At 73.1% G+C, this 53,138-nt stretch carries 59 protein-coding genes; 16 read left to right on the top strand and 43 right to left on the bottom strand.

Annotated features, from left to right (window positions below; genetic code table 11):
* Positions 1 to 109: 109 nt before the first annotated feature.
* Genes ABKW28_RS10975 through ABKW28_RS10960 form a run of 4 tightly spaced genes read right to left on the bottom strand, consistent with a single transcriptional unit; the run spans position 110 to position 3,235 of the window.
* On the bottom strand, positions 110 to 484 hold the full coding sequence (locus ABKW28_RS10975) for a cytidine deaminase (protein ID WP_348609312.1): 375 nt from the start codon (positions 482 to 484) through the stop codon (positions 110 to 112).
* Positions 481 to 1,836: a hemolysin family protein gene (locus tag ABKW28_RS10970; protein WP_193667386.1), complete on the bottom strand. Its 1,356-nt coding sequence runs from the start codon at positions 1,834 to 1,836 to the stop codon at positions 481 to 483. Before ABKW28_RS10970 ends, ABKW28_RS10975 begins: the two co-directional genes overlap by 4 nt.
* The gene (gene ybeY, locus ABKW28_RS10965) at positions 1,833 to 2,291 is read right to left on the bottom strand and encodes an rRNA maturation RNase YbeY (RefSeq protein ID WP_348609309.1); all 459 of its coding nucleotides are present in this window, start codon (positions 2,289 to 2,291) and stop codon (positions 1,833 to 1,835) included. Before ybeY ends, ABKW28_RS10970 begins: the two co-directional genes overlap by 4 nt.
* Positions 2,288 to 3,235, bottom strand: coding sequence for a PhoH family protein (locus tag ABKW28_RS10960; protein ID WP_348609318.1), 948 nt, complete (start codon positions 3,233 to 3,235; stop codon positions 2,288 to 2,290). The genes ybeY and ABKW28_RS10960 overlap by 4 nt, the downstream gene beginning before the upstream one ends.
* Before the next feature lie 209 nt (positions 3,236 to 3,444).
* On the opposite strand from ABKW28_RS10960, the gene ABKW28_RS10955 reads away from it, so the two are divergent.
* Positions 3,445 to 3,720, top strand: a complete 276-nt coding sequence (locus ABKW28_RS10955; protein WP_341231218.1) for a hypothetical protein — start codon at positions 3,445 to 3,447, stop codon at positions 3,718 to 3,720.
* A gap of 44 nt (positions 3,721 to 3,764) precedes the next feature.
* On the opposite strand, the gene ABKW28_RS10950 is transcribed toward ABKW28_RS10955, so the two are convergent.
* The 3 genes from ABKW28_RS10950 to ABKW28_RS10940 are packed head-to-tail and all read right to left on the bottom strand — an operon-like array spanning position 3,765 to position 6,202.
* On the bottom strand, positions 3,765 to 4,571 hold the full coding sequence (locus ABKW28_RS10950) for a hypothetical protein (RefSeq protein WP_348609306.1): 807 nt from the start codon (positions 4,569 to 4,571) through the stop codon (positions 3,765 to 3,767).
* Between the two features lie 45 nt (positions 4,572 to 4,616).
* Entirely contained in the window at positions 4,617 to 5,867 is a 1,251-nt protein-coding gene (locus tag ABKW28_RS10945) for a hypothetical protein (protein ID WP_348609304.1), read from the bottom strand.
* On the bottom strand, positions 5,864 to 6,202 hold the full coding sequence (locus ABKW28_RS10940) for a histidine triad nucleotide-binding protein (RefSeq protein ID WP_307823103.1): 339 nt from the start codon (positions 6,200 to 6,202) through the stop codon (positions 5,864 to 5,866). Before ABKW28_RS10940 ends, ABKW28_RS10945 begins: the two co-directional genes overlap by 4 nt.
* A 135-nt stretch (positions 6,203 to 6,337) precedes the next feature.
* Here ABKW28_RS10940 and ABKW28_RS10935 point away from each other — a divergent pair, with 135 nt between their 5' ends.
* Genes ABKW28_RS10935 through ABKW28_RS10925 form a run of 3 tightly spaced genes read left to right on the top strand, consistent with a single transcriptional unit; the run spans position 6,338 to position 8,933 of the window.
* Positions 6,338 to 6,868, top strand: coding sequence for a SigE family RNA polymerase sigma factor (locus ABKW28_RS10935; RefSeq protein ID WP_204797316.1), 531 nt, complete (start codon positions 6,338 to 6,340; stop codon positions 6,866 to 6,868).
* Complete coding sequence (locus ABKW28_RS10930; RefSeq protein WP_193667393.1) at positions 6,865 to 7,908, top strand: Gmad2 immunoglobulin-like domain-containing protein; 1,044 nt, start codon at positions 6,865 to 6,867, stop codon at positions 7,906 to 7,908. The genes ABKW28_RS10935 and ABKW28_RS10930 overlap by 4 nt, the downstream gene beginning before the upstream one ends.
* Positions 7,905 to 8,933, top strand: a complete 1,029-nt coding sequence (locus ABKW28_RS10925) for a Gmad2 immunoglobulin-like domain-containing protein (protein WP_348609301.1) — start codon at positions 7,905 to 7,907, stop codon at positions 8,931 to 8,933. The genes ABKW28_RS10930 and ABKW28_RS10925 overlap by 4 nt, the downstream gene beginning before the upstream one ends.
* A 35-nt stretch (positions 8,934 to 8,968) precedes the next feature.
* Here the strand turns inward: ABKW28_RS10925 and ABKW28_RS10920 are convergent, their stop codons facing one another.
* The 5 genes from ABKW28_RS10920 to hrcA all read right to left on the bottom strand — a co-directional run bounded on the left by ABKW28_RS10920 (position 8,969) and on the right by hrcA (position 13,808).
* A complete protein-coding gene (locus tag ABKW28_RS10920) occupies positions 8,969 to 9,100 on the bottom strand; it encodes a methionine/alanine import family NSS transporter small subunit (protein WP_193667396.1) in 132 nt (43 codons plus the stop codon).
* Entirely contained in the window at positions 9,097 to 10,653 is a 1,557-nt protein-coding gene (locus ABKW28_RS10915) for a sodium-dependent transporter (RefSeq protein WP_348609298.1), read from the bottom strand. Before ABKW28_RS10915 ends, ABKW28_RS10920 begins: the two co-directional genes overlap by 4 nt.
* Positions 10,654 to 10,755: 102 nt before the next feature.
* Complete coding sequence (locus ABKW28_RS10910) at positions 10,756 to 11,496, bottom strand: 16S rRNA (uracil(1498)-N(3))-methyltransferase (RefSeq protein WP_348609295.1); 741 nt, start codon at positions 11,494 to 11,496, stop codon at positions 10,756 to 10,758.
* A 7-nt stretch (positions 11,497 to 11,503) separates the two neighbouring features.
* Positions 11,504 to 12,685, bottom strand: coding sequence for a molecular chaperone DnaJ (dnaJ, locus tag ABKW28_RS10905; RefSeq protein ID WP_348609315.1), 1,182 nt, complete (start codon positions 12,683 to 12,685; stop codon positions 11,504 to 11,506).
* An 88-nt stretch (positions 12,686 to 12,773) separates the two neighbouring features.
* Positions 12,774 to 13,808: a heat-inducible transcriptional repressor HrcA gene (hrcA, locus tag ABKW28_RS10900; protein WP_348609292.1), complete on the bottom strand. Its 1,035-nt coding sequence runs from the start codon at positions 13,806 to 13,808 to the stop codon at positions 12,774 to 12,776.
* A gap of 136 nt (positions 13,809 to 13,944) precedes the next feature.
* Between hrcA and ABKW28_RS10895 the strand changes: the two genes are divergently transcribed.
* From ABKW28_RS10895 to ABKW28_RS10875, 5 genes are all read left to right on the top strand, one after another.
* On the top strand, positions 13,945 to 14,634 hold the full coding sequence (locus ABKW28_RS10895) for a DUF2470 domain-containing protein (protein WP_348609289.1): 690 nt from the start codon (positions 13,945 to 13,947) through the stop codon (positions 14,632 to 14,634).
* A gap of 4 nt (positions 14,635 to 14,638) precedes the next feature.
* Positions 14,639 to 15,490, top strand: a complete 852-nt coding sequence (locus ABKW28_RS10890) for an MBL fold metallo-hydrolase (protein ID WP_193667402.1) — start codon at positions 14,639 to 14,641, stop codon at positions 15,488 to 15,490.
* Between the two features lie 107 nt (positions 15,491 to 15,597).
* Entirely contained in the window at positions 15,598 to 15,816 is a 219-nt protein-coding gene (locus ABKW28_RS10885) for a hypothetical protein (RefSeq protein ID WP_348609286.1), read from the top strand.
* A 90-nt stretch (positions 15,817 to 15,906) separates the two neighbouring features.
* Positions 15,907 to 16,758: a DUF3097 domain-containing protein gene (locus ABKW28_RS10880; protein ID WP_348609283.1), complete on the top strand. Its 852-nt coding sequence runs from the start codon at positions 15,907 to 15,909 to the stop codon at positions 16,756 to 16,758.
* The gene (locus ABKW28_RS10875; protein WP_348609280.1) at positions 16,755 to 17,141 is read left to right on the top strand and encodes a DUF4870 domain-containing protein; all 387 of its coding nucleotides are present in this window, start codon (positions 16,755 to 16,757) and stop codon (positions 17,139 to 17,141) included. Before ABKW28_RS10880 ends, ABKW28_RS10875 begins: the two co-directional genes overlap by 4 nt.
* On the opposite strand, the gene hemW is transcribed toward ABKW28_RS10875, so the two are convergent.
* Positions 17,134 to 18,360 carry a radical SAM family heme chaperone HemW gene (gene hemW, locus ABKW28_RS10870; protein ID WP_348609277.1) on the bottom strand — a complete coding sequence of 409 codons (1,227 nt, stop codon included), beginning with the start codon at positions 18,358 to 18,360 and terminating at the stop codon, positions 17,134 to 17,136. The two genes, ABKW28_RS10875 and hemW, sit on opposite strands and share 8 nt — an antisense overlap.
* 109 nt (positions 18,361 to 18,469) lie before the next feature.
* Entirely contained in the window at positions 18,470 to 20,290 is a 1,821-nt protein-coding gene (locus ABKW28_RS10865; protein WP_348609274.1) for an AMP-dependent synthetase/ligase, read from the bottom strand.
* Between the two features lie 216 nt (positions 20,291 to 20,506).
* On the opposite strand from ABKW28_RS10865, the gene ABKW28_RS10860 reads away from it, so the two are divergent.
* Entirely contained in the window at positions 20,507 to 21,934 is a 1,428-nt protein-coding gene (locus ABKW28_RS10860) for a sugar transferase (protein ID WP_348609272.1), read from the top strand.
* Here ABKW28_RS10860 and ABKW28_RS10855 read toward each other — a convergent pair.
* The 6 genes from ABKW28_RS10855 to ABKW28_RS10830 form a co-directional block, all read right to left on the bottom strand.
* Positions 21,879 to 23,048 (bottom strand): glycosyltransferase family 4 protein, encoded by a 1,170-nt coding sequence (locus tag ABKW28_RS10855; RefSeq protein WP_348609269.1) that lies wholly within the window; start codon positions 23,046 to 23,048, stop codon positions 21,879 to 21,881. The genes ABKW28_RS10860 and ABKW28_RS10855 overlap by 56 nt on opposite strands.
* Positions 23,036 to 24,295 carry a Wzz/FepE/Etk N-terminal domain-containing protein gene (locus tag ABKW28_RS10850; protein WP_348609266.1) on the bottom strand — a complete coding sequence of 420 codons (1,260 nt, stop codon included), beginning with the start codon at positions 24,293 to 24,295 and terminating at the stop codon, positions 23,036 to 23,038. Before ABKW28_RS10850 ends, ABKW28_RS10855 begins: the two co-directional genes overlap by 13 nt.
* A 175-nt stretch (positions 24,296 to 24,470) precedes the next feature.
* On the bottom strand, positions 24,471 to 25,574 hold the full coding sequence (locus tag ABKW28_RS10845; protein WP_348609263.1) for a glycosyltransferase: 1,104 nt from the start codon (positions 25,572 to 25,574) through the stop codon (positions 24,471 to 24,473).
* Complete coding sequence (locus ABKW28_RS10840; RefSeq protein WP_348609260.1) at positions 25,562 to 26,722, bottom strand: glycosyltransferase family 4 protein; 1,161 nt, start codon at positions 26,720 to 26,722, stop codon at positions 25,562 to 25,564. Before ABKW28_RS10840 ends, ABKW28_RS10845 begins: the two co-directional genes overlap by 13 nt.
* Positions 26,723 to 26,725: 3 nt before the next feature.
* Entirely contained in the window at positions 26,726 to 28,123 is a 1,398-nt protein-coding gene (locus ABKW28_RS10835) for an O-antigen ligase family protein (protein ID WP_348609257.1), read from the bottom strand.
* On the bottom strand, positions 28,120 to 29,616 hold the full coding sequence (locus ABKW28_RS10830) for an oligosaccharide flippase family protein (RefSeq protein WP_348609254.1): 1,497 nt from the start codon (positions 29,614 to 29,616) through the stop codon (positions 28,120 to 28,122). Before ABKW28_RS10830 ends, ABKW28_RS10835 begins: the two co-directional genes overlap by 4 nt.
* Before the next feature lie 153 nt (positions 29,617 to 29,769).
* On the opposite strand from ABKW28_RS10830, the gene ABKW28_RS10825 reads away from it, so the two are divergent.
* The gene (locus tag ABKW28_RS10825; protein ID WP_193667414.1) at positions 29,770 to 30,498 is read left to right on the top strand and encodes a hypothetical protein; all 729 of its coding nucleotides are present in this window, start codon (positions 29,770 to 29,772) and stop codon (positions 30,496 to 30,498) included.
* Between the two features lie 37 nt (positions 30,499 to 30,535).
* Here ABKW28_RS10825 and ABKW28_RS10820 read toward each other — a convergent pair whose 3' ends face one another.
* From ABKW28_RS10820 to ABKW28_RS10805, 4 genes are all read right to left on the bottom strand, one after another.
* Positions 30,536 to 31,363 (bottom strand): hypothetical protein, encoded by an 828-nt coding sequence (locus ABKW28_RS10820; RefSeq protein WP_348609251.1) that lies wholly within the window; start codon positions 31,361 to 31,363, stop codon positions 30,536 to 30,538.
* A gap of 143 nt (positions 31,364 to 31,506) precedes the next feature.
* On the bottom strand, positions 31,507 to 32,436 hold the full coding sequence (locus ABKW28_RS10815; protein ID WP_348609249.1) for an aminoglycoside phosphotransferase family protein: 930 nt from the start codon (positions 32,434 to 32,436) through the stop codon (positions 31,507 to 31,509).
* A 5-nt stretch (positions 32,437 to 32,441) separates the two neighbouring features.
* Positions 32,442 to 34,322, bottom strand: coding sequence for a translation elongation factor 4 (lepA, locus tag ABKW28_RS10810; protein WP_348609246.1), 1,881 nt, complete (start codon positions 34,320 to 34,322; stop codon positions 32,442 to 32,444).
* 89 nt (positions 34,323 to 34,411) lie between these two features.
* A complete protein-coding gene (locus ABKW28_RS10805) occupies positions 34,412 to 36,136 on the bottom strand; it encodes a thiamine pyrophosphate-dependent enzyme (protein ID WP_348609243.1) in 1,725 nt (574 codons plus the stop codon).
* Positions 36,137 to 36,261: 125 nt separating this feature from the next.
* Here ABKW28_RS10805 and ABKW28_RS10800 point away from each other — a divergent pair, with 125 nt between their 5' ends.
* The gene (locus ABKW28_RS10800) at positions 36,262 to 37,302 is read left to right on the top strand and encodes a phosphotransferase (RefSeq protein WP_348609240.1); all 1,041 of its coding nucleotides are present in this window, start codon (positions 36,262 to 36,264) and stop codon (positions 37,300 to 37,302) included.
* 96 nt (positions 37,303 to 37,398) lie between these two features.
* Positions 37,399 to 37,659: a 30S ribosomal protein S20 gene (gene rpsT, locus ABKW28_RS10795; protein ID WP_193667420.1), complete on the top strand. Its 261-nt coding sequence runs from the start codon at positions 37,399 to 37,401 to the stop codon at positions 37,657 to 37,659.
* Between the two features lie 148 nt (positions 37,660 to 37,807).
* On the opposite strand, the gene holA is transcribed toward rpsT, so the two are convergent.
* Positions 37,808 to 38,806 carry a DNA polymerase III subunit delta gene (gene holA / locus ABKW28_RS10790; RefSeq protein WP_348609237.1) on the bottom strand — a complete coding sequence of 333 codons (999 nt, stop codon included), beginning with the start codon at positions 38,804 to 38,806 and terminating at the stop codon, positions 37,808 to 37,810.
* 55 nt (positions 38,807 to 38,861) lie between these two features.
* On the bottom strand, positions 38,862 to 41,219 hold the full coding sequence (locus ABKW28_RS10785) for a ComEC/Rec2 family competence protein (protein ID WP_348609234.1): 2,358 nt from the start codon (positions 41,217 to 41,219) through the stop codon (positions 38,862 to 38,864).
* 82 nt (positions 41,220 to 41,301) lie between these two features.
* On the opposite strand from ABKW28_RS10785, the gene ABKW28_RS10780 reads away from it, so the two are divergent.
* From ABKW28_RS10780 to ABKW28_RS10770, 3 genes are read left to right on the top strand one after another with little or no spacing between them, the layout of a single operon-like run.
* Entirely contained in the window at positions 41,302 to 41,637 is a 336-nt protein-coding gene (locus ABKW28_RS10780) for a hypothetical protein (RefSeq protein ID WP_348609231.1), read from the top strand.
* Complete coding sequence (locus ABKW28_RS10775; protein WP_348609228.1) at positions 41,634 to 41,945, top strand: hypothetical protein; 312 nt, start codon at positions 41,634 to 41,636, stop codon at positions 41,943 to 41,945. Before ABKW28_RS10780 ends, ABKW28_RS10775 begins: the two co-directional genes overlap by 4 nt.
* A gap of 43 nt (positions 41,946 to 41,988) precedes the next feature.
* Positions 41,989 to 42,129 (top strand): hypothetical protein, encoded by a 141-nt coding sequence (locus ABKW28_RS10770; RefSeq protein ID WP_348609225.1) that lies wholly within the window; start codon positions 41,989 to 41,991, stop codon positions 42,127 to 42,129.
* Positions 42,130 to 42,192: 63 nt separating this feature from the next.
* Here ABKW28_RS10770 and ABKW28_RS10765 read toward each other — a convergent pair whose 3' ends face one another.
* The 17 genes from ABKW28_RS10765 to ABKW28_RS10685 form a co-directional block, all read right to left on the bottom strand.
* Positions 42,193 to 42,375: a hypothetical protein gene (locus ABKW28_RS10765; protein ID WP_348609223.1), complete on the bottom strand. Its 183-nt coding sequence runs from the start codon at positions 42,373 to 42,375 to the stop codon at positions 42,193 to 42,195.
* 54 nt (positions 42,376 to 42,429) lie between these two features.
* Positions 42,430 to 43,326 (bottom strand): SEC-C metal-binding domain-containing protein, encoded by an 897-nt coding sequence (locus ABKW28_RS10760; protein WP_348609220.1) that lies wholly within the window; start codon positions 43,324 to 43,326, stop codon positions 42,430 to 42,432.
* A 3-nt stretch (positions 43,327 to 43,329) separates the two neighbouring features.
* A complete protein-coding gene (locus ABKW28_RS10755; protein WP_348609217.1) occupies positions 43,330 to 45,780 on the bottom strand; it encodes a hypothetical protein in 2,451 nt (816 codons plus the stop codon).
* Positions 45,780 to 46,049 carry a hypothetical protein gene (locus tag ABKW28_RS10750; RefSeq protein WP_348609214.1) on the bottom strand — a complete coding sequence of 90 codons (270 nt, stop codon included), beginning with the start codon at positions 46,047 to 46,049 and terminating at the stop codon, positions 45,780 to 45,782. Before ABKW28_RS10750 ends, ABKW28_RS10755 begins: the two co-directional genes overlap by 1 nt.
* Positions 46,050 to 46,233: 184 nt before the next feature.
* Positions 46,234 to 47,013 carry a hypothetical protein gene (locus tag ABKW28_RS10745; RefSeq protein ID WP_348609211.1) on the bottom strand — a complete coding sequence of 260 codons (780 nt, stop codon included), beginning with the start codon at positions 47,011 to 47,013 and terminating at the stop codon, positions 46,234 to 46,236.
* A complete protein-coding gene (locus tag ABKW28_RS10740; protein WP_348609208.1) occupies positions 47,013 to 47,219 on the bottom strand; it encodes a hypothetical protein in 207 nt (68 codons plus the stop codon). Before ABKW28_RS10740 ends, ABKW28_RS10745 begins: the two co-directional genes overlap by 1 nt.
* An 8-nt stretch (positions 47,220 to 47,227) precedes the next feature.
* Positions 47,228 to 47,458, bottom strand: coding sequence for a hypothetical protein (locus ABKW28_RS10735; RefSeq protein ID WP_348609205.1), 231 nt, complete (start codon positions 47,456 to 47,458; stop codon positions 47,228 to 47,230).
* A complete protein-coding gene (locus ABKW28_RS10730; protein ID WP_348609202.1) occupies positions 47,455 to 47,619 on the bottom strand; it encodes a hypothetical protein in 165 nt (54 codons plus the stop codon). The genes ABKW28_RS10735 and ABKW28_RS10730 overlap by 4 nt, the downstream gene beginning before the upstream one ends.
* Positions 47,616 to 47,891 carry a WhiB family transcriptional regulator gene (locus ABKW28_RS10725; protein ID WP_348609199.1) on the bottom strand — a complete coding sequence of 92 codons (276 nt, stop codon included), beginning with the start codon at positions 47,889 to 47,891 and terminating at the stop codon, positions 47,616 to 47,618. The genes ABKW28_RS10730 and ABKW28_RS10725 overlap by 4 nt, the downstream gene beginning before the upstream one ends.
* Positions 47,888 to 48,145 (bottom strand): hypothetical protein, encoded by a 258-nt coding sequence (locus ABKW28_RS10720; RefSeq protein ID WP_193669322.1) that lies wholly within the window; start codon positions 48,143 to 48,145, stop codon positions 47,888 to 47,890. The genes ABKW28_RS10725 and ABKW28_RS10720 overlap by 4 nt, the downstream gene beginning before the upstream one ends.
* Entirely contained in the window at positions 48,142 to 48,678 is a 537-nt protein-coding gene (locus tag ABKW28_RS10715; protein ID WP_348609192.1) for a hypothetical protein, read from the bottom strand. Before ABKW28_RS10715 ends, ABKW28_RS10720 begins: the two co-directional genes overlap by 4 nt.
* Positions 48,675 to 49,001 (bottom strand): hypothetical protein, encoded by a 327-nt coding sequence (locus ABKW28_RS10710; protein ID WP_348609189.1) that lies wholly within the window; start codon positions 48,999 to 49,001, stop codon positions 48,675 to 48,677. Before ABKW28_RS10710 ends, ABKW28_RS10715 begins: the two co-directional genes overlap by 4 nt.
* Positions 48,998 to 49,240, bottom strand: a complete 243-nt coding sequence (locus ABKW28_RS10705) for a hypothetical protein (protein ID WP_348609187.1) — start codon at positions 49,238 to 49,240, stop codon at positions 48,998 to 49,000. Before ABKW28_RS10705 ends, ABKW28_RS10710 begins: the two co-directional genes overlap by 4 nt.
* A gap of 305 nt (positions 49,241 to 49,545) precedes the next feature.
* Positions 49,546 to 49,749, bottom strand: a complete 204-nt coding sequence (locus ABKW28_RS10700; protein WP_348609184.1) for a helix-turn-helix domain-containing protein — start codon at positions 49,747 to 49,749, stop codon at positions 49,546 to 49,548.
* A 101-nt stretch (positions 49,750 to 49,850) separates the two neighbouring features.
* Positions 49,851 to 50,294, bottom strand: coding sequence for a hypothetical protein (locus ABKW28_RS10695; protein ID WP_348609181.1), 444 nt, complete (start codon positions 50,292 to 50,294; stop codon positions 49,851 to 49,853).
* On the bottom strand, positions 50,291 to 51,748 hold the full coding sequence (locus ABKW28_RS10690; RefSeq protein ID WP_348609178.1) for a recombinase family protein: 1,458 nt from the start codon (positions 51,746 to 51,748) through the stop codon (positions 50,291 to 50,293). The genes ABKW28_RS10695 and ABKW28_RS10690 overlap by 4 nt, the downstream gene beginning before the upstream one ends.
* A gap of 18 nt (positions 51,749 to 51,766) precedes the next feature.
* A complete protein-coding gene (locus ABKW28_RS10685; protein ID WP_348609175.1) occupies positions 51,767 to 52,756 on the bottom strand; it encodes a ComEA family DNA-binding protein in 990 nt (329 codons plus the stop codon).
* Between the last annotated feature and the right edge of the window lie 382 nt (positions 52,757 to 53,138).

Raw genomic sequence — 53,138 nt, 5'->3', positions numbered from 1 at the left:
CCATGCTCAACCTCGGCGGCCACCGGCCCACCCTCCCCGGGCGCACATGACCCACGGAAGAGACAGGAGAGCCAGATTTGCGCCGGGTCGGGGCGAGATATGGGCCGGGTCAGGTGCGGGTGGTGCCGGCGAGGGCGCCCTTGGCGTCCCCGCGATGCACCGGTACGCCGCTGCCGGCGAGGTCGCGCAGCGCGTCGAGGTCGCGCGACGTCACCGCGTCGGCGTCGGTCAGCACGACGGCGGCCTCGAGCCCCGTGGCGCCCGAGGCGACGGCCATCGCGACGCAGACCCCGAGCGCCGAGACCTGCAGGGAGGGCAGGTCGACGGTGGCGGCGGCGTAGGTGCGCCCGTCGGCGTCGCGGACCGCGGCCCCCTCGGCGGCGCGGGTGCGGGCCCGGGTGGAGCGCGCGAGGGTCACCAGCTTCTTGTCCTCGGCGGCCAGCGCCTCGGGGGCGGGATCCTCGGCGGGAGCGGGGGTGCTCACTGGTCCTCGTCGTCCTCTCGGTGGTCGCGGCTGTCGTCGCGACGGTTGTCGGGGCGGTCCTCTTCGTCGTCGCTGTCGTGCACCGGCTCGAGCCGCGAGATGAGCACGGTGACGATCTTGTTGCGGCGCCCGGCGCTGTCCTCGGCGACGAAACGCAGCCCGTGGGCCTCGACCGAGGAGCCGGGGATCGGCACCAGCCCGAGGTGCTTGGCCATCAGCCCGCCGACGGAGTCGACGTCCTCCTCCTCGACGTCGTCGCCGAAGATCTCCTCGAGGTCGTCGACGGGGAAGCGCGAGGAGACCCGCACGACGCCCTCGGCGAGGTGCTCGACCTCGATCTCGTCCTCGTCGTACTCGTCGGTGATCTCGCCGACGATCTCCTCGAGGATGTCCTCGATGGTGACCAGGCCGGCGGTGCCGCCGTACTCGTCGACGACGACCGCGATGTGCTGGCGACGCGCCTGCATCTCCTTGAGCAGCCCGTCGACCGCCTTCGACTCGGGCACCCAGTGCACCGGGCGCATCACCGACTCGATCCGCTCGGTGAACTCGGCGTCGGGCGCCTCGAAGTCGCGCCGCACGATGTCCTTGAGGTAGGCCATCCCGACGATGTCGTCGAGGTTCTCGTCGACGACCGGCAGCCGGGAGTAGCCGCTGCGCAGGAAGAGCGACAGGCTCTGGCGCAGGTTCTTGTGCTTCTCGACGTAGACCACGTCGTTGCGGGGCACCATCACCTCGCGCGCGGTGGTGTCGCCGAGCTCGAAGACCGAGTGGATCATCCGGCGCTCCTCGCTCTCGATGAGCGAGGAGGCCTCGGCCAGGTCGACGAGCTCGCGCAGCTCGGACTCGGTCGAGAACGGGCCCTCCCGGAAGCCCTTCCCGGGCGTCAGCGCGTTGCCCAGCGCGATCAGCACCTGCGGGATCGGGCCCAGGACCCGCGTGACCAGGCTCAGCGGGGCCGCCGAGAGCAGCGCGACGGTCTCGGCGTGCTGGCGGCCCATCGTGCGCGGCGCCACGCCGACGACCACGAAGGAGACCAGCAGCATCACGGCGATGGCGGTCAGCACGCTGGCCCACCACGCCCCGTGCATCAGCTCGTCGACCTGCAGGGCGACCAGCACGATCGCGGAGACCTCGCAGGCCATCCGCAGCAGCAGCGCGGTGTTGAGGTAGCGGGGCAGGTCGTCGAGGAGCCCGATCAGCCGCTTCGCGCCGGCGCGTCCCTCGGCGAGCAGCTCACCGGCCCGGGCGTGGGAGAAGGAGGCCAGCGCGGCGTCGGCGGCCGAGAAGATGCCCGCGAGCACGACCAGGGCGGCCGCCGTCACCAGCAGCCCGACGTCACCGCCGCTCATGCGTCGTCAGTGGCGCGCCACGCGGCCAGCAGCTCGTCCTGCAGGCCGAACATCTCGCGGTGCTCCTCCGGCTCGGCGTGGTCGTAGCCGAGCAGGTGCAGGATGCCGTGCACGGTGAGCAGCTCGACCTCGGCCACGGTGCCGTGACCGGCGCTCTCGCCCTGGCGGCGCGCGATCTCGGGGCACAGCACCAGGTCGCCGAGCACGCCCTCCTCGGGCTCCTCGTCGACCAGGCCCGGGCGCAGCTCGTCCATCGGGAAGGCCAGCACGTCGGTGGGGCCCTCCTTGTCCATCCACTGCTCGTTGAGCTCGGCGATGGTGGCCTCGTCGACGGCCTTGATGCACAGCTCGGCCTGCGGGTGCACGTGCATCCGGTCCATCACGAAGCGGCTGAGCGTGGAGAGACGGCGTACGTCGACCTGCTGGCCGGACTCGTCGAGGACCTCGATGCTCATGGTCGGTTCCCCTGCACGGGTCGGGCGCGCTCGGCGCGGGCGTCGAAGTCGTCGTACGCCGCCACGATGCGGCCCACGAGCCGGTGCCGCACGACGTCGCTGCTGGTCAGGCGGTTGAAGCCGATGTCCTCGACGCCGTCGAGGATCTCCTCCACGACGCGCAGGCCCGAGCGGGTCCCGCCGGGCAGGTCGGTCTGGGTGATGTCGCCGGTGACGACGATCTTGGACCCGAAGCCCAGCCGGGTCAGGAACATCTTCATCTGCTCGGGCGTGGTGTTCTGCGCCTCGTCGAGGATGATGAAGGAGTCGTTGAGCGAGCGGCCGCGCATGTAGGCCAGCGGGGCGACCTCGATGGTGCCGGCGGCCAGCAGCTTGGGGATCGTCTCGGGGTCGATCATGTCGTGCAGCGCGTCGTAGAGCGGGCGCAGGTAGGGGTCGATCTTCTCGCTCAGGGTGCCGGGCAGGAAGCCCAGGCGCTCGCCGGCCTCGACGGCCGGGCGGGTCAGGATGATCCGGTTGACGTGCTTGGACTGCAGCGCCTGCACGGCCTTGGCCATGCCGAGGTAGGTCTTGCCGGTGCCGGCCGGGCCGATGCCGAAGGTGATCGTGTGCTTGTCGATCGACTCGACGTACTTCTTCTGGTTCAGCGTCTTGGGGCGGATCGAGCGGCCCCGGTTGGAGAGGATGTTGAGGCTCAGCACGTCGGCGGGGCGCTCGGTCGTCTCGGTGCGCAGCATCGTCAGCACCCGCTCGACGGTCTCGGTGCTGATGCCCTGACCGGTGCGGATGATGGTGACGAGCTCGTCGAGCAGCCGCTGGGCCAGCGCGATCTCCCCCGGGTCGCCCTCGAGCGTGATCCGGTTGCCGCGCACGTGCACGGCGGCGTCGAAGGCCTTCTCGATCAGGGCGAGGTGCTCGTCACCGGGACCCAGCAGGCTGACCATGTCGATGCTGTTGGGCACCACGACCGTGTGGTGGCTGCGTGCTCCGCTGGTGGGGCTCTCGGCGGGGGTGCTGCGGTCATCGGAGTGGGACATGGATGCCCGGAGGGCGCCTCTCTGTCGTGGGGACGGTGGGTCGAGCGCCTCCCATGCTACGGCGTGGCCCCGAGCAGCACCCACTCAGTAAAGGGGCCCCGACGTAGGCTGGGGCCATGGCCGGGGGCGAGCACGACCTGCGCGACTGGGACGACGAGGACCCCGACTCCCACGACGACGACTCCGCGCCCTACTGGTTCCCCGGCGAGACGATGCCGCCGCACGCACGGGCGATGGGCCTGACCCACCACACGCCCGAGGGCGCGCTGCTCGACTTCGGCGGCAGGCTGGACCCCGCGAAGCGCGTGCACTACTGGACCGCGTGGGCGCTGCTGGTGGTCTTCGGGCTGCCGGTGGTCTTCGCCGTGATGCGGCTCGCCTACCTGTTCTGACGACCCTGACGACCCGGGTGACGGGGCGACCCGGGCGATCGGGGCTACTGCCAGGCCGATGACGGCGCGACCGTCAGCACGACCGTGCCGCCCTCCTCGACGGGACTGCCCGGGCCGGGCTCGATGCCCAGCAGGGCCCCGCGGGGCAGGACCACGCGCGAGGTGGTGTCGCCGGCGTCGGCCGGTGGGGCCGGCACGACCCGCACCCGGAACCCCTCGCGCCGCAGGAGAGCGGCGTACGATCGGGTGGTCGCGGGCCGGTCCCCCCACACCGGGGTGCGCCCCGAGCCCAGGGCCAGGGGGACCGTGGTCCGGGCGTCGGGCTGCAGCCGCAGCGAGCCGCGCAGGACGGCGAGGTCCACGTCACCGGGGTCGGAGACGTGCACGACGAAGGCGACCCCTCGCGACGGGACGGCGAGCACGCTGCGGCACACGCGCGGCGCGAGCCATCCGCACTCCCGACCGCTCAGCACCGGCTCGCCCCCGACCTCCCCGTCCACCGAGAGGTCCTCGAGGAGCCGCGAGCCGTGCGCCGAGCCGGTGTCGACCACGGCCAGGGACGACACCTCGGTGGGGGTCGTGGGCGGCACGGTGAAGGCGCAGTCGGTCATGGCGCCGGTCTCGACGTAGACCGTGTCCTCGACCGGGAGCAGGCACTCGGTGTCGCCGGTGGTCCACCAGTCCGGGACGGCCACCACCACGCCCCCGGCACCGACCCACCGGTGCCCCTCGGGCGCCGGGGCCCCGGCCCTGGGCGGAGCAGGCGCCGAGGCGCCCTCGCCGGAGCAGGAGACCACGAGCAGGCAGGCGACCAGCCCGACCGCGAGCCGCACGAGCCTGGACAGTGACATGGCGGTACGACGCGCGCGCCCGGCGGAGGGTTCCGCCGGGCCGGCTCAGAACCGTCCGACCGGCTCGCCGTCGTAGGCGACCTGGAGGGTGCCCAGGCACATCTCGTCGGTGGAGCCCTCGCCCCACAGCACGTACTTCTCCTCCTGGCCGGCGAAGGCGGGCAGCTTGTCGCGCAGCCACTGCTGGTGGGTGCAGGTCACCGTCAGGGTCTCCCCCGCCTCGAGGCGCAGCGGCTCGACCGGCTTGGAGCCCTGGTCGTCGAAGTCCCACTGGTCGATGTCGAGCAGCGTGCGCTCCTCGGGCGTGCCGGCGTTGGCCACCACCGAGATCTCGCGGCCCAGCAGGTGCATGTGGCCGGCGGCGCCGAGCACCGTCATCGGCTGGCTGACCCGGCGGGTGCAGGTGGTGGTCTCGGAGGGGCCCTGCCCCTCGCCGCACAGCAGGTGCAGCACGTCGGCGGTCGAGGCGGCCGCGCCGAAGCGGCGGCGCAGGTCGACCATCGCCGCGTCGCGCTCGCAGAGCGGGCCGTCGGAGCGCGCGGCCCGGCAGGGCAGCTCGACCGGGGCCGGCATCAGGTAGGTGTGCAGCGGGGTCAGGTCGCGGCTGCCGGGCATCCAGCGCAGCCGGGTCGCCGACCGGTCGGCCGACTGGCCGCGCAGCAGGTTGTAGTGCACCTGCATGACCACCTGGGTGCCGGCCTCGAGGCGGATGCCGTGGCCGTCGCGCAGCTGGGTCTCGTCGCCGCCGGGCGCCCACGCCGCCAGCCAGCTGGCGTCGGAGATGTTGGCCGCGGCCCCCTCGACGCCGCTGCCGCCGAAGCAGGTCCAGCCGGGGTCGACGGTCTTGTGGTCGAGCGCACGCGCCGCCTCGACCTGGTCGGGCTCGACGCGGAAGAGGATCACGTGGTGCACGACCTCGGGGTTGCCGGGCACCACCTGGCTGCCGGTCAGCCACACGTCCTCGTCGAGGCCGGGGTCGAGCAGGAAGCAGCGGTAGTCGTCGGTGCCGTCACCGCTGGGGGCCGAGGGCGTGTACTCCTCGGTCATCTCCAGGCTCATCCGCTTCTCGCCGCGGCGCAGCGGCAGCTCCTTGCCCGGCGGCAGCGACGAGAGCTGCTCGGCCACGACCTCGGGCGGGTCGACCGGCGAGAGCACGCTGGCCGGGTCGCCGTCGCGCCGGTCGTCGGTGCCGAGCACGGCCACGCCGGCCACGACCCCGGCCACGGCGAGCAGGCAGGTCAGGGCGAGCACGGCCAGGCGGCGTACGCCGGGCCGACCGGTGGTCGCGCCGCTCATCCGGGCGGCCACGTCATCGGACGGCCGGCCAGCACGTGGAGGTGGGTGTGGAAGACCGACTGGCCCGCCCCCTCACCGGTGTTGAGCACCAGCCGGTAGTCGTCGTGCCCCTCCGCGGCGGCCACCGCCGCGGCCGCGGTGACGAGCTCGCTCATCACCGCGGGGTCGCCGGCGGCCAGCTCGGCGGCGTTCGCGTAGTGCGTGCGCGGCACCACCAGCACGTGCGTCGGCGCCTGCGGCGCGACGTCGCGGAACGCGACGGTCCCCTCGGTGACGTGCACGACGTCGCCGGGGACCTCCCCCGCGACGATCCTGCAGAACAGACAGTCGCTCACTTGTTGCCTCCCGCGACGCATCGTCCCACAAATCCGTTGCCGCGCCGCGGTAAACCCCCAGGGCCCCTCGGGCGTCGCACTAGCGTGACCACCCATGCGAGCGCTCCCCCACGACGCCCCGGCACCCTGGGCACCGTGAGCGACGAGCCCGCGCGCTGGAGCGCCGACGAGGCGCTCGAGCAGCTGTACGCCGCGCACTGGCGCGAGCTGGTGCGGCTCGCGGTCCTCCTGCTGCGCGACGTGGGAGCCGCGGAGGAGGTCGTGCAGGACGCCTTCGTGGCCGTGCACGGGCGCTGGGACCGCATCCGCGACCCGGCCAGGGCGCTGGCCTACCTGCGCCAGAGCGTGGTCAACCGCGCCCGCTCGGCCCTGCGCCACCGTGCCGTCGTCCAGCGCCACCTCGCCGCCGCGCCCCCGCCGGCCACCGCGGCCCCGGCCGACGAGCGCAGCCTGGTCGCCGACCGCCGCGCGGCCGTCCTCGACGCCATGCGGGCGCTGCCCGAGCGGCAGCGCGAGGTGCTCGCGCTGCGGCACTACCTGGACCTGTCCGAGGCCGAGATCGCCGACGCGCTGGGCATCAGCCGCGGCGCCGTGAAGAGCCACGCCTCCCGCGGCTCCGCCCGCCTGCGCGAGCTGCTCGCGTCGTACCTCGAGGAGTCCTCATGAGCACCCACGACCGCGACGCCGAGCTGGCCCGCCTGCTGGGCGAGGCGGTCGACGACGTCGAGCCCACCGACCGGCTCGACGAGATCCGGGCCCGTACGGCCAGCCCGGGGCCGCAGCGCCGCTGGGTGTACGCCGGCGGCGCTGCGCTGGCCGCGGCCGCGGCCGTGACCGCCGTCGCGGTGCTCGGCCCCGGGTCCACCCCGACCTCGGCGCCCGACCCGGCCGACCGGCCCTCCGCGACCCCCACGCCGAGCACCGACCCGCCGCCCACCAGCACGACCGCCCCGACCACGCCGCCGGTGGCCGAGAGCGTCACCGCCGCCGTCTACTACCTGGGCGACACCCCGCGCGGCCCCCGGCTCTACCGGGAGTTCCAGGCCGTGCCCGGCGACGGCTTCGTGCCGCTGGCCCCCGCGGTCCGCGCGGCGGTGGAGGGCGACCCCGACGACCCCGACTACCGCTCCCCCTGGGCCGGCACCGGCGCGACCCTCACCGGGGCCACCGGGGACGCCGAGCTCGTCACGGTCGACCTCGCCGGCGACCTGCGTCTGCGGCCGGTCGGGCTCGACCCGGCCGAGGCCGCGCTGGCCGTGGAGCAGGTGGTGCGCACCGCGCAGGCCGCCGTGGGCTCGGCGGCCCCGGTGCAGCTCCTGCTCGACGGCGAGCGCACCGACCAGCTCCTCGGCGTACCCGTCGCGGAGCCGCTGGCCCAGGGCGAGGACCTCGACGTGCTGGCCCTGGTCAGCATCAGCGACCCCGCCGAGGGGCAGCAGGTCGAGGGCACCTTCACCGCTCGGGGGCGTGCCTCGTCGTTCGAGGCGACCGTGCCGTGGGAGGTGCGCGACGCCACCGGTGCCGTGGTGCTCGACGGCTTCAGCACCGCCGAGGGGTGGATGGAGCGCCTCTACCCGTGGGAGGCACGGATCGACGTCTCGGGCCTCGAGCCGGGCCGTTACACGTTCGTGGCCATGACCAGTGACCCCTCCGACGGCGAGTCGGGCGGGCCGATGACCGACACACGGACCATCGTGGTCCCGTGAGCACGAGGGAGAGCACCATGACCAGCCAGCAGACCAGCCAGCAGACCAGCCAGCAGACCAGCCGCAGCCGCCGCGGCCCGCTGCACCGCACCCTGGCCGGGGCGGCCGTCACGGCCCTGGCGCTGGGCGTGCTCGCGGGGTGCGGCGACGACGGCGGCGACCGTGCCGACGACCCGGCCCCCGCGGGCAGCACCAGCAGCCCCGGCAGCACCGAGCCGAGCGAGCCCACGACCAGCGCCGAGCCCACCGACACCGCCAGCCCGAGCGTCACCGCCGAGCCCGATCCCGGCGAGACGAGCACCGTGCCGGTCTACTACGTCGGCGACAGCCCGATGGGCCCGCGTCTCTACCGCGAGTTCCGCAAGGTCAGCGGCGACCCGGCGCTGGGTGCCGCCGACATGGTCGCCGCCGGGGTCCCCGCCGACCCCGACTACCGGGCCGCCTTCCCGGTCGACGGCAGCTTCTCCTCGGTCCGCCTCGACGAGCAGGCCGGGCTGGTCATCGCCCAGGTGCCAGACGACCGCTGGGCCGACCGGCCGGCCGACATGTCGCGCAAGCAGGCCCGGCTGGCCGTGCAGGCGCTGGTCTACACGGTGCAGGGCGCGCTGCAGAGCCGCGCGCCGGTGCAGGTGGTCGGCGAGGCCGGTGGTCCGGCGGTGCCGATGTTCGGCATCGACACCGACGGCGGGGTGGCCAACGCCGACCAGCTCGACGTGCTCTCCCTGGTCAGCGTCACCAGCCCCGAGTCCGGCGCCGAGGTGTCGGGCACCTTCACCGCGAGCGGCGTCGCGTCCTCCTTCGAGGCCACCGTTCCGTGGGAGGTCCGCGACGCCTCCGGCACCGTCGTGCTCGACGGCTTCAGCACCGCCGAGGGCTGGATGGACCGCCTCTACCCCTGGCAGAGCGAGGTCGACGTCTCCGGGCTCGCGCCCGGCGAGTACACCTTCGCCGCCATGACCGACGACCCGTCCGGCGGCGAGGGCCCCGGGCCGTTCGAGGACACCAAGGTCATCCGCGTCGGCTGAGCCGGGCCCCGTACGCCGCCGCGGGGCCGCCGCGACTACAGGTCGCGGTGGACCTCGCGCGTCGTCGGGGTCTCGGCCGACCTGGTGAGGTTGAGGATCGCCAGGGCGAGCCCGCCCCAGATCACCAGCATCGCCACGACCATCATCACGATCGCCGTCGTGCTCATCGCTGCACCTCCTCGCTCGCGTCGGTGTCGTAGGTCGCGCCGTCCAGCGCCGTCGCCGAGCGCCAGCGCAGCCGCGCGAGCACGAAGCCGATGACGACCACGGCGGCGGCCGACCCCCAGCCGAAGACGGCCAGCATCCAGGTCGGGTAGCCCTCGTAGGGCGTCTGCACGTCGGTGACGAACGCGTCGACGAGCACGTAGGCCAGGGCGAGCGGCGTCACCACGCCCACCAGCGCGCGCCACCACAGCCCGATGCGCACCGAGCTGTGGTCGTTGAGGTGGGCGGCCAGCTGGGGCAGCGCCCGCAGGCCCCACACGACGACGACCATCGAGACCACGGCGACCAGCAGGATGCCGAACTGGTTGACGAAGTGGTCGACGATGTCGAGCACGTACAGCCCGCTGGTGGTGCCGAGGAAGAGCACGCTCACGATGGCCATCGGCAGCGCCACCAGCAGGGTGGCCGCCACCCGGCCGAGCTCGAACTTGTCGCGCACCGCGGAGATGACGACCTCGGTGATGGAGATCAGCGAGGTGATGCCGGCCAGCACCAGCGAGACGAAGAAGAGCACGCCGATCAGGGCGCCGGCCGGGGCCTCGTTGATGATCGCCGGGAAGGCGATGAACGCGAGCCCCACGCCACCGTCTCCTGCGACCTCGCCGACGGCCTGGCCGCTGTCCTGGGCCATGAACCCGAGGGCGGCGAAGACGCCGATGCCGGCCAGCAGCTCGAAGCCGGAGTTGGAGAAGCCGACGACCAGCCCGGAGCCGGGCATGTCGGTGTGGCGGTGCACGTAGGAGGCGTAGGTGATCATGATGCCGAAGCCGATCGACAGCGAGAAGAAGATCTGGCCGAACGCCGCGGCCCACACGGTGGGCTCGGCCAGGGCGCTCCAGCTGGGCGTGAACAGCGCGTCGAGGCCGCTGCCGGCGCCCGGCAGGAAGAGCGAGGCGACCACCAGCGCGCCGAAGCTCAGCACCAGCACCGGGATGAAGACCATCGCGGTGGCGCCGACACCCTTCTGCACGCCCAGCGCCAGCAGTCCGATGACCAGCGCCCACATCACCACGAGCGGCACCAGCACGCCCGCCACGGGGTCAGCGGTCACGCCCGGATCGCTGACCTGCAGGAAGTCGACCAGGAAGAAGGTCTCGGGATCGGCGCCCCAGGCCTTGGTGAAGGAGAAGAACGCGTAGCGCACCGCCCAGGCCAGCACCGCGGCGTAGTAGATCGCGATGACTGCGCAGATGCCGACCTGCCACCAGCCCAGCCCCTCGGCGCCGCGGCGCATCCGCGCGAACGACAGCGGCGGCGAGCCGCGGAACTTGTGGCCGATGCCGTAGTCGAGCAGCAGGAACGGCACGCCCGCGGTCAGCAGCGCGACCAGGTAGGGGATGACGAAGGCCCCGCCGCCGTTCTCGTAGGCGACGTAGGGGAAGCGCCAGATGTTGCCCAGCCCGACGGCCGAGCCGATGGCGGCCAGGATGAAGACCCGGCGCGACGAGAAGGCGCCACGGCGCTTCTCCTCCTCGACGGCGGTGGACGCGCTCATCAGACCTCCCAGGACGCTGGTGACAGGTGCCTCGGCCGACCATGGACGTGACCGGCGGCACCCCACACTAGGACCGCGCGCCCCCGGGCGGGAACCGGGTCGTCAGGACCAGCGGGACGTGCGCGCCAGCAGCGCGGCGCAGGCCACCACCCCGGCGGTCGAGGTGCGCAGCACCTCCTCGCCCAGGCGTACGACGCGCGCGCCGGCCTGGGTGAAGGCGGCCAGCTCCTCGGGCGAGACGCCGCCCTCGGGGCCCACCACGACGACGACGCTGCCACGGGGCGGCACGGCGACGCCCGACAGCGGCTCGGTCGCGTCCTCGTGCAGCACCACCGCGAGGTCGGCGCCGCGCAGCAGCTCGGCCACCTCGGCGGTGCCGGCCAGCGCGTCGACCTCGGGGTGCCACGACCGGCGGGCCTGCTTGGCCGCCTCGCGCGCCGTCGAGCGCCAGCGGGCCAGCGACTTCGCGGCCCGCTCGCCCTTCCAGACCGCCACCGAGCGCGAGGCCGCCCAGGGCACGACCCGCGCCACCCCGACCTCGGTCAGCACCTCGACGGCCAGCTCGCCCCGGTCGCCCTTGGGCAGCGCCTGCACCACCGTCAGCGACGGGGTGGGCTCGGGCACCCGCTCGGCGCTGACGACCTCGACGTCGAAGACCCGCTTGCCGGTCGAGGTCACCTCGCCCACCACCGAGCGGCCGCGGCCGTCGGTGAGCACGACCTGCTCGCCCACGCGCAGGCGGCGTACGGCGACCGCGTGGTGGGCCTCGTCGCCCTCGACGGTGACCGCGGAGCCGGGCGTGGCCGACTCCAGGCTCGGCACGAGGTGGACGGGGAGCGTCATCGACGGCTCAGTGCGCGTTGAAGGCGTCGCGCAGGCGGCCGAAGACCGACTTCGCGCCGCCCGGGCGGACCTGCCCGTCGGGGGCCTCCTCGCCGCGCAGGGCGGCGAGCTCGCGCAGCAGCTCCTCCTGGCGGGCGTCGAGGCGCCCGGGCGTCTCGACGGCCACGGTCACGACGAGGTCGCCGCGACCGCCCCGCAGGCCGGGGACACCGCGCCCGCGCAGCACCTGCTCCATGCCCGACTGGGTCCCCGGGCGCACCTCGAGCTCGAAGGACGTCTCCAGCTCGGGGTCGCTGTCCTCGGAGGCCACGTCGGCCTCGAGGGTCGGGATCGTCAGGGTGGTGCCAAGGGCGGCGGCGGTCATCGGCACGGTGACCGTGCAGTGCAGGTCGTTGCCCTGGCGGGTGAAGACGTCGTGGGGTGCGACGTGGATCTCGACGTAGAGGTCGCCGGCGGGCCCGCCACCCGGACCGACCTCGCCCTCCTCGGCCAGCTGCACGCGGGTGCCGGTGTCGACGCCGGCGGGGATCTTGACCGTCAGCGCACGGCGCGAGCGCACCCGCCCGTCGCCGGAGCACTCGCGGCAGGGCTCGGGGATGACCGTGCCGAAGCCGCGGCAGGCCGCGCAGGGGCGCAGCGTGCGGATCTCGCCGAGGAAGGAGCGCTGCACGTGGGCGACCTCGCCCTGCCCGCGGCAGGTCTCGCAGGGCACCGGGTGGCTGCCCGGGGCGGCGCCGTCGCCACCGCAGGTGGTACAGCTGACCGCGGTGTCGACCTTGATCTCGCGGGCCACGCCGAAGGCGGCCTCCGCGAGGTCGATCTCGAGCCGGATCAGCGCATCCTGGCCGCGGCGAACGCGCGGACGCGGACCACGGCCCTGGCCACCGCCCTGACCGCTGCCTCCGAAGAAGGCATCCATGATGTCGGTGAAGGAAAACCCGGCACCCTGGCCGAAACCACCGGCCCCGGCACCGCCGAACGGGTCGCCGCCGCGGTCGTAGGCGGCCCGCTTCTGGGGGTCGGAGAGCACCTCGTAGGCGCGGGAGACGTCCCCGAACTTCTCCTTTGAGGCCGGGTCGGGGTTGACGTCGGGGTGGTGCTGGCGCGCGAGCTTGCGGTACGCCTTCTTGATGGCGTCGGCGTCGGCGTCCTGGGAGACGCCGAGGATGTCGTAGAGGTCCTGGCTCACCATGTTCCTAACGGAGTCTTGACTGGGTGCTGGCTGGTGCTGGGTGGGTGCTGCGGTGTGCTGGTGCTTCGAGGGGCGGCGGGGCGGCTCAGGCCTCGTCGAGGATGCGGGAGACGTAGCGGGCCACGGCTCGCACCGCGGCCATCGTGCCGGGGTAGTCCATGCGGGTCGGCCCGACGATGCCCAGCGTGGCGAGCGACTCGTCGGGCGGGCCGTAGCCGGTGGAGACGACGCTGGTGGAGGCGAGCTCCTCGTAGGGGCCCTCGGCGCCGATCCGCACGGTCACCAGCCCGCCGGTGCCGGCCTCGCCGAGCAGCTTGAGCAGCACGACGTGCTCCTCGAGCGCCTCGAGCAGGGGACGCACCGCGGAGTCGAAGGAGTCGCCGTACCGGGCGAGGTTGGCCGCCCCGCCGACGGCGATGCGGTGGTCGGAGCGGTCGTCGCCCAGGGCGTCGAGGAGCACCTCGACCACCGGACCGCTGGCGCTGCCCGCCTCGGGCCGGGCCGGGTCGGCGGCAGCGGGCGGCAGCCCCCGCAGGGCCGTCATCGCCTCGGCGATGGTCTGGCCGGTGACCGCGCGCAGCACGAGCTGGCGCAGGTCGGCCAGGGCGTCGTCGGTGAGGTCGGCGCCGAGCTCGACCAGGCGCTGCTCCACGCGCCCGGTGCTGAGGATCAGCACCACGAGCAGGCGGCGGGGGGCGAGCGCGACGATCTCGACGTGGCGCACCGTCGAGCGCGAGAGCGTGGGGTACTGCACCACCGCGACCTGGCGGGTCAGCTGCGAGAGCAGCCGCACCGAGCGCTGCACGACGTCGTCGAGGTCGACGGCGCCGTCGAGGAAGCTCGAGATCGCGCGCTTCTCGGCCGAGCTGAGCGGCTTCACCGTGGTGAGCCGGTCGACGAACATCCGGTAGCCCTTGTCGGTGGGCACCCGCCCGGCACTGGTGTGCGGCTGGGTGATGTATCCCTCGTCCTCGAGCACCGCCATGTCGTTGCGCACCGTGGCCGGCGAGACGCCGAGCCCGTGGCGCTCGACGAGCGCCTTCGAGCCGACCGGCTCCTCGGTGTGGACGTAGTCCTCCACGATGGCGCGGAGCACGGCGAGCCTGCGGTCCTCCTGCACGTCGCCTCCTCCGGCCTCTGGTCCGTCACCCGACCACGAGGTTGGCACTCGTGGTCGCGGAGTGCCAATCCTACAAGGCCGGCCGGGCGCTGCTCACCTCTTGACGGCGAGTGAAGGTTAGGCTTACCTAATCTTCATGGACCTCTCCTCGCTCGTCGGCCCCGCGTCGTACGCCGTCGCCGCCGCGGCGCGCAGCATCCTGGCGTGCCCCGCCACCGCCGACCTCGAGATCGACCGGCTTCCGCTGCCGCTCGACGACGTGGTGCTGGGCGAGATGGGCGGGCGTCCCACGCTGACCTGCGAGGCCGGCTCGCCGCTGGCCCGGGCCGCCGCGGCCCGCTCGGTGGCCCGGTTGGGACTGGTCGGCGCGGTGCGCGGGGGCGCGGGGGACGCGCTGGTGCTCACCGGCAGGCTGGGCCCCCTCGAGACGGCCGCCTGCGCCTCGTGCGACCACGAGCACCTCGTCGTGGGCCTCGACCCGGCCGCCGCCCTGGTGACCCTCGCCGGGCATCGCCACCAGCTGCCGCTCGCCGACTACCTCTCCCCCGCCCACCAGCTCAACCGCGGCTACCTGCAGCGCAGCCTCGAGCACGTCGAGGAGCACCACCACGACGACCTGCGCCGCAGCGTGGCCGCCTCGACCGGCACACCGCTCGACGACCTCGTCGCGGTGCGGCTGCGCGAGCTCGACGCGCGCGGGCTCACCCTCGAGTGGATCGACCCCGGAGGGGCCCACCAGGTGCGCCTGCGCTTCCCGCGCCGGGCATCGAGCACGGTCGAGCTGGGCAGGCTGCTGCGGGAGGGCATCGCCGCGCCCCTAGGGTGAGGTCATGGTCTTCTCCGAGGTCGCCGACCGGGTCTGGGTGGCCCGGCACGAGTGGTACGACGTCAACGTCAGCGTCGTCGCCGGCGACCGGGGGCTGGTCGTGGTCGACACCCACGGCTCGGCCGCCGCCGGGCGGCGCGTCCTCGACGACGTACGCCGGCTCGGCGCCGGCGAGGTGGTGGCCGTGGTCAACACCCACGCCCACTTCGACCACGCCTTCGGCAACGTCGCCTTCCGCGAGGCCGACCCTGAGGTGCCGATCCACGCCCACGAGGGCGCGGTGGCCGGCCTCGAGGCCACGAGCGTCGCCGACACGGCGGCGGCCCACGCGGGCGGGGCCGACGACCCGCGCCGCGAGGAGGTGCTGGCCACCGAGGTGGTGCTGCCCGACCGCACCTTCTCCTCGGCCACCGTGCTCGACCTCGGCGACCGGGTCCTCGAGCTGGTCCACCCCGGCCCGGCGCACACCGCCGGCGACCTGGTGGTGCTGGTGCCCGACGCGCAGGTGCTGCTGGCCGGCGACCTGGTCGAGGAGTCGGGGCCGCCGTCGCTCGGCGCCGACAGCTTCCCCATGCAGTGGCCGCTCTCGCTCGACATCGTGCTGGGCCTGACCACGGGCGCCAGCACCGTGGTGCCCGGCCACGGCGCCGTGGTGGACCGCGACTTCGTCGAGGTGCAGCGCAACGAGCTCGGCATCGTCGCCGAGACCATCCGCGACCTGGCCGGGCGCGGGGTCCCCGTCGACGAGGCGCTCGCCGCCGGCGAGTGGCCCTGGGAGCCCCGCCACCTCGAGGCGGCCGTGCGGCGCGGCTACGAGCAGCTCCCCCGCAGCCAGAAGCGCCTCCCCCTGATCTGACGGTCCGGGCCGGGTCGAGGCGAAGTTCGGGCCGGGTCGAGGCGAAGTTCGGGCCGGGTCACCTGGGGGTGGGTGACCCGGAGCCGCCGCATGACTAGCGTCACCTCATGAGCGAGAACGAGACCGAGTCCCCCCACCCGACCTCGATCGGCGACGAGCAGCTGCCCGACGACCTGGTGGCCTCCGAGGACAACCCGCTGGCCGAGGGCCTGCCTGCGGGCGAGGACGTGCACCTGCTCGAGGAGGGCAAGCGCGCCGAGCAGATGCCCGAGGACGAGCATGACGACGGGGACGAGCACGACGACGGGGACGACGACGGGGCGTGACGACGGGGCGTGACGCGTGCGACACCCCGGGCGGGTCACCACCGGCGCGCCCGCCGCGCGACGTCGGTGCGCTCTCCTAGCCTCGTGCGGGTGAGCGACCGATACGGCCACGACGTCCTGTCCGGTGACTGGCGCGCGCCCAAGCGCGGCCGCGCCACCGAGACACCCGCGACCCTGGGCGAGGTGGTCGAGGAGGTGACGACCGACTTCTGCGGCGAGGTGGTGCAGGTCGACCGCGACCTCGACACCGTGACCCTGGAGGACCGGCGCCAGCGCCGGCGCACCTTCCCGCTGGGTCCCGGGTTCCTGCTCGAGGGGCGCCCGGTGATCCTCACCGCCCCGGTGGTCCGTGCAGCCCCCGCGCGCCCGACCCGCACCGCGTCGGGCTCCATCGCGGTGCACGACGCCAAGGCGCGGGTGGCGCGGGCCAGCCGGATCTTCGTCGAGGGCCGCCACGACGCCGAGCTGGTGGAGAAGGTGTGGGGCGACGACCTGCGCATCGAGGGCGTCGCGGTCGAGTACCTCGGCGGCGTCGACGACCTCGCCGACCACCTGCGCGACTTCCGGCCCGGGCCGGGGCGCCGCGTCGGGGTGCTGGTCGACCACCTGGTGCGCGGCTCCAAGGAGAGCCGCATCGCCGACGCCATCGTGCGCTCCCCCGTGGGCAAGCACGTGCTGATCGTCGGCCACCCCTTCGTCGACATCTGGCAGGCCGTCAAGCCCGACCGGCTCGGCCTGCAGGAGTGGCCCACCATCCCGCGCAGCATCGAGTGGAAGAAGGGCGTGTGCCAGCACCTGGGCTGGCCGCACCGCGACCAGGCCGACATCGCACGGGCCTGGAAGCAGATCCTGGGCCGGGTCCAGTCCTTCGGCGACTGCGAGCCCGCGCTGCTGGGTAGGGTCGAGGAGCTGATCGACTTCGTCACCGAGGAGACCCCGTGAGCCAGCCGCAGCCGCCGTACGACGCGCACCCCGGCCAGTTCGGGGGCCTGACCCCCGAGGAGAAGACCTGGGGCGGCGCCGCGCACTGGTCGGCGCTGGTCGGCGCGTTCGTGGCGATGGCCTTCCTGGGCCCGCTGCTGGTGCTGCTGCTCAAGGGCTCGACCTCGCCCTACGTGCGCCGCCAGGCGGTCGAGTCGCTGAACTTCCAGCTCTCCATCCTCATCTACGCCACCGTCTCGGCCGTCCTCGTCCTGGTGCTCGTCGGCATCCTGCTGCTCGCCGTCGTGGGCGTGCTGTGGCTGGTCTTCACCATCCTCGGCTCGGTGCGCACGGCCGACGGCGGGGAGTACCGCTACCCGCTGACGATCCGGATGGTCAGCTGAGCAGCTCGCGCACCACGCCGTCGGCGAGCAGCCGGGCCCGCTCGGTGAGCGCGACCCGGCCCGCCCGCTCCACGAGCAGCCCCCGGGCGGCCAGGCCCGGCACCGCCGCGCGGCCCGCCGGGTCGAGGACGCCGACGTCGAGCCCCTCGCGCAGGCGCAGCTCGAGCAGCACCCGCTCCACGCGCCGGTCCTCGGCCCCGAGCACCTCGCGGGCCTGCGCGGGGCTGCGGTCGGCGCCGATCCGGTCGGCGTACGCCGCGGGGTGCTTGACGTTCCACCACCGCACGCCGCCCACGTGGGAGTGCGCGCCGGGGCCCACGCCCCACCAGTCGCCGCCGGTCCAGTAGAGCAGGTTGTGCCGGCAGCGGGTCGCGGCGCCGGTGGACCAGTTGGACACCTCGTACCAGCCCAGCCCGGCGGCCACGAGGCGCTCGTCGGCCAGGGCGTACTTGTCGGCCAGGTCGTCCTCGTCGGGCATCGGCAGCTCGCCGCGGCGCACCCGGCGCGCGAGCGCGGTGCCGTCCTCGACGATCAGGGAGTAGGCCGAGACGTGGTCGGGCTCGCAGGCCACCGCGGCCTCGACCGAGGTGGCCCAGTCGGCCTGGGACTCCCCCGGCGTGCCGTAGATGAGGTCGAGGCTGACCTGCTCGATGCCGGCGGCTCGGGCCCACTCGACCACCGCCGGCACCCGGCGCGGGTCGTGGGTGCGGTCGAGGACCTCGAGCACGTGCGGCACCTGTGACTGCATGCCGAAGGAGACCCGGTTGATGCCGACCTGGCGCAGCCGCTCGAGCGAGGCGGCGTCGACCGAGTCGGGGTTCGACTCGGTGGTGACCTCGACGTCGGGGGCCAGCCCGAACTCCTGCTCGGCTGCCGCGACCACCGAGCCGAGGTCCTCGGGGCTGAGCAGCGTGGGGGTGCCGCCGCCGAAGAAGATGGTCGAGACCGGCAGGTCGCGCTCACCGAGGACCCGCCGCGCGCGGCGCACCTCCGCCACCGCCGCCTGGGCGTAGGTCGCCCGCGAGGCCCCGGGCGCGCCGCCGGCCGGCCCGAGCTCCTCGGCCGTGTAGGTGTTGAAGTCGCAGTAGCCGCAGCGCACGGTGCAGAACGGCACGTGCACGTAGAGGCCGAAGGCCCGCTCGCCGAGCTCGGCGAGGGCGGCCTCGGGCAGCGACCCGTCGGAGGGGACGGGCTCGCCGTCGAGCGGGGTGGAGGGCATCGGCCCATCCTCCCCCATCCCGGTGGGACCCGGACGCGCCAGGCCCGGACGGCCCAGGGCCCGCCCACCCCGGGTCGGGGGTGCAACGGGCCCTGGTCGAGCGGCTGGCTCAGCTGTAGAAGCTGGCGATCTTCTCCTTGTTGTTCGACTCCACGACGTTGCGCTTGACCTTCATCGAGGGGGTCAGCTCACCCGACTCGATGGTCAGGTCGTGGTCGAGGACGTCCCACTTCTTGATGGTCTCCCAGCGGTTGAGCTTCGCGTTGAGCTGCTCGACGTAGCCGCCGATCATCTGCTGGACCTGCTCGGAGCGCACCACCTCGGTGTAGTCCTTGCCGGCCATGCCGTTCTCCTCGGCCCAGCCGGCCATCGCGTCGGGGTCCAGGGTGACCAGCGCGACGACGTAGTTGCGCTCGTTGCCGAAGACCATGAACTGGCTGACGTAGGGGCACAGGGCCTTGAACTTGGCCTCGATCGCCGACGGGGCGATGTACTTGCCGCCGGAGGTCTTGAAGAGGTCCTTGATGCGACCGGTGATGGTCAGGAAGCCCTCGGCGTCGAGGCTGCCCTTGTCGCCGGTGCGCAGCCAGCCGTCCTCGGTGAAGGTCTTCTCGGACTCCTCGGGCAGGTTGTGGTAGCCCTGCATGACGTGGGGGCCGCGCAGCTGCACCTCGTCGTTCTCGCCGATGCGCACCTCGGCGCCGGGCAGCGCCTTGCCGACGGTGCCCATCCGGTACTCGTCGGGGTGGCCCACCGTGGCGCCGGCGGCGTTCTCCGTCATGCCGTAGCCCTCGAGGATGAGGATGCCGGCGCTGTGGAACCACTGCGCGATCTCGGAGTTCAGCGCCGCCGACCCGGAGATGAAGAAGCGGACCCGGCCGCCGAAGCGGTCGCGGACCTTGCTGAAGACCAGCTTGTCGAACAGCCCGTGCTGCAGCTTCAGCGGCAGCGGGACCGACTTGCCCTGGCGCTTGAGCTCGTCGACCTTGGCGCCGACCTCGAAGGCCTTGGTGAAGATCTTCTCCTTCGCCCCGCCCTCGGCCGCCTGCATCATGTGGATGCGCGAGTAGGCCTTCTCGAAGATGCGGGGGGCCGCGCCCATGAAGGTCGGCTTCACGACCGCGAGGTTCTCGATGATCTTGTCGACCCGCCCGTCGATGGCCGTGGCGAAACCGCAGGCCAGCTGCGAGGAGAGCAGCACCTTGCCGAAGGAGTGCGCCATTGGCAGCCCCAGGAACTGCAGGTCGTCCTCGTGCAGGAGGTCCTGGACCCGGATGGCCTCGCCCTCGAAGACCCACGAGCGGTGCACCAGGCGCACGCCCTTGGGCCGGCCGGTGGTGCCGGAGGTGTAGATGAGCGTGGCGAGCTGGTCGGGCTGGATCTTCTGGGCGGTCTCCTCGACGATCCCCGGGTGCTCGGCCAGGTAGGCGCGGCCCAGCTCGGCCAGGGCGTCCATGTCGATGACCCAGTCACCGTCGGTGGTGCCCTCGAAGGTGACGACCTTGACCACCTCGGGCAGCTCGTCGCGGTGCGCACGCAGCTTCTCCAGCTGCTCGTCGTCCTCGGCGAAGACCACCCGTGAGCCCGAGTCGCTGAGGATGTAGGAGGTGTCCTCGCCGTTGGTGCTCGGGTAGACGGTGGTGGTCGCCGCTCCGGCGCACATGACGGCCAGGTCGGCGAGGATCCACTCGTAGCGGGTGCCCGAGACGATCCCGACACGCTGCTCGGTCTCGATGCCCAGCGAGAGCAGGCCGGCCGCGAGCGCGGTGACGCGGTCGCCGGCCTCGGCCCAGGTGACGGACTCCCAGGCCTCGCCGACCGGGAAGCGGTAGGCCTCGGAGGTCGAGGACTTGGCGACACGGTCGAAGAACTGGACGGCGACGTTCGCAGGCATCGTGTCGACGAAGCTGGCGTCGTGGTTGGCAGGCATGGCGCTCCTGGCTGTGCGGCGGGCGGTGCGGTCGAGTACGGCAGTAACCTAGATCACTTTGCGTACTGGCGCGTAGCAACCCCGGGCGGGTCGTGACCAGATCGCGATCTTCGACGTGGCGGTGGATGTGTGAAACCCCTGTGCACCGGGCATGCTCGACGGCAGTGACGTCTTCCATGGGGGCGGCGTCGCCTGCCTTGGGGGGTAGAAGTTCTAGTGCAGCAGTCCATCCACGCCCGCAGCGGCCTGTCCGGCATCGGCCCGCTGCTCGTCCTCACCGACCTCGCAGCCGTGCTGGCCACCGGGCTCGTCGTCGACCGGGGCCTGTGGCCGGTGGCCCTGGGCACCGCGGCCCTGGGCCTCGCGCTGGTGGCCAGGAGCCTGGGCCTCTACCAGTCGCGCCTGGTGCTCTCGGTCCTCGAGGACCTGCCGGCGCTCCTGGTGACCACGCTGACCGCGGGGCTGCTGGTCCTGGGCCTCGGGCTGGAGCCCGCCGCGCCGCGCGGCGACGCGATCGCCCGTGCCGCGGTCTTCACCGCCGCCCTGGCCGGGATCCTCGTGGCGGCCCGGGTCGTGGCCTACGCCGTGGTGCGCACCGGTCGCCGGCGCGGCTACCTGATGCACCGGGTCGTGATCGTCGGCGCCGACGGGATCGGCGACCGGCTCGCCCGGGCCCTGCTCGCCGACCCGGCGACCGGCCTGCACCCGGTCGGCTTCGTCGACGACGACGTCGACCCGCGCCGGCTGCCGGCGCCGCTGCTCGGTGGGCTGCGGGCCCTGCCGCGGGTGATGCGCGACCTGAACGTGAACGACGTCGTCTTCGCCTGGGGGGCGCGCACCGACGACCAGACGATCGCCCTGGTGCGCCACTGCCAGGAGAGGCAGTACCAGGTCTTCGTCGTGCCGCGCTTCTTCGAGGTGATGGGTCTCGACCGGGCGCGTCGCGTCGAGGTGGTGCGCGACGTCAGCCTGGTGCGGCTGCGCCGCTGGGCGGTGCGGCCGGGGTCGATGCTCGTCAAGCGCACCCTCGACGTCGCGGTCTCGGCGCTGGCCCTGGTGCTGCTCGCGCCGGTGCTCCTCGGCACCGCCGTCGCCGTGCGCCGTGAGCTCGGCTCCCCGATCATCTTCCGCCAGACACGAGTGGGCCGGGGCGGGCGCACCTTCGAGCTGCTGAAGTTCCGCTCCATGGCCGCCTCGCCCCAGCAGGGCGACACGACCTGGAACATCGACACCAGCGACCGGCTGGGCCCGGTGGGGCGCTTCATCCGCCGCACCGGCGTCGACGAGCTGCCCCAGCTGTGGAACATCCTGCGCGGCGACATGAGCCTGGTCGGGCCGCGTCCCGAGCGCCCGCACTTCGTGGCCCAGTTCTCCGAGAACACCCCCGGCTACCGGCACCGCCACCGGATGCGCACCGGCCTGACCGGGTGGGCCCAGGTCAACGACCTGCGCGGCGACACCCCGATCGACGACCGGGCGCGCGCCGACAACTACTACATCACCAACTGGTCGCTGTGGGGCGACGTCAAGATCGTGATGCGCACCGTGCGCACGGTCGCGCGCCGCGAGCCGCGACGAGACGACGAGCTCATGGACCTCGTCGTCGAGGCCGGGACTCCACCAGACTCAGCGAGAGCTGGCTGACCCGGCGCGCCGCCTCCGCGGCGTCGCGGGTGGCCAGCACGTGCCGCCAGCCGCGCATCCCCTCGGCGTCCGCCAGGCCGGGCTCGGTGAGCCGGCGCACGATCGCCTCGGCGAAGTCCTCGGGCCGGTCGGGTCGCACCATCGCCCCGCACTCGTAGGGCAGGCTCTCCTCGATCCCCTCGATCCACGAGGCAATCACGCTGCGCCCGGCCGCCATCGCCTCCATCGGCGCCAGCGCGGCCCCTTCGTACTGCGAGGGAAAGACCACGACGTCGGCGGCGCTGAGCCAGGCCGGGACGTCGGTGCGCGGCCCGACCATCTGCACGCCCTCGAGCCCCCCCGCCCGCTCGCGCAGCACCTGCTCGTCGGGACCGCTGCCGACCAGGACCAGCCGGGCTGCGGGGCAGGCACGCAGCACCTCCGGCCAGGCGTCCAGCAGCACCTGCTGGCCCTTCTGGGCGCTGAGCCGGCCGATGCACACCACCGTCGGGGCGTCCACGACCAGGTCGAGCGCACGGCGCGCCTCACGGCGCTCGTCGTCGTCGGTGAGGGTGAAGCGCTCCAGGTCGACCCCGTTGGGCACCACCGAGATCGGTGCCAGGACACCGCGCTCGCGGCCGACCTCGGCCTCCCCGTCGCTCACGCACAGCAGGTGGTCGGTCCAGCGGGCGGCGAAGCGCTCCCAGCGAGCGGCCAGCACGGCCTTCGGGCCCCCGCCGGCCAGGAAGGACCAGCCGTGCGGCTGGAAGATCGTCGGCACCTGGCTGCGCACCGCCAGCCGGCCGACCAGCCCCGCCTTCGAGCTGTGCAGGTGCACCAGGTCGGGCTCGAGGTCGGCGAGCAGCCGGACGTAGCGCCCGACCTCCTCGGCGACCGACGGCCCGGGCTCGCGCGCCGCGTCGAACCAGCGCACCTCGGCGCCGATCTCGCGGGCGGAGTAGCCGAGCCACCCCTCGGAGGGGCAGGCGACCGTGACGCTCCAGCCGCGCTCGACCTGGTCGCGGACGTAGGTCAGCAGCACCCCCGCGGTGCCCTCGCTGGTGGGCACCGAGGTGTGCAGGACACGGGGCCGGCCCGGGTGCCGAGCCCGCTGGCGGCGGCTCAGGCCGCCCACTTGTCCTTGCTCCGCCCGACCAGGACGGCTCCCAGGAGACGGGACCCCGAGGCCACCAGCCGGTAGTGCACCTTGGTCAGCTCGGGCGGGCGCAGCTCGCCCTCGGTCACGGCGAGCAGGACCGCGCCCTGGCTGCCCATGATGGCGGCGTCGTCGTTCTTGGTGATCGAGTTGGCGATCACCACGACGACGTCGAACAGCTCGCGCATCTCCTGGGCCGCTCCGGCGAAGCTGGTCTCCAGCAGCCGGCCGTGGGACTCCGCGCCCCAGCGACCCGACGAGAGCACCTCGAGGCCGTCGACCGGGCCCTGGTTGAGCGCCGAGGACAGCGGGGCGCCACGCAGCACCTCGTAGAGGCCGGCGGTGGAGGGCTCCAGCTGGGTCGGCCGCTTGGCGCCCGCACCCATCCGGGCGTCGACCAGCAGCGTCCGGCGCCCGACACCGGCCAGCGAGATCGCCAGGTTGGCGGCGAGCCACGCGTTCAGGTCGCCGTCGGTGACGCCGGTGACGACCACCATGCCGGCCGGGTCGCCGCTGGCCTCGACCTCCATCGAGACCCGCAGCCGGCGGAAGACGTCGGCGTCGGGGGTGCCGGCGTACATCGCCAGCAGCCCCGGCTCGCGCGGGGGCTGGATGTGGGCCAGCACCGGCAGGTCGATGACCTCCTCGACGGTGGCGGCACTGGAGACGGTGTAGGTGCGTCGGTCGCGCACCAGGGCCGCGGACGCGGCCAGCACCAGGGCCAGCAGCGCGCCCACCCCGATCGCGAGCAGCAGGTTGGGGCTCGAGAAGGTCACCGGCGCGCGGGCCGGGTCGCTGGGTGAGAAGCGGAAGGCGCCCTCGCTGGGGTCGTTGAGAGGCAGTGCGGCCGAGACCAGGTTGGCGATGTCGGCGGCGACCTGGGGGTCGCGATCGTCGACCTCGACCTCGATCAGCACGGTGCCCTCGACCCACCGGGCGTCGATGGCGCGGCGCAGCTCGTCGGCGCTGCGCTGCACGTCGAGCTGCGAGCGGACCTCCTCGACGATGTCGGTGGAGTTCGCGTTCTCGGCCAGGGTGCCGCGCAGCGCGTCCAGGTCCTCCACGGTGCTGCCGCCGGCGGCTGCCGCGGCCACCTCGGCGCGAGCGGTGTAGGTCTTGGGCGCCAGGACCACGCCGGCTGCCACGGCCGCTCCGACGAGGACCGTCACCAGCAGGACCAGCAGACGTTGCCTCCACAAGGCACCGCCGAGCTCACGCATCTCCATTTTTTTCTCTTCCCCCCAGAAGCACTGCAGTTCCACCTTCAACGACCAGCATGCCCGGAAGTTCCGCGTAGACCGGTGTGACATGGACGACCCGGGTGGTGGAGCTGGTCCAGGCTTGAGGCTCTCCTACCCGCGGACCCAGTGTCCAAACGTGCACCGACCAGGGGGTGGGCACTCAGGACCCGGCACCTGGCCCGACACCTGGCCCGACACCTGGTCCCACACCCAGGTCCGCGTAGAGCCGCAGGTAGTCGGCACGCATGGCGGCCACCGAGTAGCGCTGCGCGACCAGCTCACGACCCCGCTCGACCAGCCGTCGCGCACGGGCCGGGTCGTCGAGGACGGCGACCAGGCCGTCGTGCAGGGCCTCGACCTCACCGGGGTCGACGAGCTCGGCCGCGCCGGCGAGCTCGCCGAGGCCACCGACGTTGCTGGCCACCAGCGGCACCCCGGCAGCCAGGCTCTCGAGCGCGGCCATCGACAGGCCCTCGCGGTCGCTGGCCACCACGGCCACGTCGCTGGCGGCCAGCAGGGCGGGCACGTCGCTGCGGGTGCCCAGCAGGCGTACGCGGTCGCGCAGACCGAGACGCCCGACCAGGCGGTCGAGGCGCTCGCGCTCGGGGCCGTCGCCGACGACCAGCAGCGTGCCGCTCCGCCGCCAGGCCCAGGCCCCGACCAGGAGGTCCTGCCGCTTGGGCGGCACCAGCCGGGCCACGCACAGCGCCACCTGCTCGTCGCGGGCCAGGCCCAGCGACAGCCGCGCCGCGGCACGTGAGGGCAGCACCGGCACGGGCACCGCGTTGGGCACCACCCGGACCCGCTCCTCGGGCAGGCCGTGCAGCACCAGGTCGGCGGCCACCGAGCCGGAGACCGCCACCACCAGGTCGGACCAGCGCTGCAGCACCCGCACCGCCGGGGCGTAGTCGCCGGGGGCCAGCCCGTGCACGGTGCTCAGCACCGGCGGGCGGCCGGTGGCCAGGGTCCCGAGGCGCCCGGTCAGGGTGGCTCGCACGTTGTGCGCGTGCACCAGGTCGGGGCGTGCGCGCACGCTCCAGCGCGCCACCTTCGCGCTGGCCGTGGCCAGGCGGCGTGTGCCGGGCACCCGCATGGGCACCCGCAGGTGGTCGATGCCGGCCTCCTCCAGCCGGCGCGCCCGCCAGCCCACGTCGCTGGCCACGCACACCCGGTGGCCGTCGGCGACCAGGCTGGCGGCCAGGTCGGCCACCAGGGTCTCGGCGCCGCCGGAGCCCATCTCGGCGATCGACATCAGCAGGCGCACGGCGCCTCCTGGGCGTAGAGCGCGGTGAGGCGGTCGAGGCAGTGGTCGAGGGTGTAGCCCGCGAGCACCCGGTGGCGGGCCGCGGCCCCCATCGCCCTCCGACGCTCGGGGTCGTCGCGCAGGAGGGCCAGCGCCGCCGCCACCTGCGCGGCGTCACCGGCCGGCACGACCAGGCCCTCACGCTCGTGGCGCAGCACCTCGGGGACGCCGCCGACCGAGGTGGCCAGCGCGGGCAGCCCCGCCGCCATCGCCTGCAGCAGCACCATCGGACAGCTCTCGGCCAGCGACGTCAGCAGCAGCGCGTCGGCCCGCCCGAGGACCTCCTCGGGCCGCGGCACCCGGCCCAGCAGGTCGACCCGCTCCCCCAGCCCGGTGGTCTCCAGCCGCGCCGTCAAGGCCTCCAGCGACGCTCCGTCGCCGGCCAGCAGCACCCGCACGCCCTCGACCGCGCCCAGCGCGTCGACCAGCACGTCGAGGCCCTTGACCGGTTCCACGGAGCCGATCCAGGCCACCACCAGCTCGCCGGGACGTGCTGCGCCGGGCTCGCCGGGCTGGCTGGGCCCGCGGGGCCGGAAGCGGAGCGGGTCGACGCCGTTGGGCACCACGTGCACCCGTTGGAGGTCCAGGCCGACGTGCTCCACGGCGTACGTCGCCACCGCGGCGCTGGGCGAGACGACCTCGGCACCGCTCCACCGGGTGATCCACCGCTCGCCGTGCAGGTAGTAGAGCCGGTCGCGGCGGCGCGGTCGTGCCACCCTGCGGTTGCCGCGCACCAGGTCGCTCAGCGCGTCGGGCACCCCGTGGAGCGTGTAGACCACGCGCGTGCCGCGCAGCGCGGGGGCCAGGGCACGTCCCACCCAGCCGGCGCGCCGGTCCTGCAGGTGCAGCACGTCGGGGCGCAGCCGGTGCAGCTCTCGGGCCAGGCGCACCAGGCCGGCCAGGTCGCCCTTCGAGGTGGCCGCCACCGGGTGCCACACCACCCCCGCCCGCTCGGCGCGGGACGTGCCGGGTCCAGGCGGGCCCACGACGTGGGAGTCGACCCCACGGCCGGCGAGCCCGACGGCGACGTCGACCGCGTGGTCGACCGGCCCACCGTGCTGCTGGGTGAGCACCTGCACGACCCGGCGAGGCGCGCCCGAGGCGCCCACGTCTCAGTCCTCCGGTCCCGGCTCGGGCGGCGCGTCGACGAGCAGCACGGCGCCCAGGGCCACCAGCAGCCACAGGGGCAGGAAGAACTGCTCGCTGAGGAAGCAGGCCGCGGTGGTGGTGCCGACCAGGGCGGCGAGGACGGCCGAGGCCAGCGCCGAGCCGTCGCGGCGCCAGGAGCGCCACGCCCCCCGCAGCCCCGCGACCAGGAGCCCCACGAAGCCGGCCAGCCCCAGGAGGCCCAGCTCGGCGGCCACCTCCAGGTAGGTCTGGTGCGCCACGTCGAGGTCGCTGGTGGCGCTGACCGGCAGCTGCTCGAGCCAGCGCTCGTGCTCGACCCCGAAGGAGCCCGGACCCTGGCCCAGCAGCGGAGCGTCGAGCGCCATCTCGCCGGCGGCCTCCCAGAGCTGGAGCCGCTCGGCCACGTTGCGGTCGGCGACCGCGTCCTTGGCTGTCAGGCTCTCGCCGACCAGGTCGGGGAAGAGCCCCACCACCAGGGCGGTGAGCACCAGGAGCGAGCCGAGCACCCCCATCAGCTGCTGCAGGCTGACCTGGCGCACCAGGACCGCCACCACCAGCATCACCACGAGGCCGATCAGGGCCCCGCGCGAGAACGTGCCCAGCAGGGCGAGGGTGATCAGCACCGTCGCCGCGTCGTACATGCCGGGGCGCCAGCCCGGGCGCCGCACCGCCAGCGAGAGCGGCAGCGCCGCGAGCAGGAAGAAGGCCAGGTCGTTGGGGTCGCCGATCGGGCCCGCCACCCGGCGGTCGAGGCCGTCGGTGAACCGGTCGAGCCCCAGGGTGTAGGAGAGGATGCCGGCCAGTGCCGCGACGGCGGAGGCGCCGACGTAGACCCGGGCCAGCGTCGCGGGAGCGAGCCGGCCCGCCCGCATCGTGTCGACCAGCACCACCAGCAGCGCCAGGAAGCCGGCCCAGCGCACCAGCACGGCACCCCCGTCGGGTGCCCCGTTCACGGCGGTGGAGGCCAGCAGCGCCACGGCGAGCACCGCCGCGGCCGCGAGCGCCTTGGTGCGCGGCCCGCTGTGCAGCCGCCCGCGGCTGCGTCGTACGAGCCAGGACCCGACGGCGAGGGCCGCCAGCACCTTGGTCGCCCGGGGATCGAGCACGGCCAGGTAGTCCTCGAAGAGCGAGGCGGCCACCACCAGCGCCAGCGCGACCTCGAGGCGGGTCAGCATCACCACCAGCGCCAGCCCGGCCACCAGGACCGGGCCCACCAGTCCGGGCGCCAGCCCGACGGCGACCCCACCGGCGACGGCGAGCACGGCCGGCACCAGCACCAGGGGCCACTGACGGCCCGAGCCCACCGTCGCCCCCGTCGGGGGACGCTCGGGCGCGCCGGCCACCTCGGGCTCGGTGGTGGCGTCGGCGTCGGTGCCGCTCATGCGAGGACCTCCCGGCGGCGCAGGAGCTCGAGGACGGCGCGCCATGCATCGGCGCCGACGGCACGCAGCACGATCAGGAAGACGATCACGGCGACCAGGGTGGTGGCGCCCAGCGCCACCACTCCCCCGCCGGCGACCGGGTCGAGCCCGCGCAGCGCGAGCACGGCCAGCGCCATCGCGACCGAGGCGACCAGCGCCGGGCGGACGTCGGCGCCCAGGCGGGCCGCCGACGTGCCGGGCACGGCGCGGCGGGCCAGGGCGAGCGCCGGCAGCGCGACCGCGGCGACGACGACCACCTGGGCCAGCGCGACGGAGACGATGCCGCGGTCGACCACGACCAGCAGGGTCAGGCCCAGCACCAGCAGGTGGGCCAGGCGCACCGCCATCGCCACTCCTGGGCGGCCGGCGGCGTTGAGCACGGTCAGGCAGACCTGGAGCAGTGCGAGCAGCAGCGCGTAGCCCGCGAGCAGCGCGAGCACCGGGGTCGCGGGCGCCCACTCGGCGCCGAGCAGCACCAGGTCGTCGGCCAGCAGCGCCAGCAGCAGGCAGGCGGGCAGCATCAGCGAGAAGGTGACCCCCAGGGCCACCTCCGCGGCCCGGGCCCGGTCCGCGCCCCGGGCACGGCACAGGTAGGGGAACGCGGCCCCGGTGACCACGACGGCCACCATCAGGTAGGGCATGTTGGCGATCCGGTAGGACAGTGAGTAGTGGCCCAGCGCCAGCGCACCGAGCACCCGCGCCACCAGCAGGTAGTCGAGGTTGAGCTGGACCACCTCCAGCAGGTGGGCACCGGAGAACGGGGCGCCGAAGGAGACCAGCGCCCGCGCGTCGGCGCGGTCCCAGCCGGGCAGCACCGGACGGTGCACGACCCAGGCCAGCAGCATCATCAGCACCGCCTGGGTCACCTGGCCCGCGACGAGCGCCATCACCCCGACGCCCTGGGTGACCAGGGCGATCGCCACGACGGCGCCGACCACCGCCGAGACCGTGTCGGGGACGATGCGTCGCGCGAAGGCCAGCCGGCGGCGCAGCAGCTCGGTGGTGACGCCGGCGACGGCCAGGCACGGCAGCACGACGGTGAGCCCACGGATCACCGCTGCGCCGCCGTCGTCGGCCCGCAGGCTCGAGGCGAGCAGGGGTGCGGTGGCCCACAGCAGGGCGGCGAGCGCGCTGCTGGTCACCAGTCCCAGGCTCAGTGCGGTGCGGGCGGCCCGCTCGACGCGCTGCGTGCTCCCCTCGAGGTGCACCAGCGCGCTGGCGGTGCCGAGGGTGCCCAGGATGGCCGCGACGTTGGCCACCAGGCTGCCCAGCGCCACCAGGCCCAGCGCCGAGGGGGTCAGCAGCGCGGCCAGGGCCAGCAGCACCACCGTGTGCGCCGCCTTGACCACGACGCCGTTGGTGGCCAGCCACAGCGCGCCCCGGGCGGTGCTGCCGGCGGGATCGTGAGGGGTCGCCGGCGCCGGGCTCGTGCGCGCACGCGTCGACGCCGTCATCTGACACCCCCCCGGTGGTCGTCGTGCGGGCCCGACGGGCACCAGCACCTCCTCATTGTTACCCAGACGGTTTCGGTCTACACCTGTACGGTCATACTCTCGGCAGGTGCCGCGGACTGGGCGGCACCCACGTGGCGTGACCAGGGGGATCGTGTGCACAAGCTCGTCGTGGGGGCCCTCGCCCTCGTGCTGACCGGCCTGCTCACCACCGGGTGCAGCACCATCCGCGCACAGGTCGACGGGTCGACCCGCTCCGACAGCACGCCGATCGAGGTGGCGCCCGTGCTCGAGACCGCCGAGTGGGCCGTCAACGACGGGCTCGTCTCGGTGATGGTGCGCAACGACGACTCGCGCGTGCTGCGCACGGCGACGGTCGCCCTGCAGGGCGTCGACGCCGACGGTGTGCTGGTCGGGGTCTGGGACACCGACACGATGGCCGGCGAGAGCGCCTGCTGCACCGTCCTGGGCCTCGAGCCCGGGGAGCAGTTCGGCCTCTACTTCGCCGTGGGGCCGCAGGCCGAGCGGATCGCCGACGTCGAGCTGTCCTTCTCCGAGATCTCGTGGGCCAAGGCCGACGCCGAGCCCGCCGAGCCGGTGGCGGCCGCCGTGCCCCAGGACACGATGCTGGGCCCGGACCGCACGGTGGTCGTCGCCCGCGTCGAGACCGGCGAGCAGGCCGTGCCCCGCGCCCTGGTCCAGGCGGTGCTGCGCGGACGCTCCGGCAAGCTGATCGCGGTCGTGACCGGCCGGTGGAGCTGCTTCGCCGCCGGCGAGGACCGTCGCATCCGCATGGAGCTCTTCCAGCGGGTGCCGGTCGGCACCGGTGTCGACACCGTCACGATCGACCGTCTCGACACCGGCCCGCAGCCGACCTGCCCCTGACCCCGCCTTCGCGGGGTCCCGCGCCCAGTTCCCGCGATCAGTGCCCGCGGAAGAGCCAGCCCAGCGGACGGGGATCCGCGGAGGCGTCCTCGAGGTCGTCCTGGGCGCGCGGCTCGACCTCGGGCTCGCTCGCGCCGGCCTCGGACGGCGCCGTGACGGCGTACAGCGACTCACGCGACTCGGGCGCGGTGCCCTCAGCTGCAGGCTCGGCGTCAGGCTCGGGCTCCTCGGCGACGCCCGCCACCGGCTCAGACTCCTCGACCACGGCCGGCTCGGGCGTCTCGACCTCGACCTCGACCGGCTCGGCGGAGCGCGGCGCGACCTCGACCGACCGGTCGGAGTCCACGAGCGCCGACTCGGCGTCGCTCAGCCCGTCCGCGGAGCGCTGCACGTGCTGCACCGCGGCATGCGCGCCGGAGAGGAGCGAGCCCAGGTCGCCCAGGCTGCCCCCGATGTCGCCGAGCAGCCGCTCGACCCGGGCACGCAGCTCGGACATCTCGGCGCGCACCTCGGCGGCGGCCTCCTCGCGAGCCGCGCGACGCTGCTCGTCGAGGCCGGAGCGCAGCTCCTCGGCCTCGGCGGCGGCCTGCTGGGTCAGGTCGAGCGCCTCGGCACGCGCCTGCGCGAGCGTGGCGTCGGCCCGCTGACGCGCCTCCTCGACGAGCGAGGCCGCCAGCGTCTCCGCCTCGGCGACCATCGACTCCGCCTCGGCGGCAGCCTGCTGGCTCATCCGGTTCGCCTCGGCCACGATCTCCGCGGCCTCGCGTCGGGCCCCGAGCTCGGCCCGCAGCCGCGAGGTCTGCTCCCCCGCGCTCGACTCGCCGGTCTGCGCGCCTTCGCGCGCGCTGTCGTCGTCGTCCGTCACTGGCCCCCCTAGCTGTGGGCCCGCCCCATGGCGAGCCCGACGGTCTCCGGCAGCCTACCCGCGAATCGCGCGGCTACACCCGTTCACCCAGAGCCGGGCCACGCGAGACCAGAGCCGGTCGAGAGCCGGGGCGAGCGCCGGCCTCACTCCTGGACGGCCTTCGCCACGCTGAGCAGCCTGGTGACGTGGTCGCGCTCGGCGGCTCCCAGCCGCGACCCGGCGGCCACCGCGTCCTGGACCACCCACAGCACCCCCAGGACCTGGCGCACCACGGTCCAGGCCACCGCGCGGTCCTCGTCGAGCCCGGCCGCGTCGACGACGGCGTGGAAGCGGCGCCGGATGCCGCCCCGCACGTCGCCGGCCAGCTCCTCCCACCGGTTCCACAGCAGCGGCGCCGGCTCCCAGTGCGGGTCGCCGCTCAGCGGCTTGGGGTCGATCGCCACCCACCGCGACAGGTCCGGGTCGGTGGCCAGCACGTTCGCGTAGTGCAGGTCGCCGTGCACCAGCACACCGTCGCAGTGCGCGTCGCCGGCGAGGTCGCCGACGAGCGAGAGGCACTGCTCCACCATCCGGCGCGGCAGCGGAGCCTGGGGCGGCAGCGCCCGCAACGGCTCGACCTGGCGACCGACGTACTCGCTGAGACGCCGCAGGCGGGGCGGGGCGGGCACGTGGAGCCGCGGGTAGAGCGCGGCGACCTGCTCGCAGTCGGCCACGTCCCAGCCGCCACCGAGGTCGGTGCGCTCGAGCCGGTCGAGCAGCAGCGCGCGCCGGCGGGGGTCGGCGCGGCGCATCCGCACCGCCCCGTCGCCGCCCCAGTGCTGCAGCGCCAGGGCCTCGTGCTCGGTCTCCTCGTCGGGGAAGGCGACCTTGAGCACCGCCGCGGACCCGTCGGGGTCGCGCACCGGCAGCACCACCGCGGTCTCGCCCCACCACAGCTCGGTGCCCGCACGCAGCGACCACTCCTCGACCAGGTCGCCGAGGCGTCCGGGCAGCGCGTCGACGTACGCCGCCCACGCCGGCCCGCGCTCCGCGAACGCCAGCACCGGGTCGGGCAGCCGGGGCAGCGCGACCACGAGCCCTACTTCTTGGTCTTCTCCGGGGCCGGCGCGTTGGAGAGCGCGGCCACGAAGGCCTCCTGGGGGACCTCGACGCGACCGACCATCTTCATCCGCTTCTTGCCCTCCTTCTGCTTCTCCAGCAGCTTGCGCTTGCGGCTGATGTCGCCGCCGTAGCACTTGGCCAGCACGTCCTTGCGGATCGCGCGGATGTTCTCGCGGGCGATCACCCGGGCGCCGATGGCGGCCTGGATCGGCACCTCGAACTGCTGGCGCGGGATCAGGTCCTTGAGCTTGCCGGCCATCATCACGCCGTAGGAGTAGGCGCTGTCGCGGTGCACGATCGCCGAGAACGCGTCGACCGGCTCGCCCTGCAGCAGGATGTCGACCTTGACCAGGTCGGCGGCCTGCTCACCGGAGCGCTCGTAGTCGAGCGAGGCGTAGCCCTTGGTCTTCGACTTCAGCTGGTCGAAGAAGTCGAAGACGATCTCGCCCATCGGCAGCGTGTAGCGCATCTCGACGCGGTCCTCGGAGAGGTAGTCCATGCCGCCGAGCTGGCCGCGCTTGGTCTGGCACAGCTCCATGATCGCGCCGATGTGGTCGCTCGGGCTCAGGATCGTGGCCTTGACGACCGGCTCGCGGACCTCGGCGATCTTGCCCTCGGGGAACTCGCTGGGGTTGGTGACCGCGAACTCGGAACCGTCCTCCATCACCACGTCGTAGACGACGTTGGGGGCGGTGGAGATCAGGTCGAGGTCGAACTCGCGCTCGAGGCGGTCGCGGGTGATCTCCATGTGCAGCAGGCCCAGGAAGCCGATGCGGAAGCCGAAGCCGAGGGCGCCGGAGGTCTCCGGCTCGAAGGTCAGCGCCGCGTCGTTGAGCTGCAGCTTCTCCAGCGCCTCGCGCAGGTCGCCGAACTGGTCGCCGTCGATCGGGTAGAGCCCGGCGTAGACCATCGGGTTGGGGTGCTTGTAGCCGCCGAGCATCTCGGTGGCACCGTTGTGCTGGGTGGTGACGGTGTCACCGACCCGCGACTGGCGCACGTCCTTGACGCCGGTGATCAGGTAGCCGACCTCGCCGACGCCGAGCTCGCCGGCCTTGACCTGCTCGGGGCTGATCACGCCGACCTCGAGCATCTCGTGGGTGGCGTTGGTCGACATCATCTTGATGCGGTCGCGGTGGTTGAGCTTGCCGTCGATGACGCGCACGTAGGTGATGACGCCGCGGTAGGTGTCGTAGACGGAGTCGAAGATCAGCGCGCGGGCCGGCTTGTCGGCCGCGCCGACCGGCGGCGGGGTCTGCTTGACGATCTCGTTGAGCAGCGCCTCCACGCCGAAGCCGGTCTTGGCGCTGACGCGCAGCACGTCCTCGGGCTCGCAGCCCACCAGGCCGGCGAGCTCGGCGGCGTACTTGTCGGGGTTGGCGCTGGGCAGGTCGATCTTGTTGAGCACCGGGATGATGTGCAGGTCGGCGCCCATCGCCAGGTAGAGGTTGGCCAGCGTCTGGGCCTCGATGCCCTGGGCCGCGTCGACCAGCAGCACCGCGGTCTCGCAGGCCTCGAGCGAGCGGGAGACCTCGTAGGTGAAGTCGACGTGGCCGGGCGTGTCGATCATGTTCAGCACGTAGGTGCCGGCCTCGGCGCCCTCGTCGTTGCCGACCTCGACGCCCCACGGCATCCGCACGGCCTGGCTCTTGATGGTGATGCCGCGCTCGCGCTCGATGTCCATCCGGTCCAGGTACTGCGCCCGCGCCGCCCGCGCGTCGACCACGCCGGTCAGCTGCAGCATCCGGTCGGCCAGCGTCGACTTGCCGTGGTCGATGTGGGCGATGATGCAGAAGTTGCGCAGCGTCGACGGGTCGGTCTGCCCGGGGACGGGCCAGGACTTCGGGGGAACGGCAGGCACGGGGTCTCAGGGATCTCTCGGACGACGGGGCACGGGCGCGGCCATCCTCCCACGGGTGCGGTCGAAGGCCCGCCTCCCGGGGGCGGGTCCTACTCCGGGCTGACCACCATCTCCTTGGCCTTGGCGATGGCGAAGCCCCAGCCCTGCTCGAGGGTCGGCTTCGAGGGCACCGCGATCTCGTCGGGGTTGGTGACCACGTCGAGCAGCACCGGGCCGTCGTGCGCGAGCGCGCGGCGTACGGCGTCATCGAGGTCGTGCGGGTCCTCGACCCGGATGCCGCGCATCCCGACCGCCTCGGCCACCGCCGCGAGGTCGGGGTTGTGCAGCACGGTGCCGAACTCGGCCATGCCGACCTGCTCCATCTCGAGCTTGACCATGCCCAGGCGCCCGTTGTCGAAGACGACCAGCTTGACCGGCAGGTCGTGGCTGACCGCGGTGATCAGGTCGCCCATCAGCATCGTCAGGCCGCCGTCGCCGCACAGGGCGACGACCTGGCGGTCGTGGTCGAGCGCCTGGGCACCCAGGGCCTGGGGCATCGCGTTGGCCATCGAGCCCAGGTTGAAGGAGCCCAGCAGGCGACGGTCGCGGTCGATGCGCACGAAGCGCGAGAGCCAGGTCGTGGCCATCCCGGTGTCGGCGGTGAAGACGGCGTCGGGCGCCGCGTGGCGGTCGAGGAGCCCGGCGAGGAGCTCGGGACGGATCCTGCGCTCGGGGTTGTCGACCTTGCGACGCAGGAAGCCGGTGGGCTTCTTCTCGTAGGCCGGGTCGACGTAGTGCTGCTGCAGGTCCTGCCAGGTCTCGTACGCCGAGCGGGCGCGGTCGAGGTGGCCCCGGTCCTCGCGGCGCTCCAGGTGCGGCAGCAGCGCGCCGACCGCGAGCCCGGCGTCGCCGACCACGGCGTGGTCGACCGGGTGCCGCCGCCCGATGTGGGTGCCGTCGCGGTCGACCTGCACCACGGTGGGCCCCGAGGGGTAGAACTCCTTGTAGGGGAAGTCGGTGCCGACCATCAGCAGCAGGTCGCAGGTCTCGAGGGCCAGCGTGGCCGCGGGGTTGCCGAGCAGGCCGGACTGCCCGACCTCGTAGGGGTTGTCGTGGTCGAAGGCCTCCTTGCCCTTCAGGGCCACCACCATCGGCGCGGCCAGCCGCTCGGCCAGCTCGAGCACCTCGTCGCGGGCACCGGCCGCGCCCTGGCCGACCAGCAGCGTGACCCGCTCGGCCGCGGCGACCGCGTCGGCGGCGGCGCGCACCGAGTCGGGCGTCGGGGCGGCGGTGGCGAGATCGGCGACGAAGCGCGGCACGGCGGTGTCCTTGGCGACCTCGAGCTCGCCGACGTCGCCGGGGACCGTCAGCACCGCGACCCCGCCCTGCTGCAGCGCGGCGTTGCCGGCCTGCTCGAGCAGGGTGGGCAGCTGCGAGGGGTCGGTGACGGTGGCGGTGAAGACCGACACGTCGGCGAAGAGGACGTCGTTGTCGACCTCCTGGAAGAAGTCGCTGCCGATCTCGGCCCGGGGCACCTGCCCGCAGATCGCCAGCACCGGCGCGTGCGACTTCTTGGCGTCGTACAGGCCGTTGAGCAGGTGGATCGCGCCCGGCCCGACGGTGCCCATGCAGACCCCCAGCCGACCGGTCAGCTGGGCCTGGGCGCCCGCGGCGAAGGCGGCGACCTCCTCGTGGCGCACGCCCATCCAGCGCAGCCGCTCCTCGCGGCGGATGGCGTCGGTCACGGGGTTGAGGGCGTCGCCCACGACACCCCAGACCTCGGTGGTGCCGTGGTCGGCGACGGCCTCGATCATCAGCTCCGCGACGGTGGTCATGCGGCCCACGCTCCCGCGTGCGCGTCGCCCGCGGAAGGTCCCGGCGGGTGAGGTCGCGCCGTCCTCCTGGCGCCTCCCGGGGTGTCGCGGCACCGCGGGGGCGCGCACTGGCGCACGATGGGCCGGTGCACCCGCCGCTGGAGGACCTGCCCCACGGGCTGACCGCGCGCCGCCTGGAGTGGGTGCACCTGCCGCCGCACGTGCGCCGACTCGTCGAGCAGCGCTGCGGCACCGCCGTGGTCGAGGCCCGCTCGGTGACCGGCGGCTACACGCCCGGCTTCGCCTCGGTGCTGCACGGCGCCGACGGCTCGCGGCACTACGTGAAGGCGGCGTCGGTGACCGCCCAGCGCTCCTCCGCCCTGACGTACGCCGCCGAGGCTGCCTCGCTGGCCGCGCTCGACGCGGGCTCGCTGCCGGCGCCGCGACTGTCGTGGAGCCACGGCACCGAGCCGGGACGGCGCCACCGGGCCGACGACTGGGTGGTGGTGGGCCTCGAGGCCGTGGCCGCCCGCGCGCCGGCGCGCCCCTGGCACGACGACGACCTCGCTGCGGTGCTCGCCACGCTGGCCGACCTGGCCGTCTCCCCCGCCGCCGCCGGCGTCGACCTGACCGACGTCGCGGAGGACCTCGCCGACTGGCCGGGCCGCTGGGCCGAGGTCGCCTCGACGCGGCCCGACCTCGACCCGGCCCACGTGCGCGAGGCCGAGGCGCTGGCCCGCGAGCTCCCCGCTGCCGTGGCCGGCGGGGCCCTGGTGCACGGCGACGTCACCGACGACAACCTGCTGCTGGCCGACGACGGCCGGGTGCTGCTGTGCGGGTGGGCGTGGCCGGCCCTGGGCGCCCCGTGGCTCGACAGCCTGTGGGCCCTGGTCGGGCCGCGCTCCGACGGCGTGGACGTCGAGGCGGTGCTGCGGCGCACCCCGCTGCTCGCCACCGCCCCGGCCGAGCGCGTCGACACGGTGCTGGCCGCGACAGCGGCGTACTTCCTGGCCTCGGCGCAGGGCCGCTCGCCCGCCTGGTCGCCGTACCTGCGGCTGGCCCAGCGCCGCCAGGGTGAGGCATGCTGGGCGTGGCTCGGCCAGCGGCGCGGGTGGTGGCCCGGCCCGGCACCCCGCGTCGGCACCGCGACGGGGTCGGAGGATTTGGGCGGGCTCGTGCGCCGCTGATAATCTCCGATGTCGCGTGTGTGGCGCCTGTGTGCCCCTCCGCGCCCCGACTCAGCACCAGACCATTCGTTCTCAACACCAGCAAAGGCATTGCCCGTGGCGAACATCAAGTCCCAGATCAAGCGCAACAAGCAGAACGAGAAGCGTCACGAGCGCAACAAGGCGGTCAAGACGAACCTCAAGTCCGCTGTGCGCAAGTTCCGCGCTGCCGCCGACGCCGGCGACAAGGAGACCGCGCTGGTCGCCGGTCGCGACGCCGCCAAGAAGCTCGACAAGGCTGCCTCCAAGGGCGTCATCCACAAGAACCAGGCCGCGAACCGCAAGTCCGCGATCGCCAAGAAGGCCGCTGCTCTCTGATTCCGCGTCTCCGCCCAGCGCGGAGACCGTCTGGTCCTGAGCCGACCCGCCCGACCTCGTCGGGCGGGTCGTCGGCATTTCCGGACCCGTCGATCCGGGCCGGGTCGGCGCGAGATCCGGGACGGGTCAGCGCGACATCCGGGCCGGGTCAGCGCTCGCGCAGCTCGGTGACGGTGAGCACGAGGCGCTCGAGGGTGTACGACGCGTCGCTCGCGGCGCCCTTGATGTCCGCGTCGGCGCGGGCCACCGCGCGCACCGCCTCGCCCAGCGCCGCGCTGGACCAGCCCCGGGCCTGGTCGCGCACCGAGCGGACCTTCCACGGCGGGACGCCGATCTCGCGGGCCAGGTCGGGCTCGCTGCGCGAGCGGGCGCCCTTGAAGCGCGCCAGCCCGCGCACCCCGCCGGCGAAGGCGGAGGTGATGAGCACCGCGGGAGTGCCGCCGTCGAGCGCCCAGCGCAGCTCCTCGAGGGCCTCGAGGCGCCGCCCCGAGAAGGCGGCGTCGGCGACCGCGAAGGACTTGGCCTCGGCCCGGCCGCCGAAGTAGCGCTTGACCCGCTCCTCGGTGAGCGTCTCGCCGGGGAAGTCGTTGGTCAGCTGGTGGGCGGCGGCCGAGAGCGAGCGCAGGTCCTGCCCCACGGCCTGGACCAGTGTGGTGGCGGCCTGCTGGTCCATCCGCGCGCCCAGGCTGCGAGCCTCGTTGATGACGAACGAGGGGTACTCGGAGGCCTTGAGCTCGGCGGACTTGACCTCGGTGACCGGGCCCAGCTTGCGCAGCTTGGTGAGCACGCCGCTGCCCTTCTGCCCGCCGCTGTGCACGAGCACCAGCGCGACGTCCTCGGCCGGGGCCGCGCAGTAGCCCAGCAGGCCGGCCACCGACTCCTCGGGCAGGTCCTCGAGCTTGCGCACCACCACGCAGCGGGTGCTGGAGAACAGCGACGGCGCCGACATCTCGCGGAGGGTGGCCAGGCTCAGCTCGGCGGCCGCGGCCTCGGAGAGCTCGGCCTCGGCGTCGTGGGCGCGCACGGCGCTGCGCACGGCGCCGACGGTGCGCTCGCCGAAGAACTCCTCCTTGCCGGTCACGAGGGTGACGCGGCCCAGCACGTCGGCGGCGGAGGGGGCGCGGGGGGCGGAGCGGGCGGCTGGCATGGTGCGCGCAAGCCTGCCACAGCCCGCCGACACCGCTGCCCGGGGCACGGGCGGCTCAGTCGCGGGCGAGCCCCACCGCCTCGCCGTCGCGCAGCACCACTGCGAGCGGGCCGTCGGTGTCGGTGCGCAGCACCCGCGCCCCGGCGGCCTCGAGGGCCGTGAGCAGACCGGCGTCGGGGTGCCCGTAGTCGTTGTCGGCGCCGACCGGCACCAGCGCCAGCTCGGCGCCCAGCCCGGTGAGCAGGTCGAGGTCCTGGTGCCGGCTGCCGTGGTGGGGCACCTTGAGCACGTCGACCGCCAGGTCGGGCAGCGCCCGGGCCAGTGCCGCCTGCCCGGGCGGTTCGAGGTCGCCGGGCAGCAGCACCCGCACCCCGCCGACCTCGGCGAGCAGCACCACGCTCTGGTCGTTGGCGGTGCTGCCGTCACCGGGCCCGCCGCGCGGGGTGCTGTCGACGGGGGCGAGGGACTGCAGGGCCACCTCCCCCACGCGCTCGGTGGCGGCGTACGACGCCACTCCGACCTCCGCGCCCGCGGCACCGGCCAGCTCGCCGACCGCCGCCACCGCGTCGGGCGGGTCGAGCAGGGGGCTGGTGACGACGCGGTCGACCTGACGGCCCTCGAGCACCCCGGCGAGGCCGTCGACGTGGTCGGCGTGGAAGTGGGTCAGCACCACGAGGGGCACGTGCTCGACACCCAGGTCGGAGAGGCAGGTGTCGACCGCGACCGGGTCGGGGCCGACGTCGACGACCACGGCACTGGCCGCGCCGGCGCGCAGCACCACCGCGTCGCCCTGGCCCACGTCACAGACCACCACCAGCCAGCCCGACGGCGCGAAGGCCGCCGCCGGCCGCACCACCACGACCACACCGGTCACCACGCACAGCAGGATCGTCGGCAGCGGGCGCGCCAGCAGCCGCGGCGCCAGCACCGCCAGCAGCAGGCTCAGCGCGGTGAGCACCGCCAGGGAGACGACGCCGGTGCCCCAGTCGACCGCGGCCGCGGGCAGGCCGGCCCCGCGCTCGGCCACCGCCACGATCCAGCCCACGCACCAGGTGGCCACGGTGCCCAGCAGCCGGCCCACGGGTGGCGCGAGCAGGCCCACCAGTCCCCCGGCCAGCCCGACCACGGTGGCGGGGCCCACCACGGGGGCGGCCAGCAGGTTGGCCGCGACCGCGACGAGGCTGACCTGGCCCGAGATGCCCGCCACGACCGGGGTGCAGGCCAGCTGCGCGGCCGCGGGCACCGCCACCGCCTCGGCCAGCCAGCGGGGCATCCAGCGGGCCAGCGCGTCGCGCCAGCCCGGTGCCAGCAGCATGATGCCGGCGGTGGCCAGCACCGAGAGGGCGAAGCCGACCGAGACCGCCAGCCCGGGCTGGACGAGCAGCAGGCCGGTCACCGCGACGCCGAGGGTGCGGGGCCCGCGTCGAGCCCCGTCGGTGCCCAGGGCGACCAGCGCCACCGACCCCATCACCGCGGCGCGCAGCACGCTGGGCTCGGTGCGGGCCAGCAGCACGAACCCGACGATGCCGCCCGCGCCCACCAGGAGCAGCCACCGGCCCCGCACGCCGGCGCCCCGTGCCAACCACAGCAGGCTGCCCACCACGAGGGTCAGGTTGGTGCCGCTGACGGCGAGGAGATGGGTCAGCCCGGTGGCCCGGAAGTCGTCGGCCACCGCGGGGTCCAGCCCCACGTCGTCGCCGTCGACCAGCGCGGGCACCAGCACCCGCTCGGGGGCGGGCCGGTGCGCGACCGAGTCGCGCAGCGACTCGCGCACCGCTCCGGCACCGCGCCACCACAGGTCGGGCGGGTCGCGCACCTGCGGGGTGCCGGTGGCGTCGAGGACGGCGGCCAGGTCGTCGCCGTCGGCGGGGCCCAGGCGGCCCTCGGCCACCACGGTGGAGCCCAGGGCCGCGCCGGCCCACTCCGGGGGCGCCAGCACGAGCACCGGCGCGCGCAGCGTGTGGGCGCTGCCCCGGCCCTCGACCTCGCGCACGGTGACCCGCAGCCACACGCCGTCGGCGTACGGGCCCTGGAGCGGGCGGGGGTCGGCGGTGACCGTGGCCAGCACCCGCACCACGGCCCGCTGCTCGACGAGGTCGGCCAGCGGCCCACCGCCCACCTGGTCGTGGCGCAGCGAGGTGCTCAACCCCACCGCGAGCAGGACGAGCAGCAGCAGCGCGCCGGTGAGCGCCGTGCCCCGCCGCCCCCGGGCCCGCAGCGCCACCACCCCCAGGCCACCGCAGGCGGCGACCGCCGCGAGCCACGCGGCGGGGGCGAGGGCGCCGACCAGCCCGCCCGTCCACGCGGCCGCGCCCACCAGCGTCATCCGGAGGTCGGCGGTGGCCCGTGCGGGTTCGGCGAGTTCGGCGGGCTCGGGGGGCCCGGCGGTGTCGGCGGACCGCGCGAGGCTCACACGGTCACGAGGGGTGCGAGCTGGGCGAGGGTGGCCTCCCCGACACTCATAAAACTACCTTTCGAACATCAGGAGTCTCAACATGACCACCACCACGACCATGACCACCCGCCACACCGAATCGATCTGCCCGAGCTGGTGCGCCGGCCACACGGAGATCTACCAGGCTTGGGAGACCCTGACCGTGACGGGCCGCAAGATCCGTCAGCACTCCCCTGCCGAGTACCCCGTCATCGGCGGCATCGCCGTGGTCGTCGCGCAGGTCGAGCACGAGGACACCGGGATGGACGCCCCGACCGTCATGGTCGACGCCGACGACAACGCCCCGGACCACGAGCTGAGCGAGGCCGACGCGCACGAGCTGGGCCTGGCCCTGGTCCGCGCGGCTGAGCGCATCCGCCGGGAGCGTGCCCTGTGAGCACCATGACGACCACCACCTGCCCCGCCTGGTGCACCGAGCACACCGGCTTCCCCGACAGCGGCGACGACTGGCACCAGGGCTCTGAGCACTCGGTGGCCGGCCATTCGTTCTACCTGTCGTCCGGCACGATCAGCGGCGAGGTCGGGGTGTTCTACATGGAGGGCCCGCCCGACGAAGGGGTCAGCCTGGACGACACGGAGGCGTTCGCCCGCGCCCTGCTCGCCGCGGTTGCGGAGGCGCGGTATGTGAAGGTGGACGGCGGACTCCCTCCCGCTATGCTCGACGTTATGACGCATAGAGGCTGACCGATTCGACGGTCTAGCCAGAGCCCCCAATTAGGGAGACCTCATGCGCCAGTTCCTCAAACATCTCTGGGACGCCACGCCCCACGTCCTGACCAAGCGCCAGCGCATGGCCATAGAGATGGACGCCTACACCGAGGGGCGAGATGACATGCTGCTTGAACTCTTGCCATCCCTCTGGCGGTAACCCCGCACAAACACCACCGCCCCCGACCGAAGCTAGCGGTCGGGGGCGGTGGTGTGTCTGCGGCTAGTCGCCGCTCCTCAATAGCTCGAGGCCGATCTCGAGAATCGACACGAGTGCGACGACGCCAGCGAACAGAACGACCAAACTCCCGATTGGTCCAGATGCCTGGGTGATGAGCAGTCCTAGCGCGATGATCGGGACCGAAAGGACAAGCATCCCGAGATTCTTTCGCGTCTTTTCGGTCATGTCGTACACGCTAGGTCAGCCGGGCGGCGGAGATGGGCCGAACGGACCACAAAGTTAAAGGCCGGCGATGACTCCAATCTCGGCGCTCGGCGGCACCATGTGGCAATCCTTGAACAGCTTCTCGCCCTTGTGGCAACCGCAAGGCTGGTCCCAGGCCCAGCGCAGGTGACAGTCGCGGTAGGTCTCCCCCGAGCCGCACCAGCACGCCTGCATCTGGCCGAACGGGTGGCGGGTGCCGCGCAGCATCTTGAGCAGCGCAGTGTCGTCGGACCCGAAGTCGTGAACAACGCTGCTGGCGACGGTCCCCCGCTCGAGGCGGGTGTGGACGACCTTGCCGTGGACGATGATCTGCGCGAAGTCGTCGAGGCAGCGCTGCTCTCGCACCGACTTGGCCAACTCGACCCACTCCTCGACCGACGCGGGGGCGGTCATCTTGGGGCGCTTTGTCCATGACGCCTCCACCTGCGGCCACAGGTCGACGCGGCTCTGCTCGGCCTGGTCGATGTAGCGGCGAGTGCGGCGCAGCTCGATCCCGGAGGGCTGCAAGTTCCACGGGGCGGGGAAGATCCAGCGCGACACCTTCACGCGCTTGAAGCCCTGCTCGCTGGCGTAGACGTAGGCGACGAACTCGCCGGCCTCCTCGGAGTACCCGATCAGGAAGACCAGGCAGTTCTCGGGCCGCTCGGCGTCGACGTGCATCTCGTCGAGCCACTTGGGTGCGTGAAGCGTCAGCTCGTCGAACCCGACCACCTGGCCCGCGACCTGCAAGAGCGCGCTCATGGCGAGGTCACCAAAGTGGCCATCGCCCTGAGTCAGGCAGGCGGCGTCGATGTGGTTGATGGTGATGTGCTTGGTCGTGGTGCCAAGCGACTCCACGTACTTGGTGTAGTTGGCGGTGTCGGTGATGAACTCCGCGTGGTCGCCGTAGGTGGCGAATCCGATCATGGTCATGGGTCAGGCTCCTGTCGTGGTGAAGGCGGCGGGAAGTGCTGCGGGGCGGTCGGTGGGGACGGCGCCACCCGCGGCGAAGCCCTCCACGGGGCCGAAGCCCGGTGAGCCCCCGGCCTTGCGGGTGGTCACCCAGACATTGACCTGCTCGTCGGGGATGCCGCGCAGGCGTGCCTCGAGGCGGGCGAGGTCGGCCATCGCCTCATCGACGCGGGCCTCGAGCTTGGTCATCTTGCTGTCAGGCACTCCCCCGACTGTCTTGGTGAAGTCCTTGACGGCGCCCTCTCCGCGACGCCACGCGCCGTTCGCGCGGTCGATCTCGGAGTCGGTGGCGTTGGCGAGCTGCTTCATCCGCAGTGCGCCCTCCTGCCCGGCGCTGCGCAGGGACTTGATCAGCCCGTCGTCGAGGCCGCGCTTGGCTGCCTGCTGGGCGTTCCGCTGGAAGTTCTGGAGAGCCTTGGCGTTGCGCTCCAGCTCTGCGATCCAGTCCCCCAGCGAGACCTCGGCGTTGTTCAGCGAGTCCCCGAGGTTGACGAACGTCTGAGCCACGTCGCGGGCAGCACCACGGGACTCCTTGAGCTCGGCGCGGGCCTTCTGCAAACGGCCCTGTAGGCGGCTCAGGGAGGCGCCAGCGGTGTCCACGTCCCCGGCCAGCTCGGCGTGCGCCTGGGCGGCGTCCTCGGCGTCGTCAGCGGACCCCGCAGCCTGTCGCCCACCCTCGTCGTAGCGGTCGGCCAGGTTGCTCAGTGCCGTGCCTGCCTTGTTCGCCTCGTCGGCCTGCTTGCCCAGCGAGATGCCGAACGTACCCAGCACCTCCTGACCAATGCCGGCCGAGTCGATGAGCGTGGAGAATGCCCCACCCTCGTCACCCAGCCGGGCCAGGGTCTCCTGCACGTACTCGCCCTGACGACCGTTCTCGGCCAGGTCCGCGGTGAGCCGCTGCATGTCGATCCCGAGCTGGTCGGCGTACTTGCCCAGGTTCGAGTTCGCCAGGGCATTCTGAACGTCGTTGAACGTCTCGAGACTCGCGGTGCTGGCGTCGATGTGCCGGTCGAGGTCCCCGAGCCCGTTGACGATCTCCGCGATGCCCTGAGCGGCCAGCGCCCAGACGCCGGCCTTAGCGGCAGCCCGGCCCATCGAGGCAGCGGTCATGTCGGTGGAGACCCCGAGCATCTGCATGGAACGGCTCGTCAGGCTGGTGGCCCGGTTGAGGGTGACCATCGCGGCGGCTGCGGTCAGCAGCGGGGTGCCGATGGGGCTGGAGGCGATCATGCCGAGCACGTCGGCAAGCTGGGTCAGGACCGGCAGCAGAGCAGAGCCGACCGGGGCCGCCGCCTGCACAACCGCGGCCATCATCTCGGTAAGTGAGCCCAGGAAGTCGATCACCTGCGGGCCGGAGCTGCGCAGGTAGGCCACGAAGTCCTGAAAGCCCTGGTTGGAGTCCAGCGAGCGCGACCACTCAGCGAAGGAACGGGCCATGCGCTCCATACCCACCGAGAAGTCGGTAGAGGCCGGCGACATGCCGACCATCAGGTTGCCCAGTGCCTCGGTCACGTAGCCGATGGACCGGCCCAGGTTCATCAGCAGCGGGCCTGCCTCGGCGTCGAGGTAGCCGAAGAACTTGTCGAACCGCTCCCCGCCCAGCGCCTCACCCGCGGACTGCGACAGGTCACCCAGCGCCAGGGACAGGTCTCCCACAATGTTGTTGAGCTGCCCACCCCGCTCGATGAACTCCTCGATCCCGGTCTGGAGGCCGGGCAGGAATCCCTCACGGGCAGTCATCTGGAGGCCGCGCAGCTGAGGCTCGATGCTCTGGAGGAAGACCACGAACTCGCTAGCCGCGGGGCCGATCTTCTGGAACTCCTCCTGAACCTTGATCAGGTTCTCCCGCGTGGGATCGAGCTGGTACTCGTTGACCGCCTCCACGGCCTCCCCGACGCCGTTGAGCGCCGCGACAGCGACACCGACACCACCAGCAAGGGCGCCGAACTGGGCGGCCAGGCCAGCGACACCAGTCACGGCCGCACCACCGAGCGGCACCAGTGCAGGGCCGAGCGTCAGGGCAGCGTCGCGCAGGATGCCGAGTCGACCACTCAGGCGGTCAATCTCCCGGCCGTTGCCGCCGATCTCCTTGGTGAAGACCGCGGCGCCGTCCGCGGCGTCGAGCTGAGCCTTCGCCTGGTCGCGCAGGGACTTCTTGAGACGGGCTGACTTCTCGTCAGCCAGGGCGAGCTCGAGGGTGTACTCCTTGGTGCGCTTGGTCGCACCCTCGGTCTTCTTGCCTGCCGCCTCAGTCTCATTGCCCAGAGTCTTGGTGGACTTGGTGGAGTCGACCGCCGTGCCGTCGACGTCCTTGAGACTCTTGTTCAGCGCAGCAGTGGCCGCAGCCGCGCGCGCCATCGGGGTGGTGAAGTTGTCCTCGAGGCTGAGGACCACCCGCTCGTTCCTGGTAGCCATCAGGCCACCTCCGTCCTGGTTGCTTCGTTGTGGGCCATCCGCAGCAGCACGCCGAGCGCGCTGACCATGTGTGCGCCAGGCACGGCGTCATCTGCGCCGTTGCCGGTGGCGAAGTGCTCGGCCACGGTGGCGAACAGCGCCGCCGCGTAGCCCTTCTCGGATGCGTCCATGCCAGCGGCCTCGCGGGCGATCCGAGCGAGCTGCTCCTGGATCGGCTCGGGCAAGCCGTAGAGGTACGCGGCCGGGGTCTGTGTGGGTGTCGTGCTCATCGGATGCCCACCGCCTCGATACCCGTCCCATGAGATACCGCAGAGTTACCGTGACCCGGTGTCACACAAAACTCAGGGGCTCGGACTGCGAGACACCTCCACCGCGGTCTCCTAGGCGGGTCGGTCAGCCCCACCCCGGTGGCCTCGTCGTCGGGTCGTATGCGTCTGGTGAGATACGCGGCGCTCATGCCATCGCCCCCAGACGACCAGCGAAGCGCTGGCCGCTGCGTCGGGAGTCGCGGGCTGCCTTCTCCTCGTCGGCCACGCGTGCGGCGTGCTTCTGGGTGAGCGCTCGTGCCTGGTCGTGGGTGTTGAGCGTGAGGGTGTAGCCAGCCGCAGCCAGCTCCATCCACCTCTGCGGCTCGGCGAACAGCTGGCGGGCGTGCTCGAGGTCGAGGTCGGGCTGGTCCTCCACGTACAGGCTCACGAGCGCGCCGGCCGTGGTCAGGTTGCGGGTGACGTTCTCGAGCAGACCCTGGTACGCACGAGACACCGCAGCCAGCAGCGCAGTGTTGTCGCTCAGCGACTGGTACAGCTTGACGACCTTGGGACCACCAGCGATGGCCTGGTCTCCGGTGACGTCAGCTCCGAAGTGGCGGGCCGACTCCATCACCTCGGCAGCAGCGGGGGCGAACAGTGCGGCGAGGTCGGCGTGGATGCGCGTGGCCTCGGCCTCCAGCCCGACCAGCATGGTCCTGTTGATGGGCAGGTGCAGGTCACGGGCGAGGGTCTGCACGGTGCTGCGTGCGGACTCAGCCAGCGCAGCCTCTCGCAGCCGGTCAGCGGCGTTGGCGGGAGTCAGCTCCCCGGCCATCATCGCGGCGCGCAGGTCGTCGCTGGGCGATGCCTCAGCAGCCTGACCAGCAGCCTCGTAGACGGCGCGTGCGGTCTGGGTCTGCTCGGGGACGGCGACGCCCAGGGCCTCGAGCTGCGAGACGTAGAGCAGGGTCATGGTGATGTCCATCAGAAGTTCTCCTCGGTGTTGTCGGTGACGGTTCCGCCCAGCGCGTGCGCGATGTTGGCGGCGAGCTGGGGGCTGTTCAGGGCGAGGGCCGCGCCGTGCGGCACCTCGGGACGGTGCAGCGGACAGGCAGCGGGCTTGCGGCCCTTGATGGCGTCGCGCGTGAGCTGGGCTTCATCGCACGAGCAGACGGTCACTTGGGTATCCATCGGTGCTCCTAGGCCGGGACGGCGTGGTCGGGGGCGGGCATGGTGGCGCTGACGCCGAGCAGGTCTTCGGCGAGCAGCAGCGAGGTAGCGAGCGCGTGGGGGCAGGTCGCCCCGGTCAGTGCGCCGTGCTCGTCGCAGAGGTAGCGAGCGCCGGCTACGCGGGTGTAGCGGAACCTCACGCGCACGCCGTCGACGAAGTGCAGACGCTCGATCGGCCTGGTCTTGTTCTTGGTGCTCATCGCTTCTCCTGGTCGTGGTCTCCGCCGCGGTGGTCGCAGCGCTGGCAGCAGTAGGTGCCTCGCAGCGCACGCACCCCGCGACAACCAGCCGGGGTGGCCTCGCAGTCGGGGCAGGTGCGCGTCGAGCGCGGGATGGTCTGGACGTTCGGCAGGTCGATCACTTGCTCGCCTTTCTGGTGTGTGAGCGAGGGGCGCGGTCGATGCCGCCCCAGACGTGCCAGCTCTCGGCGCTGGCGTTGGCGTAGTCGAGGCACAGGCCCCGCGCCGGGCAGGGCTGGCACGCGAGAGCGGCCTCCTGACGCTCTGCGCGCTCGTCGCTGGTGAACGGGTCGGGGTCGACCTGGCAGGGCGTGGGTCGCCCGGCCTGAGCCAGCACGTCGAGCTGGTGGTGGAGTGCCAGCCAGGCGGTGCGCTCGGGATCGGTGGTCGTCACTGCGCCGCCCTCCGGTAGTCCTTGATGTGGCAATCGGTGGTGATGCCGTCGAGCACCTCGACCGCCTCAGCCAGCAGCCGGCGAACGGCGCTGGTGGAGATGAGCAGCTCCTCGTCGAGGTGGGTGTCTCGCTCGCGCAGGTGCTCAGCCAGGTCGGCAACGCGATGCGGGTAGCAGGTGAAGCCCTCGCGGCACTGACAGGTGGGTGCCTGCTCGCGCAGTCGGCTGGTTAGGTCGATGACGGTCGCGGTCATGCGCTTTCCCTCTGGTCGGTCTCGGAGTACCCGTCTTCGGTGGGCGGCTCGCGCTCCCACCAAGTGGCCGTCACTTCGGCACCGACCGGGGTCGGCACCTCCTCGTCGTTGCTGCGCTTTTCGCGGTGGTCTCCCCGTGAAAGCGGGTCCGCTGTTGTGTTGGTGTCCGTGTTTTGCGGTCGCATTCCCCGGACATAGCGACCGTGTTTCCGAGGCTGAGAAAGCGACCTGTTTTCACGGACCCTTTCGGCCTCGAGCACGTCGGGGAACAGGCCCTGATAGACGGCGGTGTGCCCTCGATAGCCGGGCTCGACGCTGCTCAGGAACCCCGCGTCCACGGCTTCCTTGAGGCGCTGCGAGACACGCTGCTCAGCCCAGCCCAGAGCGGCAGCCATCTTCACGCGCGGGATGCTGACGTGCCTGTTCCGCTCCTGCATGTGGTCGGACATGTAGATCAGCAGCAGCCGCACGTTCGGGCTGATCTCCGAGCGGAAGACGGCGCGGCGCCAGTCGTAGACGGATCGCTTGCTCACGCGACACCCCCGACCCACTCGCGCCACTCGGCCTCGATCTCGGCCGCCAGCAGCTCGGGGCGACTCCAGCCGTTGCGCCAGGCGTCGCGGCGGGCGTGGAACCCGTCTGTTTCCCCTGCGAGGTAGGCGGCTCGTAGATCGTTGATCTCGCGGTGCAGCCGCAGCGGAGTCTGCTCACCGTCGATGAACCAGCACTCAGCCGCTCGCACGACGGCAGCGACCTTCTCGGGACCGTCCGGCAGCGCCTCCCACTCAGGAGTGCCGTAGCGCGGGCCGTCCGGCGCACGCTGCATCAGCTGGCGCGCCCACTCGCGGCGCCTCAAAACAGGACCCCTCGAGCAGCGGGCAGCGGGTCGTCCTCGGAGACGTTCACGACAGCGCCGCGGGCCTCCAGACGAGCGATCAGGTCAGAGGCCCGGCGAGGGGTGGTGACCCATCCATGACTGAGCATCGACCAGACAGGCTTACCGCCCAGCTCGATCAGCGCCTCGCGCGAGCCGTAGCCCCGGACTACCGCCATGTTGCGGTTGACGTAGACGACCTCGAAGCGGGGGCGGCTCATGCGACCACCTGCCGGGCGGCACGCTCGATGGCACGGCGGCAGTCGCGACCCAGGCCGGTGACGATGCTGACCGGGTGCCAGACGATGTGCCCGCAGTGTCGACACCGAGGGCGTATGCTCGTGTCGTTGAGGTCGCCATCCGAGACACTGGCCGTTTCCACCTTGGGCGAGGTGGGGCGGCCTTCTCGCTTTCTAGGCTGCGCCACGTGCACCACCGCTCTCGGTGGGCGTGCTCAGCATCGCCAGGAGGCGGCGCAGCGTCAGCTCGTCGGGCAGGTCGGGGACCGCATCGAGCGTCCGGGGCTTCACTCGTGCACCGCCACGCGCTCGAGGAGTGCGTCTAGGTCTCCTCGGTCGATCCGCACCAGACGCGAGGAGCGAATGCGGTGGCCGGGGAGAATGCCGCGGGCGATGTAGTTGTGGACCGTACGATCGGTGACGCCGAGATACTCGGCGGCCTCAGCCTGAGAAAGCCACCGACGAGTCGGGGTGATGAGTGTCGCGGGCATGCGGAACCTTTCGGTTCCTGAGCGGCCCTGCGTCTAGCCTCAGTTCGCGATATCCATCGCGGGCGATCTACCTACAAAGATGAATCTACCAGAAGCGACCGTCAAACCGACGGAAGCGACACTCTGACTGGCTTGCCCGGTGTCGCTGCGTCAACCTGCGCCAACAGGTCTACGGCCTTGACCGCCTCACGGAAGTGATCGCACTGCATGTGCAGTGCAGCCTGACTCCCCCAGCCGCGCAGGTCATCCAACACATGCGCAGCCTCGGCCCAGTGGCGGTCTCCGTCCGTGGTCCGCTTAGCGCGCGCCTCGGGCACCGTCTCGGCCTCGTTTTTCGCGCGACTGAGCTTGTAGGCCGGCTGGTAGTAGCCGACTACCTCCCGCATGCGCCAGAAACGGGCCAGGAGGCATCCCCTGGCCCTGCACCGATACTCGGCCAGCAAGGCTCCTCGCACGGCAGCCGGGTTGGACTTGTACCAAGTCAGCAGTAGCTCGTCGCGTTGCGCGCGGTCACGCAGCACAGCCGCGATGTCGAAGTCGGTCACTTCTCCCCCAGGTCTGCCAGTGCCATGCGCGAGGCGTCGAACCTGCGCGCCTTGCTCTTGTCGTGCGGACCCACGGCCCACCCCTTGTATCCGAGCGAGCCCAGCAGCACGCGCGCCGTGTCGCGCTTCGCTCGTGGCTCCTGAGCCATCCATGCCGCGCCGGGGTCCCCGGCTAGCAGCACGCGCCTAGCGGCCTCTGGGACCTGCGCGAGCTGCACCGCCTTGGCGCCTTCGATCCGCGCCTGAATGATCCGGCGCGCCTCGGCGTACTCGTCGAGCGTGATGGCCTTCTCCGCCCACATGCGCGACAGCTCCCGTAGCTGGGCCTCGTCCTCGGCCAGGTCGGCGCGCGCACGCTCGGCACCGCGGCGGCTGGTGACCTCGCTCAGCCGGTCGGCCACGTCAGGGCGCGAGAGGTAGGCGACCACCTGACGCTCGGCCTCCTGCTCGGCGCCCGGCCCGTGAATGGCGATCTTCCCGCACCCGCCCTTGCTTCGCCCGCTGTGGCACCAGTAGCGGTGCATCCCCTCGCGCACGAAGTTGGCGGGCAGCGGCAGACCACACAGGCCGCAAAACAGGAGTCCGCTTAGCCAGTGCGACAGCTCGCGGCGAGCGCCCTCCACGCGCCGGCCGTCGAGGGCCACCTGTACCGCTTCCCAGGTCTCCCGGTCGAGGATCGCGGGCCACTCGGCCTCCCCCACGACCTCGCCGCGGTGGACTCGCAGACCAGCGACACGGGCTGATCGCAACTGGTCCCCGAGCGTCTTGGACGACCACCGCTCAGCCTTCACAGGACGGTGCCCCTGCTGGTCGAGCTCGACACACAGCCCGGTGAGGCTCGCCCCCTCGAGCACACGCTGGGCGGCGTAGCGCAGCACCTCGGCCTCCTCGGGGATCAGGGTCACCCCGTCGCGGTCATAGCCGTAGCGGCGCGCTCCTCCCCCGCCGTAGCGGCCCTGCTCGGCCAGCTCCTCCTGCTTGCGCCGGATGCGTCGTGAGGTGTCGCGGCTGGACTGGTTGGCGATGGCTACGCCGATGCGGGCCATCGTGATCTCGGAGTCCGACGACAGCCGCAGCGAGCCGGTCACGGTCTCCACGGGGATGCGTACGGACTCCACGACGTCGATCAGGTCCTCGAGGTCTCGCGGGTCACGCGCCACGCGGTCGAGGTGGTAGGCCACCAGCCCGTCGACCTGTCCGACTCGGATGGCCTCGAGCAGCGCCCGGAACTGTGGTCGCACGACGCGCAGACCCGTACTCCCGTCCGGCAGCGTGACCATGCGGCGCTTGAACGCGGATGTGTCGTTCTCGGTGAAGATCGGCCCGACCGTCCACCCCAAGCGCTCAGCCAAGGCACGAGCGTCACGCTCCTGTCGGTTCACTCCGGCAGCATCGCCCTCGCGGTCGTCGCTGATGCGGACCAGCAGAGCGGCCTTATTCGGAGAGGTCTTCACAAACGTCAGTCTATAGGGTTAAAGTCTGTGAGTCGCGTCCCCGATGCCGTCGACCTCGAGCAGCTCCTCGACCGCGGAGAAGGCGCCGTGCTCGGTGCGCCAGGCCAGGATCGCCCCCGCGGTCACCGGACCGACCTGCGGCAGCGTCTCGAGCAGGGCCTGGTCGGCGGTGTTGAGGTCGACCAGGGCCGCGCCCGGGGAGCCCGGTGGCACAGGAGTGCCCCCCGGCGTCACCGGGGCCGCGGCACCGGGCACCCCGACGAGCACCTGCTCGCCGTCGACCAGCAGTCTCGCGAGGTTGAGGCCCGCCAGGTCGACTCCGGGGCGGGCGCCGCCGGCGGCCTCGAGCGCGTCGACGACCCGCGAGCCCGCCGGCAGCACGGCGATGCCCGGCCGGCGGACCTTGCCGGCCACGTCGACGGTCACCTCGGTCCCCGGCTCCGGGGCGCCGGCCGCGCCGACGACCCCGGCCGCTGCCGGTGCGGCTGCCGGCTCGGGCGGCACCAGGTCGACGAGCGGCGTCTCCACCTCGGCGACGGTCTCGAGCCGCGGACCGCTCGGCTCGGGGTCGGAGCGCACCACCCACCACGACGTCACCGCCAGCCCGGCGGCGACCAGCAGCGCGACGACGCCCAGGTGCGCCGACGACAGCAGCGCCCGGCCGCGCAGGGTGGGCGGCACCAGGTCGTGGGCGACGCCCAGCAGCTCGGGTCGTGGCCGCGCACGGCGCGAGGCGTGGCGCCCGGGCACCGGGACCACCCCCGGGACCGGGCCGGGAGCAGCCGGGGCGGGCGGGGCCGGCGGTGCGGGCAGGGGCGCCGGCGGCCCGGCGAGCGGCCGGATGCGGGTGTGCGGCGCCCACCAGTCGTCGTCGGCGTCCGGCTCGGGCTCCTCCTGCTGCAGCGGCGGGGCCGGTGCCGGCCGCACGGCCTCCAGCTCGGCGCTGAGCTGGGCCAGGCGGCGGGCCACGGCTTCCTGGTGCTCGGGGCTGGGTCGTCGACTGCGCATGCAGGCAACCTAGGAAGCCCTCCACCGCCGCAACGACCACCGGACGCGAGCCTGTGGACGACCACCTGCTCGACGCACCCTGTGGACACCACGTGGCCCCCCGTAGGTCGAGCAGCGAGGGCAGGCCGTTGTCGAGCAGCGAGGGCCGAAGGCTCGAGCGACGCCGAGACCCAGCGAGCACACGGCGTACGGCACGCGGGCACGTCACCCGGTCTCGGCGACGTTCCTCGCTGACGCTCGTCACTGCTCGACCAACGACGGCCGCCGCAGTGGTCACGAACGACAAGCACTGAGCCCCTGGCAGCGTCGTCTGTGACCACTCCACACGCCGCGAGCACCCGTTGGTCGAGCAGCGAGGGCCGAAGGCTCGAGCGACGCCGAG

Origin of the sequence: Nocardioides sp. 31GB23, assembly GCF_040012395.1 — a bacterium.
GTDB classification, from domain to species: domain Bacteria; phylum Actinomycetota; class Actinomycetes; order Propionibacteriales; family Nocardioidaceae; genus Nocardioides; species Nocardioides salarius.
Note: the sequence above shows the minus strand (reverse complement) of the source record. Positions and strands in the feature narration are given on the sequence as shown.

Coding starts and splice junctions, on each gene's coding strand:
- ABKW28_RS10720 (WP_193669322.1), bottom strand. CDS start 48,145: ATGACCGCGACCGTCATCGACCTAACCAGCCGACTGCGCGAGCAGGCA.
- ABKW28_RS10945 (WP_348609304.1), bottom strand. CDS start 5,867: ATGAGCGGCGCGACCACCGGTCGGCCCGGCGTACGCCGCCTGGCCGTG.
- ABKW28_RS10705 (WP_348609187.1), bottom strand. CDS start 49,240: ATGAGCCGCCCCCGCTTCGAGGTCGTCTACGTCAACCGCAACATGGCG.
- ABKW28_RS10850 (WP_348609266.1), bottom strand. CDS start 24,295: ATGGAGATGCGTGAGCTCGGCGGTGCCTTGTGGAGGCAACGTCTGCTG.
- ABKW28_RS10765 (WP_348609223.1), bottom strand. CDS start 42,375: ATGACCGAAAAGACGCGAAAGAATCTCGGGATGCTTGTCCTTTCGGTC.
- ABKW28_RS10760 (WP_348609220.1), bottom strand. CDS start 43,326: ATGACCATGATCGGATTCGCCACCTACGGCGACCACGCGGAGTTCATC.
- ABKW28_RS10915 (WP_348609298.1), bottom strand. CDS start 10,653: ATGAGCGCGTCCACCGCCGTCGAGGAGGAGAAGCGCCGTGGCGCCTTC.
- ABKW28_RS10835 (WP_348609257.1), bottom strand. CDS start 28,123: ATGAGCGGCACCGACGCCGACGCCACCACCGAGCCCGAGGTGGCCGGC.
- ABKW28_RS10960 (WP_348609318.1), bottom strand. CDS start 3,235: ATGGTCAGCCTGCTGGGTCCCGGTGACGAGCACCTCGCCCTGATCGAG.
- ABKW28_RS10930 (WP_193667393.1), top strand. CDS start 6,865: ATGAGCACCCACGACCGCGACGCCGAGCTGGCCCGCCTGCTGGGCGAG.
- ABKW28_RS10685 (WP_348609175.1), bottom strand. CDS start 52,756: ATGCGCAGTCGACGACCCAGCCCCGAGCACCAGGAAGCCGTGGCCCGC.
- ABKW28_RS10735 (WP_348609205.1), bottom strand. CDS start 47,458: ATGAGCACCAAGAACAAGACCAGGCCGATCGAGCGTCTGCACTTCGTC.
- ABKW28_RS10890 (WP_193667402.1), top strand. CDS start 14,639: ATGGTCTTCTCCGAGGTCGCCGACCGGGTCTGGGTGGCCCGGCACGAG.
- ABKW28_RS10805 (WP_348609243.1), bottom strand. CDS start 36,136: ATGACCACCGTCGCGGAGCTGATGATCGAGGCCGTCGCCGACCACGGC.
- ABKW28_RS10780 (WP_348609231.1), top strand. CDS start 41,302: ATGACCACCACCACGACCATGACCACCCGCCACACCGAATCGATCTGC.
- ABKW28_RS10865 (WP_348609274.1), bottom strand. CDS start 20,290: ATGCCTGCCAACCACGACGCCAGCTTCGTCGACACGATGCCTGCGAAC.
- ABKW28_RS10970 (WP_193667386.1), bottom strand. CDS start 1,836: ATGAGCGGCGGTGACGTCGGGCTGCTGGTGACGGCGGCCGCCCTGGTC.
- ABKW28_RS10755 (WP_348609217.1), bottom strand. CDS start 45,780: ATGGCTACCAGGAACGAGCGGGTGGTCCTCAGCCTCGAGGACAACTTC.
- ABKW28_RS10955 (WP_341231218.1), top strand. CDS start 3,445: ATGGCCGGGGGCGAGCACGACCTGCGCGACTGGGACGACGAGGACCCC.
- ABKW28_RS10830 (WP_348609254.1), bottom strand. CDS start 29,616: ATGACGGCGTCGACGCGTGCGCGCACGAGCCCGGCGCCGGCGACCCCT.
- ABKW28_RS10920 (WP_193667396.1), bottom strand. CDS start 9,100: ATGAGCACGACGGCGATCGTGATGATGGTCGTGGCGATGCTGGTGATC.
- hemW (WP_348609277.1), bottom strand. CDS start 18,360: ATGCCCTCCACCCCGCTCGACGGCGAGCCCGTCCCCTCCGACGGGTCG.
- ABKW28_RS10700 (WP_348609184.1), bottom strand. CDS start 49,749: ATGCCCGCGACACTCATCACCCCGACTCGTCGGTGGCTTTCTCAGGCT.
- ABKW28_RS10910 (WP_348609295.1), bottom strand. CDS start 11,496: ATGACGCTCCCCGTCCACCTCGTGCCGAGCCTGGAGTCGGCCACGCCC.
- ABKW28_RS10750 (WP_348609214.1), bottom strand. CDS start 46,049: ATGAGCACGACACCCACACAGACCCCGGCCGCGTACCTCTACGGCTTG.
- ABKW28_RS10740 (WP_348609208.1), bottom strand. CDS start 47,219: ATGGATACCCAAGTGACCGTCTGCTCGTGCGATGAAGCCCAGCTCACG.
- ABKW28_RS10895 (WP_348609289.1), top strand. CDS start 13,945: ATGGACCTCTCCTCGCTCGTCGGCCCCGCGTCGTACGCCGTCGCCGCC.
- ABKW28_RS10885 (WP_348609286.1), top strand. CDS start 15,598: ATGAGCGAGAACGAGACCGAGTCCCCCCACCCGACCTCGATCGGCGAC.
- ABKW28_RS10745 (WP_348609211.1), bottom strand. CDS start 47,013: ATGGACATCACCATGACCCTGCTCTACGTCTCGCAGCTCGAGGCCCTG.
- holA (WP_348609237.1), bottom strand. CDS start 38,806: ATGCCAGCCGCCCGCTCCGCCCCCCGCGCCCCCTCCGCCGCCGACGTG.
- ABKW28_RS10770 (WP_348609225.1), top strand. CDS start 41,989: ATGCGCCAGTTCCTCAAACATCTCTGGGACGCCACGCCCCACGTCCTG.
- ABKW28_RS10950 (WP_348609306.1), bottom strand. CDS start 4,571: ATGTCACTGTCCAGGCTCGTGCGGCTCGCGGTCGGGCTGGTCGCCTGC.
- ybeY (WP_348609309.1), bottom strand. CDS start 2,291: ATGAGCATCGAGGTCCTCGACGAGTCCGGCCAGCAGGTCGACGTACGC.